Source organism: Pseudomonas sp. USHLN015 (assembly GCF_037153275.1).
Lineage (GTDB): Bacteria > Pseudomonadota > Gammaproteobacteria > Pseudomonadales > Pseudomonadaceae > Metapseudomonas > Metapseudomonas tohonis.
The window spans coordinates 391112-431818 of record NZ_JBBCKP010000006.1; the positions used below are offsets into that span (position 1 = coordinate 391112).

The window sequence follows — 40707 nt, forward strand, 5'->3', positions numbered from 1 at the left end:
ACCGCGTGATCCGCGCCGGCTACGACCTGCTCAACCTGCAGACCTACTTCACCGCCGGCGTGAAGGAAGTACGCGCCTGGACCGTGCGCATCGGCGCCACCGCCCCGCAGGCCGCCGCCGTCATCCACACCGACTTCGAAAAAGGCTTCATCCGCGCCGAAGTGGTCGCCTATGACGACTTCATCCAGTTCAAGGGCGAAGCCGGTGCCAAGGAAGCCGGCAAATGGCGCCTGGAAGGCAAGGAATACATCGTCAAGGACGGCGACGTGATGCACTTCCGCTTCAACGTCTAAGCCCTCCCCGCTTTACCCGAAGCCCCCTGCGGACCTGCTCCGCCGGGGGCTTCGTGCTTCAGGCCGCCTCCCCCCGCTGCTCGAACACCTCCCGCGCCACCGCCAGGCCGTTCAGCGCGGCCGGGAAGCCGGCGTAGACGGCCATCTGCATGATCGTCTCGATGATCTCCGTGCGGCTGGCGCCGACGTTCAGCGCGCCGTGCACGTGGACCTTCAGTTGCGGGGCGGCGTTGCCCAGGGCGGTCAGGGCCGCCACCACGGCGATCTCCCGGCTCTTCAGGTCAAGCCCCGGGCGGGAATAGATGTCGCCGAAGGGGAACTCCACCAGGTAGCGCGCAAAGTCCGGGGCGATGCCCGCCAGGCTCTCCACCACCCGCTCACCGGCCTCGCCGTCGATCTCCTTCAGTTTCGCCAGCCCACGCTGGTAGCGGCTCTCGTCATTCATCTGCGTTGCCCTTCTCGGTTGATGGCTCCAGCGCCAGGGCCTGCTCGCACGCGCGGTAATGCTCGATCTTCGCGTGCAGCGCATCGGCGGCCTGGCGCATCGCCTCGATCTCGGCCAGGACCTCCGCAAGGTGGCCCTCCAGCATCTGGCGACGCGCCGGCACCGTCGGGTCCCCGGCGCTCCTCAGCGCTGCGAACGCCTGCATCTTGCCGATGGGCATGCGGGTCGTGCGCAAGCGCAGCAGGAACTCGATCCAGGCCATGTCCGAAGCCGCATAGCGCCGCTGCCCACCCGGCGCCCGGCCCACCGGGGCGATGAGCCCGATGCGCTCGTAATAACGCAGGGTGTGAGCCGTGAGCCCGGTGCGCCGGGCGACTTCGTCGATGCTGAGATGAGGTTCCATGGGGCGATCCTAGAAGTTCGAGCGCGCTCTAAGTCAACCCTTTGCCGGTGCCACGTCGCCCAGGGCATCTCTAAAAACGTAGGCGAGGCAGTCAGCGCAAGGCGCAACGACCAAAGGGAGTAACAGCCGAAGGCTGGCCCGAAGGGCGCGCATCAGCGCGTCAAACAGGCGAGAAAGCGCAGTTTACGTACGGTAAATGAGCATTTTGATCGGACTCGCGCACGAGCCTGTTTTTAACGCCGCGATGACAACGCAGGTAGTTTTTAGAGGTGCCCTTCAACGCCGGCGAAAACGCAGGGGCAACCCCTGGCAATCCTCCCCGCAGCGCCCCTGGTGCCAACCCAGTTGGCCCGACACCAGCGTGGTGCGCACCGCGTGGCGGAAGGTGCGTCCCTGGAACGGCGTCCAGCCGCATTGCGCGTGGATCGGGTCCGCCTCCACCGCCCGGGGCTCGGCCAGGCGCTCCACCAGCACCAGGTCCGCCCAGTAGCCCTCGCGCAGGTAGCCGCGCCGCTCGATGGCGAAGCGCTCCGCCACCGCGTGGCTGGTCTTGTGCACCAGCAGCGTCAGCGGCAGCAGCCCGTCGGCCACCAGCTCCAGCAGCGCCGGCAGGCTGTGCTGCACCAGCGGCAACCCGGCCGGCGCCTGGGCGTAGGGCCGGGCCTTCTCCTCCCGGGTGTGGGGCGCGTGGTCGCTGCCGATCACGTCCAACCGCCCGTCCAGCAACGCCCGGCGCAGGGCATCGCGGTCGGAGGGCGCCTTGATCGCCGGGTTGCACTTGATCAGGTGGCCCAGGCGCGGGTAGTCGCGGTCATCGAACAGCAGGTGATGCACGCACACCTCGGCGGTGATGCGCTTGCCCGGCAGCGGCCCGGGGCTGAACAGCTCCAGCTCCCGCGCGGTGGTGATGTGCAGCACGTGCAGGTCGGTGCCGAAGCGACGGGCCAGCGCCACCGCCCGGCTGGAGGAGCGGTAGCAGGCCTCCGCATCGCGGATCAGCGGGTGCGCGTCGGGCGGGATGGCATCGCCGTAGCCCGCCGCCCATTGCGCCTCGCGTTCGCGGAAGCGCGGCGTGTCTTCGCAGTGGGCCAGCAGCAGCGTCGGGCAGTCGCGGAACAGCCGCTCCAGGGACGCCTCGTCGTCCACCAGCAGGTTGCCGGTGGAAGCGCCCATGAACACCTTCACCCCCGCCACCCGCTCCGGGTCGAGCCGGGCCACGGTGTCGAGGTTGTCCCGGCTCACGCCGAAGTGAAAGCCGTAGTTCACCGAGGAACAGGCCGCCGCGCGGCGCTCCTTCGCCGCCAGCGCCTCCAGGTCCAGGGTCGGCGGCTGGGTGTTGGGCATGTCCATCACGCTGGTCACACCCCCGGCCAGCGCCGCGCGGGATTCGCTGAGGAAGGTGCCCTTGTGGGGCGCGCCGGGGTCACGGAAGTGCACCTGGTCATCAATCATCCCCGGCAGCAGGTACTGGCCGTTGGCGTCGATCACCCGCACACCCGGGCGGGCGCTGATGCTGCGGTCGATGCGCTCGATACGACCGTTGTGCACCAGCAGGTCGGCTTCCCACTCGCAGCCTTCATTGACCAGGCGGGCATTGCGGATCAGCAGGTTGTGCATGGCTGGAACTCGTTTTGCAGGGCCTGGTAGCCGGGCCCCAGGTCGATGGGGACAAGGGCCACCTGCTCGGACGGGTGGGCCGGCACGCCAGGCTCGGGCGCTGCGCACGTCACCCGCAACCCCGCGCCGGAAAGCTGGTTGTAGAAGCACGAACGGCGCCCGGTGTGGCAGGCCGGGCCGGCCTGGTCCACCTGCAGCAGCAGCGCATCGCCGTCGCAATCCAGGTGGGCACTGACCAGGTGCTGCACATGCCCGGAGGTGTCGCCCTTGCGCCACAGGCAGCGGCGCGAGCGCGACCAGTAGCACGCCCGCCCCTCCTCCAGCGTGGCCCGCAGCGACTCGGGGTTCATCCACGCCAGCATCAGCACCTCGCCGCTGTCGTACTGCTGCGCCACCGCGGGGATCAGCCCATCGGCACTCCAGGGAATGGCCGCCATCACCGCCTCCAGATCCCGCCCGGTGCCGGCCGGGCTCCGCTCCAGTTGCAGCCAGACGCTCATGGCGCCAGCGCCTGCAGCAGCCGCTCGACGTTCTGCCGGTACATGCCGAGGTACGTGCTGGCCGGGCCCTCGGCCGCCAGCGCATCGGAATACAACGTGCCGCCCACCCGCGCGCCGGCCTCCTCGGCGATCTGCTTCACCAGCCGCGCATCGCGGATGTTCTCCACGAAGATGGCCCGCACGCCCTCCGCCCGCAGCTGGCGGATCAACCCCGCCACCTCGGCAGCGGAGGGCTCGGCCGCATCGCTCACGCCCTGGACCGCGAGGAACTGCAGGCGCCACTCCTGGGCGAAGTAACCGAAGGCATCGTGGCTGGTCAGCACCCGGCGCCGCTCCGGCGGCAACGCCATCAGGCGCGGGGCGATGCTCTGGCGCAGCGCCCCCAGCCGGCCCAGCCAGGAGTCCCGCCGTGCCTCGAAGGCCGCCGCGCGGGCCGGCACCAGCTGCACCAGCGCCTGGGTGATATTGCGCGCGTAGATCTCCGCATTACCCAGGCTCTGCCAGGCGTGGGGGTCCACCAGGCGCTGGTCGTCCTCCAGCACCGTCAGCGGTACCACGCCCTTGCTCGCGTCGACGCGCGCGCCGCGCGCCTCGCCGTTGGCCAGCAGGCGCTCCAGCCAGGGCTCGAAGCCCAGCCCGTTGGCGATCACCAGGTCAGCCTCCAGCACCGCCCGCACCTGGGCCGGAGCGGGCTCGAAGACGTGGGCATCGGCATCCGCCCCCACCAGGTTGGTGAGCTGGATGTCGTCCCCGCCGATCTCGCGGGTGATGTCCGCCAGGATGCTGAAGGTGGTCACCACCCTCGCCTTCTCCGCAGCGGACAGTGAAACGGGCAGGCACAGCAACAGCACAACGCACAGGCGCATGAACATGCGGGGGCTCCTCAACAGGGCACAGGAAGGGGCGCGCGTCGCAGCAAGCCGTGGACCGGCCCGACGAACACCGAAATCAGGTAGGCCAGCCCCGCCAGCAACACGATGCAGGGCCCGCTGGGCAGGTTGGCGTGGAACGACAGCAACAGCCCCAGCCACACGCAGCTCGCGCCGATGCCCGCCGCCGTCAGCAGCAGCACCGGCAGGCGCCGGCTCCAGAAGCGCGCGGCAGCGGCCGGCAACATCATCAGCCCCACCACCATCAGCGCACCGATGGCGTGGAAGCCGGTCACCAGGTTGAGCACCACCAGCGCCAGGAACAGCGCATAGGCCGGCGCCCCGAAGCGGCTCACCCCACGCAGGAACACCGGGTCGAAGCTGTCCCACAGCAGCGGGCGGTAGATCAGCGCCAACAGCGCCAGGCTCGTGCCGGCCACCGTCAACATGCTGCGCAGCGTCTCGCCGTCCACCGCCAGGGCCGAGCCGAACAGCAGGTGCAGCAGGTCGATCCGGCGCCCGGCCAGCCCCAGCAACAGCACCCCGCCCGCCAGGGAAATGGGGTAGATGGCCGCCAGGCTCGCATCCTCCCGCAGGCCGGTGCGGCGGGTGATCCACGCCGCCAGCCCGGCCATCCCCAGCCCCGCCACCAGGCCGCCGAAGGTCAGCGCCGGCAGGCTCAGGCCGAAGAACCAGAACGCCAGCGCCGCACCGGGCAACACCCCATGGGAAATGGCATCGCCGATCAGGCTCATGCGCCGCAGCATCAGAAACACCCCGAGCGGCCCCGCGCTGCACGCCAGCGCCACCCCGCCCAGCAGCGCCCGCTGCAAAAAGGCGAACTCCGCAAAGGGTTGCCAGAGCACCGCGAGCATCAGGCCACCTGCTGGCGGGTCGGCGCCGGCAGCAGCACGCGGCTGGTGCCATGACGGCAGCCGTCGGCGCGGATCAGCAGGCAGCGCGGCAGGCGCTCGCGCACCGCCTCCAGGTCATGGCAGACCACCAGCTGCGTGCGCCCCTCCCGCTGCCAACGGGCGATGCGCTGCCAGAGAATCGCCTGGCCCTCCACGTCCAGCGCCGCGTCGGGCTCGTCCAGCAACAGCAGCGGCGCGTCCATCAGCTCCAGCCGCGCCAGCAAGGCCCGCTGCAACTCCCCGCCGGAAAGCGCCAGCAGCGGCTGGTCGGCCAGCGCCTCCAGCTGCCAATCCGCCAGGGCCGCCTCGCAGCGCCTGCGCCGCTCCACCCGGCTCAAGCGGCTGCGCCACAACCCCGCCATCGCCAGCTCCCCCAGGCTTAGGGGGAACTGCCGGTCCAGTACCTGTTGCTGCTGCAAAAAGCCCACCGCCCCCAGGCCCGCCGCCCCGACGCTCACCCGCCCCGCCAAAGGGCGCTGCAAACCGGCGATCACCCGCAGCAGGCTGCTCTTGCCGCACCCGTTGCGCCCCACCACCGCCGTGAGGCTACCGGCCGGCAACGCCAGGGAAAGCGGCGGCGCCAACGGCCGCGCAGGCGGCCCCCATTGCAAGGCATCGAACTCAAGCATCGTCAGGTCCAGGGCGTGGGAGAAAGGGCTGTAGGAAAACGCAAATGTTATAAAGTAACAATTCACACTTCACAACCCATTTCCCCGCGCACGGCCCCTCCCCTTTTCCAACACGAACGCCAACCGGCACCCACCGCTAAGCGGTTGATCGCCCTTCGAAAAATTCTGAAAAGTGGGGTTGACAGAGGCAGGAAGCGAGAGAATAATGCGCGCCACGTTGGCTACGTAGCTCAGCTGGTTAGAGCATAGCATTCATAATGCTGGGGTCCGGGGTTCAAGTCCCTGCGTAGCCACCATACAAAACAAAGGGTTAGCTTCGGCTAACCCTTTGTGCTTTCTGGGGGGCTTTTTTTGCTCCTCCGCCTCAGAAAGCGTCGGAAGATGTCTATAAGACTCTTCCGACGTTAACCTTCAAAGCTGAATTTCCACAGCTTTCCTAAGCGCTCTCCAAGCACTACTAAAAGGACTAGCTTCTTAGCTCTTGCGCCAATAAGGCCCTAGCTGTTACGTATCATCCTGCCGCTGTTAAAAACATATTTTGCTCTTCTCCTGGATATTTAGGCGTCCACTCCTTATCCCCAGCACCAAGAGCATAATGATATTCAGTACTAGAGAAAACCACCTGAAAATTATAGTCCGCACCTATTTTTTTCAGACGATTAAAATATCTATCTAGATCCACATCATAAATTTCGTGCTGCTTGGGAGTATCCAAAATCAAGAACTTAAACGGAAGAAAACCACGTTTAACCATCAATTCAATTAGAGCAGCATGATAAGCAAGAACCGCTCTAAATCTTGTACTACCTTTTAGCTGCGAAACAGACTCCCTCCCTAAAATCGGAATAAAGTCATCTTTAAACGTTATATCTTTGCTAATATTTACCGTGTGAATGGTATCCAACCACTCCAAATACAACTCCCGCAACCCTGAGCGAACCTCAACGATAGAGACAGAATTCGAGGTCTCAACACTAAAAGACTGAAGATATTCTAGCGCCTTGTCGCGCTCATTGATTGCTTTTACATATACTTTTTCCAGCGCAGAAACCTTATCTAATTCATTTTTCTGCAACTGCAAATCAAATACTCTCTCCTTTAAGCTCGATATAGCTTCAACCACCGCAGAAACTTCGCTCGACTTAAATAATTTATTCCTCTCATCAATTATCGCCTCCATCTGCTGTTGAAGTAACAGTCGCCGCTCCGTTGCTTGAACGAGCCGTTGACTATCGACCTCTGCATTGCGCTCAAGGTCTTTTATCTGATCCCTCAAATACAGCAAATTCTTGCTATAAGATTCTGAGCTTGCCGAAAATAATTGACAGGCTGCCGACCCGCATATTTCACTGAATGACATAAATAAGCGTCGCGACTCCTCATTTAGAGTCAACGTATCAATTTCAGTGTTAATTTCATGACTTATTCTTGACACGCCAGAAATACGCTTATTCAGAGTATCGATCTCAGTTATAGCCTCTCTTATCTCTGCTCGAAGATGAGCAATTAACCGATCAAAAGCGCTAACAGAATCATCCCTCCCGGCACTAGTTGACTTCAGCAACTCAATCTCGTCAACAAGCGACTTGATTTGATCGTTCAGCTCCACTGCTGATAGCTTGATATATTCGGTAGTAGTCTTTGCAGAGTCATAAAGCCGTCTCTGAAGCTGAACCTCTCTGTCAAGAAAATCCAACCGTTCTTTTGCCCGAATTCTTTCCTTTTTGGCTTCAAACGAATTCTTCACTGGAAGCCGAAACAGAACTCGCAGCATTTCAGAAAACTGATCTTTGATAAACTTATCAGGAGGACAGTACAACGCGTTATAGCCATCATCTTGATCTAGATAGAACAGCGGCAACAGTGCCGCAAGATACGGTTGGGTAAGTTTGTTCCCGACGGACACAAGTTTAGGAATAGATAAACCTAGCAATTCGAATAAAAAATCCGAGTAATCCTTCTCATCATAAAACCGCTGAAGGGGAATTCCGTCCCCCGTAACCTCTATATCAACAGAACGATTGTAAACACGCTTAATTCGGAGAAATCCGCGAGCAGTACTCACCACCAACACAACATATCCGCAGTGATCATAAATATCTTGGCGAAACACACATGGGTAGCCTAGGCAGAAAGCAATAGACTGCATCAACGGCGTCTTACCACATCCATTTGGACCGTATAGTTGAGTAATCTTAGTGCCAAAACCTAATAACTCGGAACGCCATCCGGAAATTCCATTTCCAAAAACTTGCAAACTAACAAGATTCATTCCAACTCCAAATCAAGCTGACGTGCCACGCAAATATTGCGATATGCGCGCGCGGCGTGAACGAGGCCGAGCGATAGGTCATCATTCCTACTCAACGCGCGGTCAATAACTTTTTTTCCAAGCTCAGTTATTTTCAGGCGACTTTTTAGATTCTCAACAACCACAAGGTTAGCCAACTCCAAAAAACTAATTGCCTTTACAGTTCTAATTCTCAAATTAGCTGACCAGCCAATATTCTGAGAAGACCCTTTAAATCCAGGCATACTAGCTTCAATACTTTCACCGACTAACTGCCCAATCTCAGAGATCTTTGGCTTCCTACGATCCTTAGCCATAAGCAAAATAATAAGCGCGATTAGCGGCAACTGAAATAGAGCCTCATTGTTTAGAAATCTTGCAGTAGAGAATTCCGAGCCAACATTCAGAATAACATCGGAGTCTTGAACCGATGAAAAAAATTCTTCAAAATTCATGAGCCCTCCTTTACTAGCTCAGAAAAAAAAGCGCCAAATAGCAGATTCAAACTCAAATCATAGAGCAAGCCACTCTTTGACAAACTTTCCTCCAGCCCTTTAATTGGCTCACGAAGAGAGTGCAACGCAACTTTACCGTTACTATCCCTTACGCTAAGCAATGTAGAGCGCACAGCTGAAAAAATACACTCAAGGTCAGGATCCAGAATGATATGCCGATTCTTTCGCACCCACATATCCCACTCTGATTTGCAGCGTGAGCAGTACTCTATTTCGCTAGAGCTCGCCCCACTTTTCTGCAAAGCCCGCTGAATAATAGAGGCAGACTTTATTGCCTTAACATCCCCACCAGCAAGTATGCTTCTGTATGCCTCTTTGGATATACTCAAGATACCCAACAGATCATCTACAGATATACCTGCTCTTGACTCTATATTATCTGCAGTCCACTCATGAATTACTCCCTCAGATTTTGACTGAACCAACTCCATGAGGCGAAGTAATATTTCATCAAGCTCCGCTCGCTCTAGCTCTATTTCGCTGAACTTATAAATACGCTCCCTAGCTAACGGCTCGAAATTGTTATCCTTTTCCTTCAAATACTGAACATCAGTTTCAAACTTCAGCCTAGACAGCCTTTCTTTAACCTGATCTACAGACAAGTCGTGGCCGCCAAAACACTCGACAAATCTATCAACCAGAACTCTCGAAAACTTATTGGAAAACAACCCAGACTCTATATCATTGAGGACATCATCAATATTATCATCAGCATGAACATTAGTTTGGAACACAACAGAATGACAGTGCGCATCAAATACAACAGTATGAAGCAAGAGTTTTCCAATAAAGCTTTCTCTTATACTTGATGACTCATGCTCTTCGGCTTTTCTTGCCTTGGACTTAAGCCCCATGACCTCATTAATTGTCCAACTCTTATTAAGCTTAGCTTTAGTTTTTACTTGATAAAATGCATAAGAACAGCCATCAGCTGACTTCATTCGAAGAACAAAATCGTCATGTAAATCACAGTAAACTCGATCAATTTCGCCACCTTCTAAAATCGAAAGAGCAGCCATGGCAGCAGAGCGCGCCTGAGCTCTGTATCGACTAAAAGAATCTCGCCCGTTTTGCTCTCTTGCTGGCTTAGTTTCAAGTACCAAATCAATACTCCACAAGAAATTGGCCAAGATGAGTTAGCACCACCTAAGACCATGAACTATTTAGTAGCTTCTGCCACATTCCGGAATAAATATTTGAGCAAACTTTACTGAGAGCAAAGATAAAGCATATGAAGTGCTGCCCCCTATGACGAGGCCCCGGAAATCAGCGCCAGTCATATCAGGTCTATGTGGATAATCCGCCGGAACCTGGCTGTTGGCATGCCAATAGGACAAGTGCCTGGACACTAGGATGATTAACAGGCTTCCCTGCCAGAGCAGCAAGGTTACGCATATGAGGATATTTTTAAGGGAGGCGGTTTTGCGGCGACGTGCCATGCCATGCTCCAATCCGATTCCATTCGTGGCAAAACGCTATGACGGACACTAGCGCGGTCCCCCATTACCCGTAAATACCCTGGGGACATACCTTAGGCGTAGAGCCCTGACAGTGAGCCTGACCAAACCAAGGAGCGGTAACGATGAAAGCAGCATCCCTAGCCCTCACCTTCCTACTTGCGGCCCTCGCGCTGCCCTCCTCCGCTGATGAGTCGAAACCTCTGGCCACTCAAGCCGGAGAGGCCGTGCAGCCCTATGCCAAACAGATTGGCCAAGCCATTGACCGAACCGTGATGGAGTTCTTCGCCGGCTCCGATGGCCCAATGGGCGACGCGGCACGCAGCAATCTCAAGATGCAGGAGCAAGCCGAGCGCCAGGCTAATCGCGGCACGCGGAAGCCGATGAAGGAATGTATCAAACCCGGGAACGTGATTGATGATGACGTGAAGGAGTGTATGGAGGGGTTGAGAGAGCGGGATTGGTGACTCAGCAGATTGATACAACTGAGGGCTCTGTCTTCTGTTGCTGTGCAACACAGCCAGACGATCAGCAGTCGCCAGAGTTAGAGCCACACGGGCTAATCACTCAGCCTGATCGTTGCCCCGAGTGACTCCAGCGTGTGTATAAGCGCGCCCGCCGCTTCCACGCTGGTGACTTCGATCTGTTCGATCTCTCTCTTTCGTATGGCGCGAGCGAGGCGTTTCAATTCTGTGCCCCGCAGTGTGGAGCACAGGGATAACCGCTGAACAAAGGCCTCCAGATTCCAGCCATTCACTGAGGCCCAGGCCACGTCATCGGACCAGGACTCAATCTGCAGCACAGGCATGTTCCAAGTTCCTTCCTTGGGTGTGTTCTGGGCATCAGCCCGAAGCGAGGACAGCGTTGCACTCGCGATGAGCCAAATAGTGAAGCGCCGGGATCATAACGCTGACGGGGGTTGAATTCGCCACCCCGCTCTTCCCAACACCTCTTGATCTTTTATTCGGTTGATCGATTCACCTCGGCGCCAAAGGCTCCGTGCTGCGCGGCGAATCGCCTCCATCAATCTCTCCCAGCGTTGTAATCCTCAGCCGAAGCCCAAAGACCTTAATCAGACTTCCGACTTGGGTAACATCTTCTGAAGTGACGAGTCGGTAACTCCAGCTCTGTACCGCGTGAAAAGAAGCGTCGGTTCATCTCACTCCTCAACTGCTGGCCCCCTTCCCTGCCCGGCCACCCGTGCGGCTTCCGGGCGAAGGTTTCGCGCAGGTAGAGGCCGGCAGGTAACGCCAAGCCCCAGCGCCCTTGAACATCGACCCAGGGTGCGCGTGCCCTCAGCGTCATGACGGGCACCGCATGCAGTGATCCCGTGGACGACGGCACAAGCAGGCAAAGCAGGCGCAACTCTCTGCGCCCGCGAAGCTTCCGGACATTGCCTTTCATGAGTCCTCCATCACCCCCGGCCCTGTCGCTGCGCAAATGCATTCAGGCCCAATTGGTCGATTCGTCGCAGCGCCGCGGCTTCATAGGCACCCGTGTCATGCAGCGCATCCACGTAACCGGTGAAACGCATGAACTGTGCGAACGCACGATCCGGGTCCGCGTAGCGGATGATCCGCAGCAGAATCAGCAACTGGTGGATGGTGGTCTTATTCATTCGCGTAGTCCCCTGCGCTGAAGACCGTCTTGCCCTGTTCCAGGTCGCTGCGAATGCGATGGAGATTGATCACCCGACGACGCCCTATCTTCACGGTGGGGATCGTTCGAGTCTCGACCCAGCCGCGCACCACGTCCTCGGTGATCTCCTCGATGCCGCACATTTCAGCCAGCACCTGCTGCGTGCAAAACGGCGCACAGCGGAAATCGTTCATTCGCTCGGGCTTTGCGCCCTTGTTGAACCTCACTACTCCAGACTGTTCCATACAGACACCCTATAATCGGCCACTCTAAGCCATCGCGAGTAATAGATACTCAAAGCAATCTAGGGCACTGCTACTTTCGAGTAAAGGTTACTCAAGCCGAGAAAACTCAATGGATGCTGTAAGAAACAGAGCACTTCAACTGATTCGGGCTGTAGGACCGAAACACTTGAGCGAGCTTGGTGGGAAGAACTACGAGCGCTGGCGCAATATCAGCGGCGGCAAGATCAGGATCAGCACAGAAGAAGTGGGCATCCTGGCCGAGGCTTATCCACAGTTCGCGCTCTGGCTGGTCTCCGGGCGCACGGAGCCCGAGAACGGGCACATCAGCCCGAATGACGCATCCTCTGCTTGATCAAGGTGAGGTGCAGCCGGGCCAAGGACAAACCAGCCCCGAACACGACGGCCTGATCGCCCCACCCTCCCTGGGCTAGCTCACCTTTCCCGACTCGGTGCACAGCTCATGCGGCACCGAGCCGTTCCCCCTCCAGGCCGCCCGGCCTTACTTCCACTCTCCCCTTCTGCGCGCTGCCAACTGCTCATGCAGTGACCACGCGACGGCGTAGGGCTGCTCGCGCCGGTTGAGGGCGTCCCCCGCCTGTTGCCAGCGCGCTTCATTCAGCCCGCTGCGGGCGATTTGGTGGGCGAGTGCATCGATCTGCTTTTCGAGCGTGCTGCCGAGGCCGGCAGTGACGGTGAGGGGCAGGCCGAGCAGCGGCCGCCCGATGAAGGCGGGGTTGCGCTCCTCCGGCACGTCCAGAGCGGTGGCCTGGATGCCCAGCAGGACGATACGGCCCTCGGCATCCACCACCTCCAGAGCGTACGAACCGCCATCGCTCAGGGCCCAGCCGTCGGGGCGCTGGAGGGGGTAGGCCAGGCGGGGCACCTGGGTGAGGTACAGGTAGCCGGCGCCTGCGGCACTGGCGGCGAGGGCCAGGGTGAGTGAGGTGATCCATAACGCGCGTTTCATCGAGGCCTTCTTGCGGGTGGGCGAAGCCTACAGGGCGCGGGGCCTGGCTGGCCAAGGTGGCTCGTCGAGGCGCTGAAAGCGGAACTGGCCGGTCATCCCCCCGGCGGGAAAAAGTTGTACAAGCCTATTGCGCAAACTTATACGCAGCAGTAAAAAAGCTGTACAAATCAATTCAATGTACAGCTTTAGAGGACTCCACCATGCCGGCCTACCGCGCGCCGCTCCGCGACATGCGCTTTGTGTTCGATGAAGTACTCGATGCCTATACGCACCTGCAGGCGTTGCCGTCCCAAGGGGAATTCGGCACGGACCTGGGCAGCGCGATCCTCGAAGAGGCGGCGCGCCTGGCTGAGGGCGTGCTGGCCCCGCTGAACAGTTCGGGCGACAAGGAAGGCTGTCATTACGACCCGGCGACCCGCGCGGTGAAGACGCCCGCCGGGTTCCGCGAGGGCTACCGCCAGTTCGCCGAAGGTGGCTGGACGGCGCTGGCCTGCCCCACCGAGTTCGGCGGCCAGGGCCTGCCCCATGTGCTGAACATGATGGTGGAGGAGATGGTGTGCTCGGCGAACCTGTCGCTGGGCATGTACCCGGGCCTGACCCATGGCGCCATCAATGCCCTCTCCGCCCACGGCACCCGCGAGCAGCAGGAGGCCTACCTGCCGAAACTGATCAGCGGCGAGTGGACCGGCACCATGTGCCTGACCGAGCCGCAGTGCGGCACGGACCTGGGGTTGATCCGCACCCGCGCCGAACCCCAGGCGGACGGCAGCTACGCGCTGAGCGGCACGAAGATCTGGATCACCGGCGGCGAGCACGACCTGGTGGAGAACATCGTCCACCTGGTGCTGGCCCGCCTGCCCGATGCGCCGGCCGGGGTGAAGGGGATTTCGCTGTTCCTGGTGCCCAAGTTCCTCGCCGATGGCAGCCGCAACCCGGCGTTCTGCGGGGGGCTGGAGCACAAGATGGGCATCAAGGGCTCGGCCACCTGCGTGATGAATTTCGAGGGTGCCAAGGGCTGGCTGATCGGCGAGCCCCACAAGGGCCTGCGCTGCATGTTCACGATGATGAACTCGGCACGCCTGATGGTCGGCATGCAGGGCCTGGGCATTGCCGAGAACGCTTACCAGATCAGCCTGGGCTTCGCCCGCGAGCGCCTGCAGAGCCGCTCCCTGAGCGGGCCGAAGGCGCAGGACAAGCCGGCCGACCCGATCCTGGTGCACCCGGACGTGCGGCGCATGCTGCTGCGCCAGAAGGTGATGATCGAGGGCAGCCGCGCGCTGGCCTACTTCACCGGCCTGCATCAGGACATCGCCCACGACCACCCCGACGCCGAGGTGCGCCAGCAGGCGGACGACCTGGTGCAGCTGCTGACACCGGTGGTGAAGGCCTTCCTCACCGATGAGGGCTTCGCCTGCGCCAACGAGGGCCTGCAGGTGATGGGCGGCTCGGGTTTCACCGAGGACTGGGGCATCGAGCAGCTGGTGCGGGACTGCCGCATCACCCGTATCTACGAAGGCACCAACGGCATCCAGGCGCTGGACCTGGTGGGCCGCAAGCTGGCCCTGGGCGGCGGCCGTGCGGTGCGTGGCTTCTTCCAGTTGGTGGGTGAGTGGCTCAAGGCCAACCCCGAGGCGGCCCACGTGGCCAAGGTGGACAAGGCGCTGCGCCAGCTGCAGCAGGCGACTATGTGGCTGGCCACCGAAGGCATGAAGGACCCGGAACAGGCCGGCGCTGCGGCCACGCCCTACCTGCGGCTGTTCGCGCTGACCGCGCTGGCCTGGCTGTGGGCCCGCATGGCTCAGGTGGCCCAGGCCAAGCTGGATGCTGGCAGTGAGGAGAAGACCTTCTACGGCGCCAAGCTGAAGTCCGCCGACTTCTACATGACCCGAACCCTGACCGAGACCGACGGCCTGCTGGCCGAGGTGATGGCAGGCAAAGCATCCCTGATGGCGTTCAACGAGGACGAGTTCGCCGCATAGCCAACCCTCCCCTCCGTATGCGCACGCCGGCAATCCCTCCCTTTTTTGATTGCCGGTTTTTTTTGCCTGGAATTTGGTCGGCCCGCAGGGTAGCGCCAGGCGGGTTGGGCAGTCGTAGGGTGGGCTTCAGCCCACCAGCGGAGCCATGCCGGATGCCCATGGTGGGCAGGAAAAGCATCGCGAATGAATTCGCTCCCACGGGGTGCGTCATGGGGCCATGGGGTGGGCTTGTGCCGAATGCCTTTGGTGGATGGAAAGAGCGCCATCCACCCTACGCCCCGAAAGACGATGTGCCGGTTTGTCGGGGCGAGTTCATTCGCGATGGGGCGGGGGATGATCGGCCCCTGGCATGAGCACAAAGCAGCCTGTCATGCTTGCCCGAAGCGACAACCACCTGAAAGGAAGCATCTTGAAGAAAACTACGCTGGCACTCGCGCTCCTGGTAACCACCGCTCACGCGGACGACTTTGATATGAAGTCATACGTGGACAGCGCCTATAAGAAAGGCGACTCCGTCCTCTTCAAATGTGTCGAGGCCGATGGCTCATACGACTACATAGATCTCTATGGCGAAGACGAGATGCTGTGGACGAGGTACGTGGGGGGTGATCCGGTCACAAGGCAGTTCGTAAAGCCTAAAGTCTCGAAAGACAAGGTCGTGATTCCGCTCGAAAACGCTTATGAAGGCGCCTCCGAACGGGTGTTCACCTTCGTGGCCAAGGAAGGGAACAAGGTGACCTGGAACTACGGGAAGCAGTGCACGACTGAACTGCAGTGACCCCGCGCTCCCGGAGGGTTGAAGCAAGCCCTCCGGGAACCTTTGGCAACTCACTTTTTCAGTCTCGATAGCGCTAGAACCGTCCCAAACCCCACCCCCGCCACCATCACCGGCAACGCCGCATACCACAGCACCTCGATCGCCATCTCCAGGCTCGTGTAGGTGCTCCAGCTCGCTACCCGGTTATCGAAGACGCTGATGTCCACCAGGTACCACGCAAGCATCGCCAGCACGGTGGCCAAGGTCACTCTGAGCAGGCGGTAAGTGATGCGCTTGCCGAGCCAGCGGGCGAGCAGCAGGAACGGGATGAGCACCAGCGCATGCACCAGCAGCTCCTCGGCCAGCGAGTAGTGGCCCATGTCGGAAGGCAGGTTGCTGGCGAAGGGCGCGAGGGCCCAGAGGCCCTGGAGCAGAGTGCCGGCGATGAAGAGAAGGCTGGTCGCCAGTAGCCGGCCAGCGCTGCGCAGTCCGTTGCTCAAGAGGTGATCCGTCCTGTGGATAAGGTGCGCATTGTATGCCGCGGACGGACAAGATGCCGCCAAGGCGTTCGCGAGCAGAGCTCGCTCCTACGGTGAAGAGCCGCCCAAATGAAAACACCCCGAACCAGTCGGGGTGTTTGGGTGCATCAGCGCGGCGATCAGGAAGCGAGATCGCCCACCGCGTTGTCCGCTTCGACCTTGGCCTTGAGGTTGAACACCTTGTACAGCACGGTCAGCAGCACGAGGAATGCCGGGCCGATGTACAGGGCGATGCGGGTTTCCTCGAAGAAGGCCATCAGCACCACCACCAGCACCAGGAAGGCCAGGGCGAGGTAGGAGCTGAGCGGGAACAGCCACATCCTGAATTGCAGCTTGCCCTGCTCGGCCGCGCTGAGGCTGCGGCGGAACTTCATCTGCGCGAGCAGGATCATGGCCCAGGTCCAGATGGCGCCGAAGGTGGCGATGGAAGTGACCCAGACGAACACCTTCTCCGGTACCAGGTAGTTCAGCAGCACGCCCAGCAGCAGGGCGAAGATGGACAGCAGCAGCGCATTGCGCGGTACGCCGTTACCCGAGGTGCGGGCGAAGGGCTTGGGTGCCTGGCCGTGCTGGGCGAGGCTGTAGAGCATGCGGCCGGTGCTGAAGATGCCGCCGTTGCAGGAGCTCAGCGCCGCGGTGATGACCACGAAGTTGATGATGCCGGCGGCGGTCTTGATGCCGAGGCGCTCGAAGGTCATGACGAAGGGGCTGCCCTGGGTGCCGATCTCGTTCCACGGGTAGATGGACATGATCACGAACAGCGCGCCGACGTAGAACAGCAGGATGCGCCAGAACACCGAGTTGATGGCGTTGGGGATGGTCTTCTGCGGGTTGCGCGCTTCGCCGGCGGTGAGGCCGATCATCTCCACGCCGAGGTAGGCGAACATGACCATCTGCAGCGACATGAGCACGCCCTGGATGCCGTTGGGCATGAAGCCGCCGTGGCTCCACAGGTTGCTGATGCCGGTGGCGATGCCGCCATTGCCGATGCCGAAGACGATCATCCCGGCGCCGGCCACGACCATGGCGATGATGGTGACGATCTTGATCAGGGCGAACCAGAACTCGAACTCGCCGAAGGCGCGCACGGTGATCAGGTTGATGGTGCCCATGCTCGCCAGGGCCAGCAGGGCCCAGACCCAGCGGTCCACGTCGGGGAACCAGATCTGCATGTAGATGGCGACGGCGGTGATCTCGGCGACGCAGGTCACCAGCCAGAGGAACCAGTAGTTCCAGCCGGTGAGGAAGCCCGCCAGCGGGCCGAGGTAGTCCTGGGCATAGCGGCTGAAGGAGCCGGCCACGGGGTTGTGCACGGCCATCTCGCCGAGGGCGCGCATGATCACGAGGATGGCGAGGCCACCGATGATGTAGGAGAGCATGATGGCGGGACCGGCCATCTGGATCGCCTTGGCGGAGCCAAGGAACAGGCCGACGCCGATGCAGGCGCCGAGGGCCATGAGGCGGATGTGCCGCTCACCCAGGCCGCGTTGCAGTTCATGTTCGCTGCTGGACATGTGAACCTCTTATTTTTGTAAAAGGGCTGGCACCCGCCGAGGGATAACCCGGCAGGGCTGACTGTTGTTTCCGGTGACCGGGTCGCGGGACCGGAAAGCAGAAGTCGCCCGTTCGGCAGCAAAGACAAGGCAGGCTTTGTCGGCCGGATACGGACGGTTGGCTGTTGTATAGAGGGGGCACCGAGGGGGCAATGCGACAATCGGCTTCCGGGTTAAAACAGCTGAATCTGCCGCGCGAACTATACAGGGCGAGAAAAATAACTCCGATGCGACCTTCTGACAGGCGGAGTCGTTCTGGTACGGCGGTTCTTGGAGCGGAAGAAGTCGGCGCGGCGAGTTCCTGGCCGTTTCGCCAGGAACGGCCAGCGTGATGGGCAGGCCCAATCTGAATGATCAAGATTGCGGAAGCGACAGGACAAGGTGATCCTGCAAGCCCTCATTCAAGGATGAAGCGAATGACCCGCGCCATTGCCCTGCTAGCCGCTCTACTGAGCTGCTTTCCTGCCTGGTCCAGCAATGACCACCTTGATCCGATCGAGCGAGCAGATCGATCAGTGGCTCTTGAGCAAGCCAGGCGATATGTCTTTCGACAGGCGTTTGAGGAAGGCACGCTGTTCAATACCATCCTCAGTCCCGCCCTATCCCTGGAGTCCGTTGCCGGAGTCGCAAAGCACGGGGCTGTTACGGAGGCGTTCGTGCTGATCCCAAGTACGGACATACGTTTTTCCTTGAGGCTTCAACAATACGAAGCCGAGAAGGATGCATCCCGCCGCGCAATGCTGATCTCGACACCAAAACTCTATGAGCAGGTACGCGCAACCACACCCACTGATTATCGAGAGATCAAGATCTCACGCATCGCCCGTCCGTTGACGGAAGCGAGGGCCCAGGCGCTGAGCGAGGTCTGGAAGGAAGAACTGGCGGGAACTCGTCCCCGAAGCGATAGCGAACTGACTCTGGACGGCTACAGCATGTATTTCTTCATGCCGTCGCCCAGTGGCGAATGGCTCTCGGGCACGCTCTCGAATCCCGGCGAGGGATCCAGGATGGAAGCCTTGGGCCGGCTTGGCTGGGAGCTGCGGCAGTATGCAGAAGGCAAGATCAACGAGCAGGAGCTGAACCAGGGCATCACCGCATATCAAGAGCGCTACCTGAAGCCCTGAGTCGCAGGCTGGCGCTGAGCCCAGTGGAACCAGGGCCGAGCCGCAGCGCGCGCTCCCTGCACCAACCAGGGGTCCGGCGAAGGCGCTGCACCGCCCCGCCGGGTTCCCTCGTCCTACTTCAGCAGCATGCAGATGCAGGTCTGCAGTTGCGCGGGCGGGGTGGTGCGGGGGTCGTTCATGTACATCTCGAACATGGGGAAGTTCGCCGGCTCATGGCCGCTGGTTGGCAGCCATTGCGAAAACATCCAGCTGTAGGGCTTGTCCATCTCGTTGTACGGCCCGGTGTAGGTCAGCACGGCGCAGCGACCGGCGGGGATTTCGAAGCGCAGCAACTCGTCGCCCAGCACGGCATCGGGGGCCACCGGGACGCCGGCCATCGAGCGCAATTCATGGGCGGGTACCTGGGCGGGGTCGTCCAGGTAGACGCCATAGCCGATCGAATCGGGCAGGGCGATGCTGCGGGTGGCGGCGAGCATGAAGACGCGGGCGAACTGCGGGCCGATCTCCTGGTAGCTGCCGCGATGGGCCAGGGCGGCCAGCGTCACGGCGGGGCGGGTTTCGATCTTGATGGGGTACATGCCGAGCTCCTTGGGGTCGAAGGGACGGGAGCGGGCCGTGCGGTAGCGCCCTGGCGGGATGCCGAAGGCGGTGCCGAATGCCCGGTTGAACGCCGCGTCCGACTCATAGCCGGCACGCTGCGCCACATCACGCAAGGAAGCCTCGGGATTGCCCAGCGCCACTGCCGCGCGGTGCATGCGGATGCGTTGCACCGTGGCGTTCACCGTCTCCCCCATCAGGGCGCGGTACACCCGGTGGAAGTGGTACGGCGATAGGCAGGCCAGGTCCGCCAGCCGGTACAGGTCCGGGTCGGCGTCCGGGTTGCGGGCCAGCCAGTGCAGGACGGGTTCCAGGCGCTGGCCATAGTGGTTCAGGGTCTCGGGCTTCATGCGGTCTCCTCGGAACGCACTGTAGCGACGGCGGTTTTGCAGATTTTGCGCTTTTTATGGACCGGGGCTGAAGCCGCCTGTGCACGCTCAGCCTGGCCCCGCCGGCGTGCCTATTTGGCGCGTTGGCGCGTGCCCAGCAGCAGGCCGGTGAAGATCATGCCGCCGCCCACCCAGTGATAGCCCTGCAGGGCTTCGCCGAGGATGAGGAAGCCGAGGATCGCGGTGAACACGGGCATCAGGTAGTTGGTCAGCGAGGCCTTGGCCACGCCGAGCACGGCGATGCCGTGGTTCCACAGCAGGTAGGCGATCAGCGAGGCGAAGGTGCCTGTGTAGCCGATGGCGGCCAGGTTGCGCAGGCTCGGCTCGAAATGGGCGCCACTGGCCAGCTCCAGCAGATAGAAGGGCAGCAGCAGCGGCACGCCGCAGAGCGCCAGCGCACCGAGGAAGGCCAGCGGCGGAATGCCCTGGAACCAGGCCGCCCAGCGCCGTTGCAGCAAGGTGTAGAGCGCCCAGTCGAGCACCGCCAGCAGCATGATCAGGTCGCCCGGGTTGAAGCTCAGGCTGGCCAGCGGGGCCAGGCTGCCGCGACCGATCAGCACCAGCAGCCCGAGGATGGCCACGGCCATGCCCAGCCAGGCGCGACGCGTGGGCCATTCGCCCAGCAACAGGCCGGCGCCGATGAAGGTGGCCAGCGGCAGGCAGGTGTTGAGCAAGGTGAGGTTGATCGCCACCGTGGTGCGCGCGGCGCAGTAGAGCAGCACGCTGTAGGTGCTGATGCCCAGCGCCGCCACCAGCACCAGGCGCCAGCCGGCGCGGCGCACGGCGGCGCGGTGCTGCCAAAGCGGGCGGGCGACGAAGGGCAGGAGGACGGCCAGGGCCAGGCTCCAGCGCCAGAAGGTCAGGGCGATCGGCGGGATGTCGTCATGGAAGGCCCGCGCCACCAGGGCGTTGCCGGCCCAGCAGGCGCTGGCCAGCAGCAGCCCGGCCCAGGCCAGCGCCGGGGCCCGTGTGTCGCTCATGGCCTCAGGACTCGCCGAGGGGGCGCAGGCGGTATTGCGGGGGAAGTTGCTCGATGCCGCTGACGGTGACGTTGAGGTTCTTCCAGCGGCCGTCCTTGATGCCGTAGATGCAGCCGTGCACGGACAGCTCCTGCCCACGGTGCCAGGCGTTCTGGACGATGGTGGTGTGGCTGACGTTGGCCACCTGCTGCATGACGTTGAGCTCGCACATGCGGTCCACGCGCTCTTCCTCGCTGCTGAACTGCGCCAGGTGCTCGCGCTGGTCGTAGTAGAGGTCGCGGATGGTGCGCAGCCAGCCGTCGATCAGGCCGAACTGCACGTCCTGCATGGCCGCGCGCACGCCACCGCAGCCGTAGTGGCCGGTGACCAGGATGTGCTTCACCTTGAGGACGTCCACCGCGTACTGGACCACCGACAGGCAGTTGAGGTCGGTGTGCAGCACCACGTTGGCGACGTTGCGGTGGACGAAGAGGTCGCCCGGCAGCATGCCGACGATCTCGTTGGCCGGCACGCGGGCGTCGGAGCAGCCGATCCACAGGTATTCGGGCACCTGCTGCTTGGCCAGCTTCTCGAAGAACTGCGGGTCGCGCTCCTTGATGTTCTCGGCCCAGCGGGCGTTGTTGTCGAACAGCTGCTGCAGGTCGCTCATCGGTCCAGTCCTCATTCTTGTGGCCGGCGCACCTTACGGAGGGTGCAGGGCTTTGACAAGCGCCCGCCGCGTACCGTCACAGGGGGTCAGCCCAGCGCCGCAAGGCCCAGAGGCTGCTGGGCGCCCTTTTCCCCGGCGAACGCGCGGGGTACCAGAAATCGGAAAGTGGCCGTGGATGCCGGGCTTGGCGACGGATCGGGGCAATTCGGGGGAATCTTTCCGTGTGGTGGCCGTCCACTTTTCATAGCCACAGCGTGGAGGCCCCGCCATGAGCCAGCCAGACCCGACCCGCAACAACCCCGCGACGGACGAGGAGCACGACCCCAAGGCCCCGGAGAAATCACTGACGGAGGCGCCTTCCGGCGATGCCCTGGTGGAAGAGTTCCCGCCCCGCCAGCTGCGCGAGGCCGGCCTGACGCGAGGCGGCACGCCGCACCCACCGAAGGATTTCGACCTCTCGCCGGAGGAATTGCTGGAAGACGAGACCGACGAGCCGCTGGGCAAGCCCGCCCCCCGCGGCACGCTGTCGCGGGATTTCGACCTCAGCGTCACCGACGAGGATGACGAAGAGCCTCGCGAGCAAGAGCAGCCGCGCTACGCCGGGCGTGCCCGCTGAGCCTCAGTCCAGCAGGGTGCAGGCCATCACCAGGGCATCTTCACGCCCGGCGACCGCCGGGTAGTAGCCACGGCGCCGGCCGATCTCGTTGAAACCGTAGCGCTCGTAAAGCCGGTAGGCCGACTCGTTGCTGGCGCGCACTTCGAGGAAGCATTCGCCGGCCTTGAGTTCCCGCGCGCGCTGCATGAGGTGCTCCAGCAGGCGCAGGCCGAGGCCACGGCCCTGGTTCTCGGGCTTGACGGTGATATTGAGCAAGTGCGCTTCGTCGATGATCACATTGATCACCCCGTGGCCGACCTGCTGGGTGCCTTCGAACATGATCCAGCAATCGTAGGATTTCAGGCCATCGGCGAAGATGCCGCGCGTCCAGGGGTGGCTGAAGGCGGCGTATTCGATCTTGAGCACGGCATCGAGGTCCGCCTCGGTCATCCGGCGGAAGGAAACGGCATCGGTCATTCAGCGGTTTTCCAGCGTCGCGTCACCCGGCGCATGGCCTGCCAGAGCTCGGCCTTGCGTTGCGGTTCGTCCATCAGCAGCTCCAGCCCGGGCACGGCCCAGGCGGCGCCCAGGCCTTCGACCTGGAGTTCGCGCCCGTAGGCATCGGCGTCGGCTTCCCCGGCGAAACGGATCGCCGGCAACCCCACCAGCCACAGGCAGGAACAACCGGCGCCCTCTTCCATGCGCGCCGCGACGAAGCCCTGGAGGAAATCACGGGCGGCGTCGGGCCCCTGGTCCATGTTGCCGCGCACCAGCAACGGCCAGCGCACCGGCTCGCCGATGAGCTGCGGCGCATCCGGCAGGCCGGCGGCGCGCAACAGGTCCTTGAGCAGCAGGTAGGCCGGGTCGCGACTCTGGAAGCCTTCGCCAGTGGGCAACTCGACCAGCAGCAGGCAGCTGCCGGCACGCAGCAGCTGCAGGGAAAAACGCGGCGGCGCCACCGGAGCGGCTTTCACCGGCTCCGGGGTCGCCTCGGCGGTGGGCTCCGCCGCAGGCTCGGGAACGGCCACGCGTGGCGTGGCCCCCGGGCGCGGCACTTCGATCTTCGGCCGGCTGGGTGCCTGCACCAGGGCCTCGGCACCAGCCGGCGCGGCCTGGGCAGGGGCGCTGGTCGGGTTCGGCACCCGGGTCGGTTCGGGTTTCGGCGCGGCCTCGGGCTGCACCAGCAGCTCGGGGCGCGAAGGCGCGGCGAAGGGCAATACCGTGCGCGGCAGCCAGGTGGCGACCTGCATGGCATCGAGATAAGCGCGGCGACGGAGCTCTTGGATCAAACGTCAGCTACCTGTGGATGGGCTTTGCGTACGCCGGCCTGCATGAGGTTCAGCGCGTTGAGATAGGCCTTGGCGGAGGCGACAACTATATCGGTATCGGCACCGTTGCCGTTGACGATTCGTCCGGCTTTTTCCAGGCGCACCGTCACTTCGCCCTGGGAGTCGGTGCCCTGGGTGATGGCGTTGACCGAATACAGCTGCAGGTTGGCGGCCGAGGCGGCGAGCCTTTCGATGGCCTTGAAGGTGGCATCCACCGGGCCGGAACCCTGGGCGCTGGCCTCGCGCTCGGCGCCATCGATGCTCAGCACCAGCCTGGCATGGGGCACCTCGCCGGTGCGCGAGGTGACGTCGAGGTGGACCAGGCGGAAATGCTCGGGAGCCTCTTCGCCCAGGCTGTCGGAGACGATGGCCTGGAGGTCTTCGTCGAAGATCTCGTGCTTCTTGTCGGCCAGGGCCTTGAAGCGGGCGAAGGCCTCGTTCAGTTCGGTCTCGCCGGGCAGCTGGATGCCCAGCTCTTCCAGGCGGGTGCGGAAGGCGTTGCGGCCGGAGAGCTTGCCGAGGGAGAGCTTGTTGGTGTGCCAGCCTACCGACTGGGCGGACATGATTTCGTATGTTTCGCGGTGCTTGAGCACGCCGTCCTGGTGGATGCCGGACTCGTGGGCGAAGGCGTTGGCGCCGACGATGGCCTTGTTCGGCTGCACCGGGAAGCCGGTGATGCTGGAGACCAGGCGCGAGGTGGCGAGGATGTGCGGCGTGTCGATGGTGGTGTGCACGCCGAGGATGTCGGCGCGGGTCTTGATCGCCATGACGATCTCTTCCAGCGCGGCGTTGCCGGCACGCTCGCCGAGGCCATTGATGGTGCATTCCACCTGGCGGGCTCCGGCGGCGACGGCGGCCAGGGAGTTGGCGACGGCCAGGCCCAGGTCGTTGTGGCAGTGCACGGAGAACACGGCCTTGTCGGCGTTGGGGATGCGCGCCAGCAACTGGCGGATGGTCTCGGCGTACTGGTGCGGAATGGCGTAGCCGACGGTGTCGGGGATGTTGATGGTGCGGGCGCCGGCGTCGATGGCGGCTTCGATGATGCGGCAGAGGAAGTCGATCTCGGAGCGGCCGGCGTCCTCGCAGGAGAATTCCACGTCGGCGCAGAGGTTGCGGGCATGGCGCACGGCGCGCACGGCCTGCTCCACCACCTGGTCCGGCTGCATGCGCAGCTTGTACTGCATGTGGATGGGGCTGGTGGCTATGAAGGTGTGGATGCGTCCGGCGTTGGCGCCCTTGAGGGCTTCGGCGGCGCGCTCGATGTCGGCCTCGACGGCGCGGGCCAGGCTGCACACGGTGCTGTCCTTGATGCTGTCGGCGATGGCCTTGACCGCTTCGAAGTCGCCGGGGCTGGCGATGGCGAAGCCGGCTTCGATCACGTCCACCCGCAGGCGCTCGAGGGCCTTGGCGATGCGCAGTTTCTCTTCCCGGGTCATGGAGGCGCCGGGGCTCTGCTCGCCGTCACGCAGGGTGGTGTCGAAAATGATGACGCGATCGTTGTTGTTCATTGTGGTCACTCTCCTCTTGTCCCGCCGGGGGTGCGGCCGAGCGCTGGCTAATGACGCCGCGGCTCGTGGCCGCGACGACGGATGACGAATTGTGGCGCGAAACGCGCGAGGCGGGAAGGCGCGGGCGGCGCTCGAAAGGCGCCGCCGGGCGGGCGGTTCAGTTGATCGGCGTGGCGGTGAGGTTGGCGCGGATATCGGCGTTCTGCAGCTTCACCCCGTACATGGAGGTGACGGCGCCGCCGGTGGGGTGCACGTGCTGGATGCGGTCGATGTCCACTTCCTTGAAGTGGATGCGGCCGTTGACCGCGAAGCCCAGCGGGTCGGGGGTGACGACGGTGCAGGTGCCGCCGTTCTTGGTGCAGACCTTGGTCGGCGCCACGTCGAGGTTGAGGTCGGCGTTCAGGCCGTAGGTGTTGGCGTTGGGGTCCTTGGGGTTGCCGTCGGAGGTGTAGAAGTTATCCACGACCAGTTGGCTGCCGGTGCCGTTCACGCCATTGACGCGATCGGTCTCGAGGATCACCTGGTTGCGCTTCTCGTCGGTGGCCACGCCATTGACCGAACTGTCGATGGTGGCGTCACGCACATAGACGTTCTTCAGCTTGACCGAGACGCCCTCGTTGCCACGGTCTTCCCAACGGCCACCGCTGGCGGAGCAGGCACCCGCGGTGGAACCGCTGCCGCCGACGCAGAGGGCGCCGGCACCGCCAGAGCTGAGCGCCAGGGTGGAGCCCTGCTCGTAGCGCTTGAGCACCAGGCGGCCGAGGCTGGTGCCGGTGGCGCGGTCGCCCCAGCGCAGGTCGGCGACATCGAGGTTGGACCAGTAGGTGCCCTTGCGCAGCTCGACGCCGTTGTTGCTGACATCCACCGAGCCGTCGCGGAAGTGCATGTCGTAGCGGGTGCCCGATAGCCACAGGCCCTTGCCGGTCTCGTCCACGGTGATGGCGGCGCGGGCATCGGTGATGAGGAAGTCGGCGTTGTAGCTGATGCCCGAGCCGCTGCTGCCGCCCGGCTGCAGGGTGAGCTGGCCGTTGAGGGTGAAGTCGTAGGCGGGGAAGATTTCCATCAGCACCAGCAGCTCGGTGCCGCCCTGCAGCGGCGCGGTGGCGCTGCCCACGCGCAGGCCATCGAAGCTGTAGCTGCCCTTGACGTTGTTCAGGCCCAGGCGCAGGCCGTCGAAGTGGCCGTTGTAGCTGCCCTTGCTCATGTCGCTCTGGGTGCCGGCGTAGCACGAGGTGGACGCGCCGGCCACGCAGCTCCTGGTGATGTCCAGGGTGACCTGGCCGGTGCCGTTGGTGCGCAGGCCGCTGAACCACATGCTGTTGCCGTTATCGGTGAGCGAGACCGAGCTGTTGGCCATGTTCCAGCTGAGGTCGGCGGTGATGCCCTTGAGGCCGGAGTTGGGGTCACCGCCGGGGCGCAGCTTGAAGACGTTCTTCTTCGCGCCGTCGTCGACGAAGTTGAGGTCGATGCCCAGGCTGCCGAGTTTCTGGTTGGTCGGGTTGCCGATGATCAGGCCGCCCAGGGTGGCGTTGAGCTTGAGGTCGGCGAAGGCCACCTGCACGAAGCTGCCGTTGCCATCCTGCATCAGGTCGAGGGTCAGGCCGGCGAGGCTGCGCAAGGTGCCGGAGAAGTTCTCGGCACGCAGGATGCCTTCGTCCTGGTACTGGAACAGGCTGTTGACGATGTTCACGTCCGGCCGGATGCGCAGGCCCGAGCCGCTGGCGCCGCCGCTGGAGAGGCTGACACTGCCGCCCAGGCGCAGGTCCATGTCCAGCTTGCCGAAGCTCTTGCTGGCGTTGGGGTCGCGCAGGTCCGGTGCATCGGGCGTCGCCGGCAATGCGCTGGGGTCGCCGTGGGCGAGGTCGAGGCCAATGCCGTTGATGGCGGCGACGAAGCGCGAGTTGCCGAGATCGAGCCGCACCGCCTGGCCATCACCACCGCTGACGATGTCGATGTAGGCGTTGTTCAGGTAGGCGTCGAGGCTCATGCCCTTGACGATCAGGTCGAAGCCGTTGTCGCGGTAGTAGAAGGTGACGTCGGAAAGCGAGAGCCGGCTGTCGTCCACCGAGATGCCGGTCACGCCGCTGGCGCCGCCGCCCTTGATCTTCAGGGTCGCGCCCAGGGTGTAGAAGGCGCGCAGGGCACCGAAGCTCTTGCTGCTGCCGCCCATCTCGATGTTGTTGACGCTGAGCGCCTGGGCGCTGCTGGCATGTTCGATCTGCAGGCGCTGGTTGACCACGTCCACCTTGGTAGTGGAGGTGATGCTGGCGCCGCTACGTGGCTGGTTGCTGACACCACGCAGGTTGAGGCTCTGGCCGTCCTCGCTGTAGCTGATGTTGCTGGCCGACCAGCCGGCGCTGGTGGTTTCCAGGCTGATGCCGTCCTGCCCGGTGACGTCGGACAGCGCCGTGTCATCCAGCGCCTGCATGGCCTGGGCCAGGGGGCTGAGGAGTACCGCGAACAACGCTACTGCACGCATCGCCTGCTCCTTTTATTTGGGGAAAATCAGCACGCTGCCCTGCATGCGGATGTCACCGTCGATCTTCGCCGAGAAGATGTTGGTCTGCTGGAAGGTGGCGTCACCGCCGTTGGCCGCGGTGCCCACCTTGTTGCGCCAGCCGCCCTGGTTGGCGACGGCGAAGGCGAAGCTGCCGTCCTTGAAGCGTACGTTGTTGGGCAGGCCCAGCTCGATCACGTCCTGGTTGAAGCCGGCGGCGCTGTCGTTGATCAGCCGGGTGCGCAAGGTCAGCCCCTCGAAGCTGAACACACCCTTGAGGTTGTCCAGCACGTACCAGCCGCCCGCCGCCTCGGTGCGGATGGCGATGCGCATCCCGCAGCTTTCCGGCGTGGCGGCGCCGGCGGTGGCGCAGCTGCGCTCGCCGATGGCCCATTGCGTGGCGTTGTTGGTGGCTGGGGTGCTCCAGAGCACGCCGCCGCCCTTGTTGATGCTGAACTCGCCGGAGAGATAGACCCCGCCCTGCCCGCTCGTGGCACTGAGGTCGGCGTCGGCCATGGGCTTGAGTTCGGCCTGCGCACAGCCGGCGGCGAGCAGCAGGACCAGGAAGAGGAGCCTAGAGGTCATGGCTGGTCACCTTCAGGTAGTTGATGCTGAGGCCGCCGATCTCGTTGTAGCCGAAGTTGTACCCACCGGTGCTGGTGTTGCCGCTGCCGACTGTCAGGTTGTTGATGACGATGCTGGTGCGCGGTGCGTTGGCGTAGAAGTCGTCCGCCAGAGCTTGCCGCTGCGCAGCGGTGGTACCGGATGCCGTCGGGCTCTGCAGTTCCAGTACGAACTGACCATTGCTGGTGGCATCGAACAGCAGCGGCTGGCTCTTGCCATAGCCCAGGGCGACGGTGGCGTAGGCGCCGCTCATGAAAAGGGTGCGGTCACGCTGCTGCTCGGCGGTGGTGCAGTTGGCGCTGCCGGCAGCACAGGACATCAGCTGGATGCTCTTGGCAAACAGGTTGATGCGCATCTCGCCGACCATCTGGCTCTTGGCCTTGTCGCCCCAGAGGCGCAGGTAGGAACCGTCCATGGCCAGCTCGGCGATGTCCAGGTTGAGCACGTCGGTGCGCCCGGCGGCCACCTGGAAGTCGAAGCGGATGCCCAGGTCGACCTTCTCCGTGGCGCGGCTGGAGCAGGTGTTACCGCCAGTGGAGTAGCCGCTGATGCAGGCCGAGCCGCCGGTGGTGAGGCGCTCGGGGAACATGAACTCCAGCACCGAGACACCGTTGGGCGTTGTCTGCACCCACTGCCCGGCATCGTTGAGGGTCCGCAGGGTTTCGCCCCGGGCCAGGTTGAGGGCGAAGGGGTGGTCCAGCCGGCCGATGGTCACGGGGTTGAGGTTGGCGCCCTTGTTGCTGCCGATAGCACCGAGATAGAACTCCTTCACCGCAATGGGTACGTTCTGCCCATTGCCGTTGTTGATGTCGTTGAGGGTGATGGTTGCGTTGTTGGCGTCCAGCAACACCTTGTCCAGCACGAAGCCGATGCCGGCACCATCGACATTGGACAGTTCGGCATCATCCAGAGCCTTCAGCTCCGCCCGGGCTACCGAAGCCGACAGCAAAGCGAGGACAACAATCGAAGTCTTGAACATGATCAGCACCCCGAAGTAGCTGACCCCAGGCAGGTGTCCTTGCGCGGAATACCGTTCAGGGCCTGCTCGAAGTCGAACTTGATACCCGCAACCATGTCACCGTTGGCGTTCTTGTACTTCGGAATGTTGAGGAAGGCACCCGCTACCGCGGTGACCAGTGCGTTGGTGTCAAGGTCGCGCCATTGGGTGTCCTTGAGTTGCACGGATATGAAGACTCCTCGCGCGGCTTGATCCATTCCGGCTGCCGCCGTGTTTCCAATATCCAATGACTTGAACTGGCTGAGGTTGAAGCATGTGGTGATGCCGATAATCTGGCAGCCGCTTGAAGGGAAAGCCGTCAGTAACCCTCCAAGCAAATTGCAATTGGAAATGCACTGCACGACCGCCCCATCCTTCAACCCTGCCTGTGTGGCACGGACCGAATCAGGCGTGCCATTGCTGACCAATTCCGCTTCAGACTTGATGATCGAGTTGTCATTGACCGTGGCACCAAGCAGCAGCTTCTGGAAAAAGTTGGCGCTGTCCAGCAGCGGCTTTGCCTTGCCTTCAAGGTCAACAGCCACCTTTCCGGTCAGATGGGAGATATCACCGGAAAGTACACCTTTCGCCTCGGCGAAACCGATACGTACACCGACGACCTTGTTCCCCTCGTACGCCAACTCGAAGTACGGATCGACGATCTGGAAAGGATTGATGGTGTCGTTGGGCCCTACGGTGCCCAGCGCGAAGTTGTTGATCAGGATGTCCGAGCTCTTGGACTCCCCAGGACGGCTGTAGCCGCCCAATTCGAGCTTCTTGATATTGAGCTGGGTGTCGACCTTCACTCCGAAATTGACACGGGTGTAGTTCACCGCCCCTGCCGCATCGGTTGTCAGGTTGATGAACGCCTGCCCAGTGACGTTGGAAAGCTCCGCATCATCCAGAGGCTCCATGCGTGCATGGACCGAGGTGGCCAGGAGGCTGGCGGCGAGCACGAGGAAAAGGCTTTTGGCGGGACTGCGGGTCAGGCGCATGGCGAGTTCCCTCTTTCTTATAGTTATGGCCGAGCACTGGCGGCTCGATTCCGTGATGCCACTATAGGGAAGCACCTGCCATTGCGGCCCGACCCATAGGCGGGAAAAAGGTGGGATTTCGGCGTTTGGTCCTGGGGTTGCCGCTGCGGTTGTTACCCAAATCCACACCCTCGCCTGCCAACCCCAGCTTCGGAATGGTCGAGCGAGGCGATCACCACGACACCGTTTCCGCCAGCCTTTGGATAGCTGGGCGCGAACAGGGGCAACTGCTCAACTGCCGGCTCCCGACAACAAGGAGTCGTTGCAATGCTGAAAAATCATGCTCTTTCTGCCGCTCTCATCTCGCTCGCCCTCCCGCTCATGGCGGTCGGCGCCGATGCTCCGAGCGAATTGGAGCGCCACATCAGCTACATGAAGGGGGTAACGGGCCCTGTTGTGCCCGCAAGACAACAGGCAAAGCTTTTTGGACGGCAGGCCTCGACGACGCCACTCAGCGGCACACTGACAGCTGGGAAGCTCATTACATACGACGCGGTCAACTACACCGCCTATAACGAGGAGCCAACGGATACGACCACCTTCAATATGGTGATGGCTGGTTACTCCTCCTCCGGCCCTGCCCTTGGCTCATTGAGCCCCGAGCTAACCGGGGTAACATCGGTGGCGTTTGCCCGGGTAGTCAAGTTGTTCAACACCGCGCCGTTTCCAGAAGCGGACCTGATGTGCAATTTGTTTCTAACATCCGCCAACCTGGTGCAGGGTTTGAATATCGACGGCACCTACCTCGCTCTCACCCAGATAGGGTCGTCGGTTAAAAGCGGAACGACCTACTACGACTACGCTGCGGTTGCGCTGGATAAGGTCTCGCCCGACTACCCTCAATACTTCCTCGACGAGCACGCTTTCTGCAGCACCTTCGAATCGTTCAACAGCACCTACCCCAATGGCTCCACCATGCCGCTGACCCTGATCCCCTGAATCACCGGAACCGCCTCCGCAGCTGCGCATGGGGTCACTCCACGCGCAGCTGCTTCGGAATTTCCTTCACCCGTCCGACAAGTGACCATCCTCGTCAGATTGCGACCGCTCTAGAATGTCGAGTGTGAGCTGGAGCACGCTTCCGGCCCCATTCCAAGCCCTTGAATTGACTGGCATGTTTTCTGCCTTGCTACACGGCAGATGCCGTATTGACCGAGTCCATGAACGCCAACTCCAAAGCCGATTCCGATTCACACTGGGACGAATTGCAGAACCAGAGCGACCTCGCCTGGGACCTGGATGCCATCACCGACCGCCAGCAGGCGATCGACTTCCTGCTGCGCTTCGAAAACCGCCTGTGCGTCTACTCCGGCTATGTCGAGAAGCTCTACAGCAACTACAGCTTCGTGGTGCCGGAGGAGGAGCATGGCAGCATCACCATCCTTCCCGACGAGCAGGCCTGGCACGACACCTTCAACGAAATCCCGCCCGAGGCGGTAGAGCCCACCGGCATCCACATCCTGCCCGGCGAGACCATGGGCTATTCGGGGCTGTACCTGAAGATCCCCGGCGAGCACCGCCTGGCCGCCTCCCGCGAGCTGCCGTTCCAGGAAGGCCTGAAGCTGCTGATTCAGCGCTACCAGGCGAAGAACGACCACTTCCTGCCGGTGCTGGTGAAGGGTGACCTGCGCGAGTACGAGGCGCGCATGCCCTCGCTGCACCTGCACCGCATCAATACCGAGCGCCTGGGCCATACCTCGCAGCTCAACGTCAATGCCATCAAGGCCGCCATCGCCGATCACCTGATCGGGCTGTTCCGCCAGAGCTGACCCCTCCCCAGGCCCGGGTGCCCAGCGGACTCCCGCATTCGTGGGCATCACCTGGCCGGGCAACCGTTTCACCCGGCACGCCGCCATGCGAACCAGCCGTCCTTTGATCAGCTCGGGCTGAGTCGAGCCGGCGGTCATGCAGTACAATCGCGTCTTTTTCCTCAGGCAGGGACCGTCTCCCACGATGATCGAACCCAAACGCGTTTTGCGCGCCCTCGCCGAGCACTGGGCGCTGCTGGAGCCGCTGTGCGAGCGCTTCGACGCCGGCACGCTGAGCCTGGCCGAATTGCGCCTGCAGCTCGGGGCCCAGTTGCCGGAGGGCACGCCCATGGACATCACCGCGTTGCTCGACCAATGGATCCGCCTGGACATCCTGGTGCCGGTGGCCAAGAGCCCCAACCGCTTCGAGCTGAACGCCCAGATCCACGATTTCCTCGCCTACCTGCGCCGTGAACACCGCCTCGGCCTGTGCCTGGAGATCGAGGCCTACCTGCGTCACCTGGAGCGCCTGGCCGGCTACATCCAGGAAGCCTTCGAGATCCGCGACGGCAACGACCTGGCGCGCCAGCTGCGCCTGCTCGACATGCGCGTGCGCGATGTCTTGAAGAAGCTCGACAACGACGAGCAGGCCCTGGTGGCCGTGGCCGAACGGGCCAAGACCAGCGACCGGCAGATCCCGCTGCGCCAGCGTTATGCCGAGGTCCTGGCGACCTGGGATGAATACGTCGAGCCGATGATCCAGCTGGTTTCCGCCGATGGCGCCTTCGAACAGGGCGTGCGCCGGGTCGAGCAGGTGCTGCTCAAGCTGCTCGGCGAACAGCAGCGCCTGGGCCAGTTGGTCGACGACGACCTGCTGCTGCGTACCCATGCGCGCATCCTGGAGATGCAGACCACCGCCCAGCTGACGCTGCGCAAGGCCCGCGAACTGCTGCTGCCGTTGCGCGAGGAAGCGCGCCGGCACAACGCCGTGACCCGGGGCGCCGCCCTGGCGCTCTCGGTGATCCGCAAGAAGGGCCTGGACGCCGTGCCCCAGTCCGCACTGCCGCTGTTCACCCGGCCACAGAGCACCTTCCTCGGCAGCGCCTCGCAGGTGGAAGCCTACGTCTACGCCCTGGCGCGTTTCGAGCCCAAGCCCGCGCACTTCCCCAAGGCCTCCGCTGGCCGTCGTGGCGAAGCACCGCGTGCACCGCGTACCGCCCGGGAAATGATCGACCGTTGCGAACAGGCCCTGCCTCTGCCGGACCTCATGGCCTGGCTGCTGGAGCAGGAGCCGGAAGGCGCCACCGACGAGCTGCTGTACTGGTTCTCCCGCCTCTCCCGCGAAAGCCGCTTCCAACGCGACCGCCTGGAACGCCGCGACTACCTCACCGCGGAGCATCAGGTCAGCCTGAGCTCCTTCGCCCTCATCAAGAGCGAAAAACATGCATCTTAATCTCACCGAAATGACCCAGCTCTCGGCCATCTTCCGCGAGCTGTTCAAGGGCTATCACCTCTCGCGCAGCGAGCCGGAATGCTACGCCCAGCTGTCCACCATGCAGGACCAGTACCGCGCCCTGTTCAAGGCGCTGGGCTTCGAGCTGGTGTGCGACCCGCGCGGCTTCTACTACTTCGTGCCCGAGCAGATGGGCGCCCAGGTGAACAAGACCGCCCAGCGCCTGGCGCTGTTCACCTTCATCCTCGTGGAGCACCTGGCCGACCAGGGCCGTGACCCGCTTTCCGTGCTCGATGGCGGCTCTATCGGTCGCGACGAACTGCCCGCGCTGCTGGAGAAATACCGCGACCTGTTCCTGCAGGCCGAGGTGACCACCCATGAAGAGCTGGAGGAGAAGGTCATCCGCCGCCTGACCCAGCTCGGCTTCGCCGAGGACAGCAACGGCGTGTACCGCTTCCTGCCGCCCATGCACCGCTTCCTCGACGTGTGCCTGGCCGTGCAGCACGACCGCGACCTGGCCGCCAACCTGCACAGCAGCGACCTGGCCCTGCCGGCGCCGGTGCTGATGGACGACGACGGCGAGGAGCCGATCGTCTCGCTGGAGGTCGAGGAGCCGGCCGTCGCTGAATCCGAAGAAGACGCCCTGGCACGTGCCATGGCCGAAGAGCGCGCCGCGCAGGAGATGGACGCATGAGCCAGGAACGCTACGGCATCCGCCGCTTCGCCCTGCTGAACACCGCCGGCTACAGCCTCGGCCTGTTCCCGCTGGAAACCCCGCTATCGGTCTACGGCGCCAACAACCTGGGTAAATCCGCGTCGATCAACGCGCTGCAGTTCCCCATCCTGGCGCGCATGTCGGACATGAGCTTCGGCAAGTACAGCCTGGAGCAGTCGCGCAAGTTCTACTTCGCCACCGACACCAGCTACATCCTGGTCGAAGTCTCCCTGCCCCACGGCCCTCATGTGATCGGCGTCGCCGGCCGCGGCCCGGGCGGCGGCTTCGGCCACCAGTTCTTCGCCTACCAGGGCAGCCTGGACCTGGATCACTACCAGAAGAACGGCACCTGCCTGCGTCAGCGCGAGCTGTTCAACAACCTCGAGCGCGAAGGCATCAAGGCCTACGAGCTCAAGCCTGACGAGCTGCGCCGACTGCTGGTGGGCGGGCACACGTCCATCCCGCTGGACCTGACGCTGATCCCGCTGCGCTCGACCAGCGAACAGAGCCTGAAGACCTTCCGCTCGCTGTTCATCAACCTGCTGCACATGCGCGAGATCACCGCGGCCAAGCTCAAGCAGCTGTTCCTCGATGCCTTCGAGCACAGCCTGCGCTCCGGCAGCGTCGACTACATCGCCGCCACCGAGGAAGCCTTCCGCGACGTGCGCCGCATGGAGCAGGACTACCAGGCGCTGGTGGCCGCCGGCCCGCTGGTGGAGGCGCTGTCCAATGGCGTGGCCCAGCGCGAGATCCTGCGCGGCAAGCTGCATCGCCTCTCGCCCCTGCTGGATAACCTGCTGGGCACCTGGCACGACTACTCCGGTGCGCGCCGCGAGGAACTGGTGATCCAGGCCGAGCACTACCGCAACGAACAGGACGGCCTGCAGCACGAACAGCGCGGCGGCACCCAGGAGCTGATGCGCCTGGAGCGTGAGATCAGCGAGATCCAGCGCTGGCTCGGCGAGCTGGCGGTGCTGAAGAACCGCTTCGCCCTGGTGGACGACGTCAAGGTGCTGGAGCAGCAGCTGCTGGCCGCCAAGGACGCCCATGACGAGCTCGCGGGTGCCCTGGCGCAATCCCGCCAGTTCTCCTCGGAAGACCTGGACGAGCGCCTGCGTGACCTGGAGAAACGCCTGAAGTCGGTCAAGCAGCAGCTCGACCACGCCGACAACAACAGCTACTCGCGCCTGCGCGAGGAGTTCTCCCAGGCCGATGTCGACCGCCTGATGCGCCTGTTCAACGGCCAGTTGTTCAGCCTGCCGCTGGGTGAGAAAGGCATCCAGCTGGATGAGGAAGACGCCTGGGTGAAATCCCTGGAAGCCATCCTCGATCGCTTCAAGGGCGAGCACTTCCAGGTGCCCGGCCTGGATATCGACCTGTCCCACATCGAGCCGCCGGCCTTGCAGGCCCTGGCCGACCGCGCCGCCCTGCGCGACCAGAAGGATCGCCTGGAGCGCGAGCTCAAGCAGCTCAAGACCCAGCAATCGGTCGCCGCCGACCGTGCCGCGAGCAAGGCCCAGGCCGAGCAGCTGTACCAGGCCGTGCTGGATGCGCAGAAGGCCCTGGAGGACTTCCGCAAGACCCAGACGCTGTCCGCCGAGGAAGCCGGCAAGCTGGAGTTGCTGGCCCAGCGCGAAGCGGCGCAGGACGACCTGAAACGCTCCAGCGACGCCTTCACCGAACGCGTCCAGCAGCTCTCCGCCAAGCTGCAACTGGTGGGCCGCCAGCTCGCCGACCTGGAAGCCAAGGAGCGCACCCTGGAAGACGCGCTGCGTCGCCGCCAGCTGTTGCCGGCCGACCTGCCCTTCGGCACACCCTTCACCGACCCGGTGGACGACAGCATCGACAACCTGCTGCCGCTGCTCAACGACTACCAGGACACCTGGCAGGCGCTGCAGCGCATCGATGGGCAGATCGAGGCGCTGTACGCCCAGGTGCGCCTGAAGGGCGTGGCCAAGTTCGACAGCGAGGACGACACCGAGCGTCGCCTGCAGCTGCTGATCAACGCCTACGCACACCGCCAGGACGAGGCCCTGACCCTGGCCAAGGCACGCCGCGCGGCGGTCACCGACATCGCCCGTACCCTGCGCAACATCCGCAGCGACTACGACAACCTGGAACACCAGCTGGCGCTGTTCAACCGCGAGATCAACAAGCGCCAGGTGTCGAACCTGCAGAGCTTCCGCATCGTGCTGGCGCCGAACAAGGATGCGCTGCGCCACATCGACCAGATCATCCACAGCGCCGGCCAGTACGAGGAAGGCGAGACCCTGTCGGTGTTCGACCTGTCGCAATCCTCCGAGCAGGATGCGAAGAACGAGGAGGCCAAGGAGTACCTGGCACGCCTGGTCGCCGCCAACGGCAACCAACTGGGCCTGAAGGACCTGTTCGAGCTGGCCTTCGAGATCACCAAGGTGCATGGCCAGCCGATCATCCACACGGACATCGATGGCGCCGCGTCCAACGGCACCACCATGACCATCAAGGCGCTGACCAACATGTACCTGCTGCTGCACCTGATGGACCGCGAGCAGGCCGGGCGCATCCGCCTGCCCTACTACCTGGACGAGGCGGCGGACATCGACGAGCGCAACCAGCAGGCGCTGATCGAGACCAGCGCCCAGTTGGGCTTCACGCCCATCCTGGCGTCGGTGAAGCCGCAGGTTTCGGCCGACGTGGCCATCGACCTGGAAGGTGGCAGCGGCCCCAACGGCATCTACATCGACGAGGCGGACTGGAAGTTCATCAAGCGTCGCGAGCAACCCAGCCGGCAGGCACCTGCCGCGAGCGAGGAAGCCGAGCCGGCGTGAGTCGAAGCCGCTGAAAAGAAGAAGGGCCGCAGATGCGGCCCTTTTTTCATGCGGGGTGGATCATTTCTCGAGGGTGATCTTCGGCGCCCACTTCAGCCATTCCTCGTTGAGTTCGTCATGCAGGGCGAAGGTCTGCCCGGGAATGGCCGGTGCGCCCATCTGGTCGTTGTCCGGGGTGGCGAAGGCGATGCCACCCTCGATCAGCGCTTCCAGTGATTCGGTACGTACCTTCACGCCCTTGAACAGGCCGGCGTCGATGCCCACGCCGCTGGCGTTCCAGAAGCGCGTGCCGCTGCGCACCAGGGAGGCGTAGCGCGGTTCGATGAGGACGTGGATGAGGACGCGGTCGGCGGTCTTGCCCAGCTCGAAACGCACCACCTTGCCTACCGGCACTTCGCGGTAGCTGACCACCACGCCGGGCTTGATGGAGCCGCGGCGAGCGGTGCTGAGGACGATACGCAGGCCTTCCTCGCGGGCGATGACCGACGGCGGCTCGGTGAGCGCGGTGAAGGTGGTCTGCAGCGGCCCCTTGGCGGAGGCGGGCTGCACTTCCAGGTACTGGCCGCTGACCAGGGTGTCGAGGTTGGCGGTGCGCACCAGGCCGAGCTCGGGCTTGACCACCCAGAACTGGCTGCCGGCGCGGGCGATGCGGTCGGTGGCTTCGGTGATGCGCGCGCTTACCACGACGCCGGCCAGGTCATCGGCCAGGGCGATGCGTTCGACGCTGCCGACATCCAGCCCCTTGAAGCGCACCGGCGTGCCTTCGCGCAGGCCATCGGCCTGGGGCATGCGGATTTCGATCACGGTGCCCTTGCCGAGGGCGAGGTTCTCGTTGTCGTAGAGGGTGAAGCGGCGCGGCTTGGTCACCGGCGTGGCCTTGGAGTCGGGCGTGCTGAAGGAGATGCCGCCGGCCAGCAGGGTCTGCAGCGACTCGCTCTTCACCTCGACGCCCGAGAGGCCGCCCTTGATGCTGACGCCGCTGACGTTCCAGAAGCGGGTCGATTCGTTGACCAGCTTGGCGAACTCCGGCTCGATGTGGACGCCGACGACGACGCGCTGCTGGTCACGGGAGAGCTGATAGCTCTGCACGCTGCCCACGCGCATCTGCTTGTAGAGGATGGGGCTGCCGACATCGAGGGAGCCGAGCTTGTCGCTGGTGAGCACCAGGTGCAGGCCGGGGGCGTCGGTGTTCAGCGGCGGCGCCTTGGGCCGGGCGGTGAACTCGCGGGTGGGGGTGCCGCTCTTGGCGAAGCGCACGGCGATGTAGTTGCCCTTGACCAGGGCTTCGATGCCGCTGATGCCGGCGAGGGAGATGGAGGGTTTGACCGTCCAGAACTCGGTGCCTTCGACGAGGAACTCCTCGGTGCGCGGTTCCATGGTCAGCTCGGCGGTGGCGCCGGCGAAGTTCTTGTCCATGTCGAGCTTCTTGAGGGTGCCGACCTGGACGCCGTTGTACATCACCGGGGTGTTGCCCGGGTTGAGGCCGCTGACGTCTTCCATCCGCAGCATGACCTTGAGGCCGGCCTCGGCCGCCTCGAAGCCGTCGTAGAGGCGGAAGGGAATGGTGGAGTCGGTGGGCGGGCTGTCCTGGCGGTTCTCGGGCGTGGCGAAGGCGATGCCGCCGGCGGCCATGCTGAGCAGCGACTCGGTGCGGATCTTCACCCCGGACAGGCCGGCGGTGACGTTGAGGCCGCTGGCGTTCCAGAAGCGCGTGTGCTTGCGCACGAGCTGGGCGTAGGGCTGCTCGATGTGCACCTTGATCTCGACGGTGCGCTGGTCTTCGGCCAGTTGGTAGCTCTTCACCTGGCCGACCTGGATCTGCCGGTAGTAGACGGGGCTGCCCTGCTCCAGGGAGCCGAGGCGCTCGGCCTTGAGGGTGAGGTGGAGGCCGGGCAGGTTGTCGGAGAGCGGCGGCGGCTCGGACAGCGCGTGGTACTTGCGCTCGGGCTCGCCCTTCACCGGGTCGATGGCGATGTAGATGCCGGAGACCAGGGTCTCCAGGCCGGTGACGCCTGCGAGGGATACACGCGGACGCACGAGCCAGAAGCGGGTTTCCTTGCTCAGGTAGGGCTCGGCCTCCTTGAGCACTTCGACCGTGGCGACGACGCCATTGATGTCATCGCTGACGTGCAGGTCGGTGACCTTGCCGACCTGGATGCCCTTGTACATGAGCTGGGTCTTGCCGACCTGGATGCCTTCGCCGTTTTCGAAGTAGATCTTGATGTCGATACCGGCGTCGTTCATCGACTTCCAGCCCAGCCACAGGCCGATGCCCAGGGCGATCAGGGGCAGGACCCAGATGGCGGACCAGTTGGTGGTTTTCTTCGTCTTGGGCTTTGGCAGGTCAGCCATTCTCGTCGTCCATATCGGTGTTGTCCCAGATCAGTCGGGGATCGAAGGTTACTGCGGCGGTCATGGTCAGGACCACGACACTGGCGAAGGCGGCCGCTCCGGGGTTGGCCTCGATGCTGGCGAGGTTGCCGAAATTCACCAGCGCCACGAGGATGGCGATGACGAAGATATCGAGCATGGACCAGCGGCCGATCCATTCGATGAAGCGGTACATGAGGATGCGCTGGCGCGCCGACATCGGCTGGTGCCGCTGTACGGAATACAACAGCAACGCGATGCCGACGAGCTTGAAGGTGGGCACGAGGATGCTGGCGGTGAAGACCACGAGGGCGATGGGCAGCATGTCGGCGTGGATCAGCTCGATCACGCCTTCCATGATGGTGGAGGGCGAGCCGTTGCCGAAGAAGTTGACCGTCATGATTGGCAGTACGTTGGCCGGGATGTAGAGGATGGTGGCGGTGAGCAGCAGTGCCCAGGTGCGGATCAGGCTGTTCGGCCGGCGCTCGTGGAGGCGCGAGCCGCAGCGGGTGCAGCAGGGCGCGTCGTCGTCCTGATCGGGGCGGTTCAGCTGGTGGCAATCGCTGCAGACGAGGATGCCGGCATCAAGCGCTCTCACTGGCATGACCTCCGGCGTCGAGGGAGTCCCAGACCTGGTGCGGAGACATGGTCACTTCCAGCCAGACCTGGGACAGCAGCAGGCCGATGAAGCAGGCGAGGCCGATGCCCAGGTGCAGGTCGGCCATGTCGATCAGCTTGACGATGCTGACGAGGATGCCCATGAGGTAGACCTCGAGCATCCCCCACTCGCGCATGTGGTGGTACAGGCGATAAAGGTACAGGCCGAGCCCCTGCATCACCTGCCAGCGGATGCACAACAACACCACGAGCTGGCAGAGCAGCTTGAGCAGCGGGATGACCATGCTGCAGAGGAAGACCAGGACGGCCACGCCATCCATGCCGCTGTGATAGAGGCCGAGCACGCCGCTCCAGATGGTGTCCTGGGTGGTCTGGCCGAGCAGGTTGAGCTTCATGATCGGCAGGAAGTTCGCCGGGACGTAGAGCATCAGGGCCGTCAGAACGAGGGCAAGGGCACGGCGCTCCATATGGGCGCGGTGGACGATGATCTCGTAGCCACAGCGGGGGCAGCAGGCCTTGTGTTCCTCTTCGACGGGCTGGCGATGCATCAGCAGGTCGCACTCTGGGCAGGCAACCAACTCATCAAGGGGACGTTCGGACAACGGGCGGGGATCGGCCGAGTCAGGCATACAGGGGGCTCATGTGAATTCGCGCCTATTCTAGACGAGCGCAGCCGCAAAGGGTCTGTCTGACTGTGACCCGATTTGCCATTAACAGGTTCGAAACGGGCAGGAAGTGGTGATCCATTGGCATATCACCCTGACGTAGCCCGGACTTCACTTCGGGCCAGCAGAGAGATGGCTGGATTGGCTGCAGCAATGCTCATTGCCTGGCAGTCCTTCGGACTGCTTGGCGACTGAAGTCGCCCCTACAAGTCGCCCCTACTGCCGCGGCCACAAGTCGCTCACCATCTTTTCCGGCGCGCAAAGTCAAACCCCCGACCTTCTTGCGAAGATCGGGGGTTTGGTATAGGTGCTTGACGATGACCTACTCTCACATGGAGAAACTCCACACTACCATCGGCGATGCATCGTTTCACTACTGAGTTCGGGATGGGATCA

At 63.2% G+C, this 40707-nt stretch carries 40 protein-coding genes, 1 tRNA gene, 1 rRNA gene and 1 pseudogene (1 of these 43 running past the window's edge); 13 read left to right on the forward strand and 30 right to left on the reverse strand.

All coding sequences use genetic code 11. The features are described from left to right. Positions 1 to 293, forward strand: partial view of a redox-regulated ATPase YchF gene (gene ychF / locus WFQ67_RS14970; protein ID WP_111260994.1) — the end only. 808 nt of this gene lie to the left of the window's left edge; the window shows 293 of its 1101 coding nt (coding positions 809-1101); its start codon lies off the left edge, out of view; the stop codon is at positions 291 to 293. 58 nt (positions 294 to 351) lie between these two features. Here the strand turns inward: ychF and WFQ67_RS14975 are convergent, their stop codons facing one another. From WFQ67_RS14975 to WFQ67_RS15005, 7 genes and pseudogenes are all read right to left on the reverse strand, one after another. Further along, on the reverse strand, positions 352 to 738 hold the full coding sequence (locus tag WFQ67_RS14975; protein WP_043245635.1) for a carboxymuconolactone decarboxylase family protein: 387 nt from the start codon (positions 736 to 738) through the stop codon (positions 352 to 354). Continuing rightward, on the reverse strand, positions 731 to 1141 hold the full coding sequence (locus tag WFQ67_RS14980; protein WP_213626270.1) for a MerR family transcriptional regulator: 411 nt from the start codon (positions 1139 to 1141) through the stop codon (positions 731 to 733). The genes WFQ67_RS14975 and WFQ67_RS14980 overlap by 8 nt, the downstream gene beginning before the upstream one ends. Before the next feature lie 276 nt (positions 1142 to 1417). Beyond that, positions 1418 to 2758 (reverse strand): dihydroorotase, encoded by a 1341-nt coding sequence (locus tag WFQ67_RS14985; protein WP_337057338.1) that lies wholly within the window; start codon positions 2756 to 2758, stop codon positions 1418 to 1420. Positions 2759 to 2850: 92 nt separating this feature from the next. After that, positions 2851 to 3258: pseudogene (gene hisI / locus WFQ67_RS14990) on the reverse strand (phosphoribosyl-AMP cyclohydrolase); the annotation flags it as partial. Further along, positions 3255 to 4124 carry a metal ABC transporter solute-binding protein, Zn/Mn family gene (locus WFQ67_RS14995; protein WP_337057370.1) on the reverse strand — a complete coding sequence of 290 codons (870 nt, stop codon included), beginning with the start codon at positions 4122 to 4124 and terminating at the stop codon, positions 3255 to 3257. The gene WFQ67_RS14995 and the pseudogene hisI, both read right to left, overlap by 4 nt. Positions 4125 to 4141: 17 nt before the next feature. After that, on the reverse strand, positions 4142 to 5002 hold the full coding sequence (locus WFQ67_RS15000) for a metal ABC transporter permease (protein WP_182851007.1): 861 nt from the start codon (positions 5000 to 5002) through the stop codon (positions 4142 to 4144). Continuing rightward, complete coding sequence (locus tag WFQ67_RS15005; protein ID WP_337057339.1) at positions 5002 to 5670, reverse strand: metal ABC transporter ATP-binding protein; 669 nt, start codon at positions 5668 to 5670, stop codon at positions 5002 to 5004. Before WFQ67_RS15005 ends, WFQ67_RS15000 begins: the two co-directional genes overlap by 1 nt. A 219-nt stretch (positions 5671 to 5889) precedes the next feature. On the opposite strand from WFQ67_RS15005, the gene WFQ67_RS15010 reads away from it, so the two are divergent. After that, positions 5890 to 5966, forward strand: a tRNA-Met gene (locus tag WFQ67_RS15010). Positions 5967 to 6181: 215 nt separating this feature from the next. On the opposite strand, the gene WFQ67_RS15015 is transcribed toward WFQ67_RS15010, so the two are convergent. The 3 genes from WFQ67_RS15015 to WFQ67_RS15025 are packed head-to-tail and all read right to left on the reverse strand — an operon-like array spanning position 6182 to position 9605. Further along, positions 6182 to 7942 (reverse strand): hypothetical protein, encoded by a 1761-nt coding sequence (locus WFQ67_RS15015; protein ID WP_337057340.1) that lies wholly within the window; start codon positions 7940 to 7942, stop codon positions 6182 to 6184. Beyond that, positions 7939 to 8415, reverse strand: coding sequence for a hypothetical protein (locus tag WFQ67_RS15020; protein WP_337057341.1), 477 nt, complete (start codon positions 8413 to 8415; stop codon positions 7939 to 7941). Before WFQ67_RS15020 ends, WFQ67_RS15015 begins: the two co-directional genes overlap by 4 nt. Beyond that, the gene (locus tag WFQ67_RS15025; protein WP_337057342.1) at positions 8412 to 9605 is read right to left on the reverse strand and encodes a dsDNA nuclease domain-containing protein; all 1194 of its coding nucleotides are present in this window, start codon (positions 9603 to 9605) and stop codon (positions 8412 to 8414) included. Before WFQ67_RS15025 ends, WFQ67_RS15020 begins: the two co-directional genes overlap by 4 nt. A gap of 452 nt (positions 9606 to 10057) precedes the next feature. Here WFQ67_RS15025 and WFQ67_RS15030 point away from each other — a divergent pair, with 452 nt between their 5' ends. Next, the gene (locus WFQ67_RS15030; RefSeq protein WP_213626276.1) at positions 10058 to 10399 is read left to right on the forward strand and encodes a hypothetical protein; all 342 of its coding nucleotides are present in this window, start codon (positions 10058 to 10060) and stop codon (positions 10397 to 10399) included. Positions 10400 to 10491: 92 nt separating this feature from the next. On the opposite strand, the gene WFQ67_RS15035 is transcribed toward WFQ67_RS15030, so the two are convergent. From WFQ67_RS15035 to WFQ67_RS15045, 3 genes are all read right to left on the reverse strand, one after another. Then, a complete protein-coding gene (locus WFQ67_RS15035) occupies positions 10492 to 10740 on the reverse strand; it encodes a hypothetical protein (RefSeq protein ID WP_253124446.1) in 249 nt (82 codons plus the stop codon). Positions 10741 to 11346: 606 nt separating this feature from the next. Beyond that, positions 11347 to 11550, reverse strand: a complete 204-nt coding sequence (locus WFQ67_RS15040) for a hypothetical protein (protein ID WP_263151204.1) — start codon at positions 11548 to 11550, stop codon at positions 11347 to 11349. Beyond that, a complete protein-coding gene (locus tag WFQ67_RS15045) occupies positions 11543 to 11815 on the reverse strand; it encodes a DNA-binding protein (protein ID WP_337057343.1) in 273 nt (90 codons plus the stop codon). The genes WFQ67_RS15040 and WFQ67_RS15045 overlap by 8 nt, the downstream gene beginning before the upstream one ends. A gap of 166 nt (positions 11816 to 11981) precedes the next feature. Here WFQ67_RS15045 and WFQ67_RS15050 point away from each other — a divergent pair, with 166 nt between their 5' ends. Further along, on the forward strand, positions 11982 to 12167 hold the full coding sequence (locus tag WFQ67_RS15050) for a DNA-binding protein (RefSeq protein WP_271103998.1): 186 nt from the start codon (positions 11982 to 11984) through the stop codon (positions 12165 to 12167). A gap of 147 nt (positions 12168 to 12314) precedes the next feature. Here the strand turns inward: WFQ67_RS15050 and WFQ67_RS15055 are convergent, their stop codons facing one another. Next, entirely contained in the window at positions 12315 to 12782 is a 468-nt protein-coding gene (locus WFQ67_RS15055; protein WP_337057344.1) for a hypothetical protein, read from the reverse strand. A 200-nt stretch (positions 12783 to 12982) separates the two neighbouring features. Between WFQ67_RS15055 and WFQ67_RS15060 the strand changes: the two genes are divergently transcribed. Both WFQ67_RS15060 and WFQ67_RS15065 read left to right on the forward strand, forming a co-directional pair. Further along, entirely contained in the window at positions 12983 to 14761 is a 1779-nt protein-coding gene (locus WFQ67_RS15060) for an acyl-CoA dehydrogenase C-terminal domain-containing protein (RefSeq protein ID WP_337057346.1), read from the forward strand. Positions 14762 to 15131: 370 nt separating this feature from the next. Further along, positions 15132 to 15539: a hypothetical protein gene (locus tag WFQ67_RS15065; protein WP_213626283.1), complete on the forward strand. Its 408-nt coding sequence runs from the start codon at positions 15132 to 15134 to the stop codon at positions 15537 to 15539. Between the two features lie 50 nt (positions 15540 to 15589). Here the strand turns inward: WFQ67_RS15065 and WFQ67_RS15070 are convergent, their stop codons facing one another. Continuing rightward, positions 15590 to 16018, reverse strand: a complete 429-nt coding sequence (locus WFQ67_RS15070) for a hypothetical protein (protein ID WP_337057347.1) — start codon at positions 16016 to 16018, stop codon at positions 15590 to 15592. Positions 16019 to 16176: 158 nt separating this feature from the next. Continuing rightward, a complete protein-coding gene (locus tag WFQ67_RS15075; protein ID WP_337057348.1) occupies positions 16177 to 17571 on the reverse strand; it encodes an amino acid permease in 1395 nt (464 codons plus the stop codon). A gap of 455 nt (positions 17572 to 18026) precedes the next feature. Between WFQ67_RS15075 and WFQ67_RS15080 the strand changes: the two genes are divergently transcribed. Next, positions 18027 to 18734 carry a hypothetical protein gene (locus WFQ67_RS15080; protein WP_337057350.1) on the forward strand — a complete coding sequence of 236 codons (708 nt, stop codon included), beginning with the start codon at positions 18027 to 18029 and terminating at the stop codon, positions 18732 to 18734. A gap of 113 nt (positions 18735 to 18847) precedes the next feature. Here WFQ67_RS15080 and WFQ67_RS15085 read toward each other — a convergent pair whose 3' ends face one another. The 3 genes from WFQ67_RS15085 to can form a co-directional block, all read right to left on the reverse strand. Continuing rightward, complete coding sequence (locus WFQ67_RS15085) at positions 18848 to 19681, reverse strand: AraC family transcriptional regulator (protein WP_337057352.1); 834 nt, start codon at positions 19679 to 19681, stop codon at positions 18848 to 18850. A 110-nt stretch (positions 19682 to 19791) separates the two neighbouring features. Continuing rightward, entirely contained in the window at positions 19792 to 20700 is a 909-nt protein-coding gene (locus WFQ67_RS15090) for a DMT family transporter (protein WP_213626287.1), read from the reverse strand. A 4-nt stretch (positions 20701 to 20704) separates the two neighbouring features. Then, positions 20705 to 21349, reverse strand: a complete 645-nt coding sequence (gene can, locus WFQ67_RS15095; protein WP_173172488.1) for a carbonate dehydratase — start codon at positions 21347 to 21349, stop codon at positions 20705 to 20707. A 268-nt stretch (positions 21350 to 21617) separates the two neighbouring features. On the opposite strand from can, the gene WFQ67_RS15100 reads away from it, so the two are divergent. Next, positions 21618 to 21965, forward strand: a complete 348-nt coding sequence (locus WFQ67_RS15100) for a hypothetical protein (RefSeq protein ID WP_337057353.1) — start codon at positions 21618 to 21620, stop codon at positions 21963 to 21965. Between the two features lie 3 nt (positions 21966 to 21968). On the opposite strand, the gene rimI is transcribed toward WFQ67_RS15100, so the two are convergent. The 7 genes from rimI to WFQ67_RS15135 form a co-directional block, all read right to left on the reverse strand. After that, the gene (gene rimI / locus WFQ67_RS15105) at positions 21969 to 22421 is read right to left on the reverse strand and encodes a ribosomal protein S18-alanine N-acetyltransferase (protein WP_111264230.1); all 453 of its coding nucleotides are present in this window, start codon (positions 22419 to 22421) and stop codon (positions 21969 to 21971) included. Then, positions 22418 to 23233, reverse strand: a complete 816-nt coding sequence (locus WFQ67_RS15110) for an energy transducer TonB (protein ID WP_213626289.1) — start codon at positions 23231 to 23233, stop codon at positions 22418 to 22420. Before WFQ67_RS15110 ends, rimI begins: the two co-directional genes overlap by 4 nt. Continuing rightward, complete coding sequence (locus tag WFQ67_RS15115) at positions 23230 to 24780, reverse strand: 2-isopropylmalate synthase (protein WP_337057354.1); 1551 nt, start codon at positions 24778 to 24780, stop codon at positions 23230 to 23232. The genes WFQ67_RS15110 and WFQ67_RS15115 overlap by 4 nt, the downstream gene beginning before the upstream one ends. A 157-nt stretch (positions 24781 to 24937) precedes the next feature. Then, on the reverse strand, positions 24938 to 27259 hold the full coding sequence (locus WFQ67_RS15120; RefSeq protein WP_337057355.1) for a DUF6160 family protein: 2322 nt from the start codon (positions 27257 to 27259) through the stop codon (positions 24938 to 24940). Positions 27260 to 27271: 12 nt separating this feature from the next. Further along, entirely contained in the window at positions 27272 to 27862 is a 591-nt protein-coding gene (locus tag WFQ67_RS15125; RefSeq protein ID WP_213626292.1) for a DUF6160 family protein, read from the reverse strand. Beyond that, on the reverse strand, positions 27852 to 28880 hold the full coding sequence (locus WFQ67_RS15130; RefSeq protein ID WP_213626293.1) for a hypothetical protein: 1029 nt from the start codon (positions 28878 to 28880) through the stop codon (positions 27852 to 27854). The genes WFQ67_RS15125 and WFQ67_RS15130 overlap by 11 nt, the downstream gene beginning before the upstream one ends. Before the next feature lie 2 nt (positions 28881 to 28882). Further along, positions 28883 to 29893 carry a DUF6160 family protein gene (locus tag WFQ67_RS15135; RefSeq protein ID WP_213626294.1) on the reverse strand — a complete coding sequence of 337 codons (1011 nt, stop codon included), beginning with the start codon at positions 29891 to 29893 and terminating at the stop codon, positions 28883 to 28885. Positions 29894 to 30199: 306 nt separating this feature from the next. Here WFQ67_RS15135 and WFQ67_RS15140 point away from each other — a divergent pair, with 306 nt between their 5' ends. The 5 genes from WFQ67_RS15140 (at position 30200) to mksF (ending at position 36658) form a co-directional block, all read left to right on the forward strand. Continuing rightward, positions 30200 to 30871 carry a hypothetical protein gene (locus WFQ67_RS15140; RefSeq protein WP_337057356.1) on the forward strand — a complete coding sequence of 224 codons (672 nt, stop codon included), beginning with the start codon at positions 30200 to 30202 and terminating at the stop codon, positions 30869 to 30871. Between the two features lie 221 nt (positions 30872 to 31092). Beyond that, on the forward strand, positions 31093 to 31701 hold the full coding sequence (locus WFQ67_RS15145; protein ID WP_021220394.1) for a hypothetical protein: 609 nt from the start codon (positions 31093 to 31095) through the stop codon (positions 31699 to 31701). Positions 31702 to 31885: 184 nt separating this feature from the next. Continuing rightward, positions 31886 to 33133, forward strand: a complete 1248-nt coding sequence (gene mksB, locus WFQ67_RS15150) for an Mks condensin complex protein MksB (RefSeq protein WP_337057357.1) — start codon at positions 31886 to 31888, stop codon at positions 33131 to 33133. Beyond that, a complete protein-coding gene (mksE, locus tag WFQ67_RS15155; RefSeq protein ID WP_337057358.1) occupies positions 33123 to 33827 on the forward strand; it encodes an Mks condensin complex protein MksE in 705 nt (234 codons plus the stop codon). The genes mksB and mksE overlap by 11 nt, the downstream gene beginning before the upstream one ends. Further along, positions 33824 to 36658, forward strand: coding sequence for an Mks condensin complex protein MksF (gene mksF, locus WFQ67_RS15160; RefSeq protein ID WP_213626298.1), 2835 nt, complete (start codon positions 33824 to 33826; stop codon positions 36656 to 36658). Before mksE ends, mksF begins: the two co-directional genes overlap by 4 nt. 60 nt (positions 36659 to 36718) lie before the next feature. Here the strand turns inward: mksF and WFQ67_RS15165 are convergent, their stop codons facing one another. From WFQ67_RS15165 to rrf, 4 genes are all read right to left on the reverse strand, one after another. Beyond that, positions 36719 to 39010, reverse strand: a complete 2292-nt coding sequence (locus WFQ67_RS15165; RefSeq protein WP_173172467.1) for a PqiB family protein — start codon at positions 39008 to 39010, stop codon at positions 36719 to 36721. Further along, positions 39003 to 39626 (reverse strand): paraquat-inducible protein A, encoded by a 624-nt coding sequence (locus tag WFQ67_RS15170; protein WP_173172465.1) that lies wholly within the window; start codon positions 39624 to 39626, stop codon positions 39003 to 39005. The genes WFQ67_RS15165 and WFQ67_RS15170 overlap by 8 nt, the downstream gene beginning before the upstream one ends. Continuing rightward, positions 39613 to 40275, reverse strand: a complete 663-nt coding sequence (locus WFQ67_RS15175; protein ID WP_213626299.1) for a paraquat-inducible protein A — start codon at positions 40273 to 40275, stop codon at positions 39613 to 39615. The genes WFQ67_RS15170 and WFQ67_RS15175 overlap by 14 nt, the downstream gene beginning before the upstream one ends. Positions 40276 to 40620: 345 nt before the next feature. Next, a 5S ribosomal RNA gene (gene rrf / locus WFQ67_RS30400) occupies positions 40621 to 40707 on the reverse strand; the annotation flags it as partial.

What these genes read in the sequence shown, in the direction of transcription:
- WFQ67_RS15020 (WP_337057341.1), bottom strand. Translation starts at nt 8,415, where the DNA reads ATGAATTTTGAAGAATTTTTTTCATCGGTTCAAGACTCCGATGTTATT.
- WFQ67_RS15135 (WP_213626294.1), bottom strand. Translation starts at nt 29,893, where the DNA reads ATGCGCCTGACCCGCAGTCCCGCCAAAAGCCTTTTCCTCGTGCTCGCC.
- WFQ67_RS15115 (WP_337057354.1), bottom strand. Translation starts at nt 24,780, where the DNA reads ATGAACAACAACGATCGCGTCATCATTTTCGACACCACCCTGCGTGAC.
- can (WP_173172488.1), bottom strand. Translation starts at nt 21,349, where the DNA reads ATGAGCGACCTGCAGCAGCTGTTCGACAACAACGCCCGCTGGGCCGAG.
- WFQ67_RS15035 (WP_253124446.1), bottom strand. Translation starts at nt 10,740, where the DNA reads ATGCCTGTGCTGCAGATTGAGTCCTGGTCCGATGACGTGGCCTGGGCC.
- WFQ67_RS15175 (WP_213626299.1), bottom strand. Translation starts at nt 40,275, where the DNA reads ATGCCTGACTCGGCCGATCCCCGCCCGTTGTCCGAACGTCCCCTTGAT.
- WFQ67_RS15085 (WP_337057352.1), bottom strand. Translation starts at nt 19,681, where the DNA reads ATGAAGCCCGAGACCCTGAACCACTATGGCCAGCGCCTGGAACCCGTC.
- WFQ67_RS15130 (WP_213626293.1), bottom strand. Translation starts at nt 28,880, where the DNA reads ATGTTCAAGACTTCGATTGTTGTCCTCGCTTTGCTGTCGGCTTCGGTA.
- WFQ67_RS15145 (WP_021220394.1), top strand. Translation starts at nt 31,093, where the DNA reads ATGAACGCCAACTCCAAAGCCGATTCCGATTCACACTGGGACGAATTG.
- WFQ67_RS15120 (WP_337057355.1), bottom strand. Translation starts at nt 27,259, where the DNA reads ATGCGTGCAGTAGCGTTGTTCGCGGTACTCCTCAGCCCCCTGGCCCAG.
- WFQ67_RS15100 (WP_337057353.1), top strand. Translation starts at nt 21,618, where the DNA reads ATGAGCCAGCCAGACCCGACCCGCAACAACCCCGCGACGGACGAGGAG.
- rimI (WP_111264230.1), bottom strand. Translation starts at nt 22,421, where the DNA reads ATGACCGATGCCGTTTCCTTCCGCCGGATGACCGAGGCGGACCTCGAT.
- WFQ67_RS15080 (WP_337057350.1), top strand. Translation starts at nt 18,027, where the DNA reads ATGACCCGCGCCATTGCCCTGCTAGCCGCTCTACTGAGCTGCTTTCCT.
- WFQ67_RS15000 (WP_182851007.1), bottom strand. Translation starts at nt 5,002, where the DNA reads ATGCTCGCGGTGCTCTGGCAACCCTTTGCGGAGTTCGCCTTTTTGCAG.
- WFQ67_RS15040 (WP_263151204.1), bottom strand. Translation starts at nt 11,550, where the DNA reads ATGAATAAGACCACCATCCACCAGTTGCTGATTCTGCTGCGGATCATC.
- mksF (WP_213626298.1), top strand. Translation starts at nt 33,824, where the DNA reads ATGAGCCAGGAACGCTACGGCATCCGCCGCTTCGCCCTGCTGAACACC.
- WFQ67_RS15140 (WP_337057356.1), top strand. Translation starts at nt 30,200, where the DNA reads ATGCTGAAAAATCATGCTCTTTCTGCCGCTCTCATCTCGCTCGCCCTC.
- WFQ67_RS15030 (WP_213626276.1), top strand. Translation starts at nt 10,058, where the DNA reads ATGAAAGCAGCATCCCTAGCCCTCACCTTCCTACTTGCGGCCCTCGCG.
- WFQ67_RS15075 (WP_337057348.1), bottom strand. Translation starts at nt 17,571, where the DNA reads ATGTCCAGCAGCGAACATGAACTGCAACGCGGCCTGGGTGAGCGGCAC.
- WFQ67_RS14985 (WP_337057338.1), bottom strand. Translation starts at nt 2,758, where the DNA reads ATGCACAACCTGCTGATCCGCAATGCCCGCCTGGTCAATGAAGGCTGC.
- WFQ67_RS15065 (WP_213626283.1), top strand. Translation starts at nt 15,132, where the DNA reads ATGCTTGCCCGAAGCGACAACCACCTGAAAGGAAGCATCTTGAAGAAA.
- WFQ67_RS15045 (WP_337057343.1), bottom strand. Translation starts at nt 11,815, where the DNA reads ATGGAACAGTCTGGAGTAGTGAGGTTCAACAAGGGCGCAAAGCCCGAG.
- mksB (WP_337057357.1), top strand. Translation starts at nt 31,886, where the DNA reads ATGATCGAACCCAAACGCGTTTTGCGCGCCCTCGCCGAGCACTGGGCG.
- WFQ67_RS15060 (WP_337057346.1), top strand. Translation starts at nt 12,983, where the DNA reads ATGCCGGCCTACCGCGCGCCGCTCCGCGACATGCGCTTTGTGTTCGAT.
- WFQ67_RS15090 (WP_213626287.1), bottom strand. Translation starts at nt 20,700, where the DNA reads ATGAGCGACACACGGGCCCCGGCGCTGGCCTGGGCCGGGCTGCTGCTG.
- WFQ67_RS15005 (WP_337057339.1), bottom strand. Translation starts at nt 5,670, where the DNA reads ATGCTTGAGTTCGATGCCTTGCAATGGGGGCCGCCTGCGCGGCCGTTG.
- WFQ67_RS15055 (WP_337057344.1), bottom strand. Translation starts at nt 12,782, where the DNA reads ATGAAACGCGCGTTATGGATCACCTCACTCACCCTGGCCCTCGCCGCC.
- mksE (WP_337057358.1), top strand. Translation starts at nt 33,123, where the DNA reads ATGCATCTTAATCTCACCGAAATGACCCAGCTCTCGGCCATCTTCCGC.
- WFQ67_RS14975 (WP_043245635.1), bottom strand. Translation starts at nt 738, where the DNA reads ATGAATGACGAGAGCCGCTACCAGCGTGGGCTGGCGAAACTGAAGGAG.
- WFQ67_RS15165 (WP_173172467.1), bottom strand. Translation starts at nt 39,010, where the DNA reads ATGGCTGACCTGCCAAAGCCCAAGACGAAGAAAACCACCAACTGGTCC.
- WFQ67_RS15125 (WP_213626292.1), bottom strand. Translation starts at nt 27,862, where the DNA reads ATGACCTCTAGGCTCCTCTTCCTGGTCCTGCTGCTCGCCGCCGGCTGT.
- WFQ67_RS15015 (WP_337057340.1), bottom strand. Translation starts at nt 7,942, where the DNA reads ATGAATCTTGTTAGTTTGCAAGTTTTTGGAAATGGAATTTCCGGATGG.
- WFQ67_RS14995 (WP_337057370.1), bottom strand. Translation starts at nt 4,124, where the DNA reads ATGCGCCTGTGCGTTGTGCTGTTGCTGTGCCTGCCCGTTTCACTGTCC.
- WFQ67_RS14980 (WP_213626270.1), bottom strand. Translation starts at nt 1,141, where the DNA reads ATGGAACCTCATCTCAGCATCGACGAAGTCGCCCGGCGCACCGGGCTC.